This window comes from Streptomyces sp. NPDC043952, assembly GCF_056435325.1.
The window spans coordinates 39,715-81,347 of the sequence record NZ_JBWKES010000029.1 but is presented as its reverse complement, the minus strand read 5'-3'; the positions used below and the strand labels follow the sequence as shown (position 1 = coordinate 81,347).

The window sequence follows — 41,633 nt, the reverse complement described above, 5'->3', positions numbered from 1 at the left end:
CCCCCCCCCCCCCCCCCCCCCCCCCCCCCCCCCCCCCCCCCCCCCCCCCCCCCCCCCCCCCCCCCCCCCCCCCCCCCCCCCCCCCCCCCCCCGCTCCTGTCTCCGCCCCGCTCCAGCCCGGCCGGCGCCCGTGCCGCGCGCACAGCAATCAGCCGCCTCGCCCCCGAGAGGGCGGGACACCTCGTGGCTGGGCCAGGACGGATCCATAGACCTACGCTGCTACGCTGCTTCGATACTTCTCAACGCTTGCGCGTCTTTCACAGTCTTTGCGAGGCTCGGTGACTTTCGCTAAACAAAAGATATGCCGAGGTCCAGAATGTGATCGGCCCGGAACTCGCAGGGGGCTATGCCCCGCTCACTATGCACAACTACGGCGCGGCGTTGACCTGAGGCCTGTAATTCGGAAGACCAAGACAGCTGAGTGTGCATACACTCAATGCGACCTTATGGTCGAATCCGGGAAATTCTGCAAGCCTCACGCGCTGCAGATCTATCGCGACGGGGTCGCCCGACCACTTCGAGTGAACTCTGTCGGGAGCGTCAGCGAAAACTGCGAACTTCTCGCCGCGACCGGACATGCCCCTGAAGGCCTTTTGTGTAAGTGTACAGAGTGTGACCGCGAATACCGAAAACGTCTCCACATAAAAACGCGTTACGGCCTCTCCTGGGAGGACTACGTTGGGTTGCTGGCCTTTCAGGGAGAAGCGTGTGCGATCTGCAGAAGCGCCAGCCCTAGAGGAAAGGGTGCCTGGCATGTTGATCACGATCACGCATGCTGCCCCGAGTCCTCAGAGTCATGCGGAGAGTGCGTACGAGGCATACTCTGCTCCCCCTGTAACTCTTACGGCGTTGCATGGTATGAAGCTCTGCCTGCACACCTTCGAACGTTCGACGTTCTAAACTCCTACCTGCAGGATCCGCCGGCAAGGATGTATAAGCAGCGCAGGCCATGCAAGAAAAGCGATCAACTTCGGCGCACTTAAAATCGTCAGGGCAGCGCGATCCGATCGAAGGTTCCAGCTCTGCAACTCTAAAATCCCGGGATCGTGGGTGATGCCAGACCCTGGGAACGAGCAAAGTGCACGAGCCACCCTTTCGAAGTGATTTCGATCGATCGACGCCTCTGATCCTCGTCATCTTTGCTGCTGTTTACCAGGCCGTATCTTTCCAGTTCAACTACGTTCTTACGCATATGCGCACGGTCATTGAAATTAAACTCGTCATAATCACTGGGCGAGCAGGTTCCCCCGAACTCGGCCAAGTCGGCGAGTAGTTTCCAAGTGCGAGGCTGCATTTTGACGCTGGCTTCATGCATGACCGCTTGATCTTCGAGCCATACAGTGAATGCCAAATCAATCTCCGATTCAGATTTAGCCAGAAAGAACTCTGGCTCGTTTTCTTGCGAAAAGCTCTGCGCATGACGAAGGGAATCGCGGAGATTTTTGTGAGTCACCACGTAGACGTGCTCGAAGGATGAGGAGGAAACCGGCGCCTTACTGGCATCCCTAACGGAATAATGTCGCAGCCTGGTCTCGATAAGACGCGGAATGTATTCATCCGCGACAGGCGTAATTTCGATAGGGTCAGAAAGAACCCCGTTAAGGCGAGGTGTAGCCGCGACGCTCCTTGCAATTCCACGCGCACCACATAGAACCCAACGCATTCCGCCAAGTTGAAGGATAGGGTCGCGTATCTCTTCGAGAAGGCGCCGAGCTGTGGCAGAGGTTTCCAAGAGCTCCAAGTTGTCGATCACGCCAATGAGCCCGCCAGTGCCCTCAGGGAAGGCTTCCCGAAGCCACGACCTAATCGTGGCTCTGAAACCGGCATTCGAGAAACCGGTCGAACTGTTAGCTGCCGCGCTGCCCGTAACACCCCCTCCGCCGAACGGCGACGATATGCTAAGCCCTCTTCCCTTTAATAGGGGAGCCTCAAGCCACGCTTTGACATCTCGCGTTTTAGGAACCTTGCGATCCGCTCGTTTTAGGATTTCCTCGTTTTCAAGGAATGCGCGAGCGATCGCGAAATAGCACTCGCTGATGAACTCAGACGCATCTTCCTTAATCTGAAGGGCTTCGGGCAAAGGTAGGAATAGTTGACTGCTCTTCCTTTCCCGGAAGCGTTCACCGGCCACCCAGGCTGCCACTGCAACCAGGCTGGTCTTGCCCACCCCATTCGGCCCTTCGAGAACTACGTGCGTATCTCCTTCTTCAATACGACGCAGTAAAGCGCGGAGTTCTACATCCCGCCCGACGAGCAGTTCCCTACCGTCAGCGCTCGATGGTAGGGGTTTTACAACGTACGGATTACTTCCGAATCCCAGTTCCCGCCAAAAGCTCATGCATCCTCCCCAAGGGTTTGATGCTACAAGGCGAGCAGGCCAAGTGTCAGCAAAGTGTCAAGTTCCCGTCTCGATAGATGTACCAGGGTCGCAGATGCACGGACCGCCGTGCGTCCGATGAACGTGGCTGAGGCCGGTGGGGGTGACACGAGGCACACGCGCGTGATCGGCCGGCGCGCCCGTCGTCGTGGCTGACTGCCGTCGGTTGAGGTTCGGACGGCTCCCATCTGAGGTGCTGGACGCCAGCCGAGTGCGCGCAGGCTGGGCCGTCTCTGGGTCGTCCGAGGTGGCTCGACTGCGGCCAATGACGACCGACGATGACCGCCAGGCGCACGAACTCACCGCCCCTGACCACCAAAAACCCAGCCCATCAGATCCCCGCAAGACTCAGGGCAAGAAGAAGTGAGCGCCCGCTATAGACAGAAACCCACAGCATCTGCTGTTCAGAGCCGGGGACTTCTTCAGGGCCGCTGGTCAGCGCTGAGGCCTATCTGAGCCGGACTACACGGGTACGCACGATGTCCTCTAGGCAGAACCTCAGCCTTCCAGCAAGGTGAAGACGGCGGGCTGGCGAGTTGGTCAGGTAGTCGTTCATGCGATCCCAGTCCCTACGATCCCTGGGAAGAGCTTCGTACCAGGCAACGCCCCGAGCATTGCACCCACTGCAAAGCAAGCCTCGGACGCACCCTCCGCAGATGGACCATGCGGCGTCTGACGGCTCGCAGCAGTCGTGATCATGGTCGATGTGCCAGTAAGACGAGCCTGCGTCCCCCTCGGGTCCGTTGCCGCACAAGGCACACACGCCGCCCTGCAACTCCAGGATGGCCCTCACATCGCCTGCCGTCAGGTTGTATCGGCGCCCTTGGCGAGCCATCCGGCTACAGCTAAGGCAGTGCCCCGAACGTCGGCCCGCTCCCCTGTACTTGATGATGACGCCACACCCCTCGCAGCCCCGCAAGGTGTCGCGCGTCAACGGAATTCCGTAGTGACTTGGCATCCCTTGACGGTAGCGGGAACTACTGACATCGCTCTGGGCATGCAGTGCCCATTCCTCTCAGCCGCATGCAGCGAGCCCCGGAGGAGAGCTATACCAACTCAGCTCACCTGCGTGGCGATTAAGGCCCTGGAGCCGTCGGTGTACGGGCCGACTTGACTCTGGAACGTCTCCACAGCGGGCAGGCACTGCAGCCCAAGGCCGAGCACCCAGCCAGGTCGCTACGGGACGACGAGCTCGTGCCAGATCCGTGCCAGATAGTGCGGGGACCCACGGGCAACACCGGGTATCAAGCCGAGGATCGCCCCGGCCTTAGCGCTCCTCCGCCGCACGTCAGCCTCGCAACCCACGATGGAAGACCCAAGCTTCCCAAGCTGAGGGCTCGGCCGGTCGCCGCTGTCAGGCGCTGGCCGTCGAAACAGGCAGCGTGGCCGAGGCCGGCGGGGGGTACAGCGAGGCACACGCGTGTGTGGTCGGTTGGCGCACCCGCCGTCGTGGCGGGCTGTCGTCGGCTGAGGTTCGGGCTGAGCGCGTCGAAGGTACCGACCGCCAGGCGAGCGCGGCGAAGCTGGGCCGTCTCTGGGCCGTCCGAGGCCGCTCAACAGTGGCCAATGGCGACCAACGACGACCACCAGGCGCACGAGCCCACCGTCCCTGACCAGCAAGAACCCAGTTCACCAAGATCCCCGACAAGACCCAGGGCAAGAAGAAGTAGTTCTCGTGATGACGCCCCTCACTTGCGTGTTCGGCGCGGGGGAGGGGCGTTTTTCATGCGGTGGGCCCGGCTGAAGGCGTCTCGATGCCGTCTCAGTCGGGCCATGCCTCGGCGACGATGAAGGAGACGACCGTCCCGCCGAAGGGGCTCAGGCCGACGTGTCAGGAGTCGGCGATGGCGTCGACGAGAAGGAGTCCCCGACCGTGTGTCTCCTCCGCGTCCGGCCGGCAGAGTTGCACGTTCACCGGGAACCCCGGGTTGTGCACCTCGACTCGCAGCGCGGTCCCCTCGCGGAACCACTCCACGCGCACGAACCAGCTGTCGTCCGACCGGCCGTAGACGATGGCGTTGGTGACCAGTTCGGAGATCATCAGCGCGCAATCCTCGACCGAGCAGGCCGGGCTGTATGGGGCGATGAACTTCAAGAACCAGCGCCGGGCCCGGGAGACCGACTCCGGTGTCGGGTGCAAGGTCATCGCTCCGAGCCGCGGCGACTCCGGGCTGGGGGTGCGGTCGATCATGTAGGTCATGCGTGCTCACTCCTTGCCGGTGTCGTCGTGGACGAGACACCGTCGCTTCGACGCGGCATGAGCACGGTCTGTTTGGGCAGCCGACCATCGCTCCCGCCACTATCCAGTAAGTGGCCTTAGCCACTTACTGGATAGTGGCATTGGCCAGTTACAGCGCGCAAGCGGTTCGCGGCAACTGGCACTGGGTCAGGTGAGCGGGTATCCCTGTTCGAACGCCCAGCGGTGCGGCGGGTAGGTGGCCTCGGCGAACTCCAGAGGTCGGTCCTGGAGGTCGAAGACGACGTGATGGACGACCAGGACGGCCGATCCGGGTTCCAGGCGAAGGCCGGCGGCCTCCTCGTCCGTCGCGGTACGGGCACACATGCGGTCTTCCGCGTAACTCCCTTGGCGCCCGGTCACGTTCTCGACGTACATCAGGGTCCCCTCCTGAATCCGCGCGGGATCCATGAGCTTCGGGGCCCTCTGTCCGATGTCCGGCGCGAACCACGAGGTGGACAGCGTGATGGGGCCGTCCTGGTCGTTGGTCACCCGCCGCCGGTGCACGGCCCGACGGTCCTTGACCAACCCCAGTGCCTCGGCGACGTGGTCCGGCGCATCGAGCCAGCCGGCCGACGTGATGACCGCGTACTCACCGGCCGTGTAGATCTTCCCTGTCTGGCGGGCCCGCCCGTACAACTCGCGTGCGCGCCGGTTCACTTCCAGGCTTCGGACGTATGTGCCCGACCCCTGCCGCTTCTCGACCAGTCCCTGATGGCTCAGCGCTTCGAGCGAGCGGGCTGCGGTCGGCCGGGACACCTTCCAGTCCGCCGCCAGCTGTCGCTCCGAGGGAACCTCGTCGCCTGGTCGCAGGTCCCCGCGAAGGATCTGATCGCGGATGAAGTGCGCGATCTGGAGATACTTCGGCAGGGCCTCTTCAATCTGAGGCATGCCCCCTCCTCGTCCAAGTGGCTATGGCCTCTTACCACTATAGGGTGAGTGGCCAACCCTCAAACTCGTACGCTGGCTGTATGACGCGATTGATCGTCGCGGCAGGGGGAGGGGGCGACGCGGTCGCCGCCGCAATGCTCGATGCCGCCCTGTACGGCGACGACGGCAGGGCGGTGATCTTCACGTACGCGTGGGACCGCCTCTTGGTCGACCCACTGCCCGGCCCCAGAGGTGCGGCCGGCTTCACGGGCCTCGCTCCCCTCGCCCCGGCCGCCTGGTCGGTGCCGGCCACGGCACGTCCGCTCGCTCCAGCGGCTTCGACGCTCCCCCGGCTCGCCGCGGAACTCCCGCACACCTTCGCCCTGATCGATCCCTACCACGGCGCCGAGGGCATCACCCGCCAACTCGAAGAGTTGATACGCCACTTGGAGCCGGATTCGATCGACCTCCTGGACGTGGGTGGCGACATCCTCGCCCGAGGCGACGAGCCGACACTGAAGAGCCCTCTCGCCGACGCCCTCACCTTGGCGGCGTGCTGCCAGGTGAACGCCCCGGTCCGGCTGCTGGTCGCGGGCCCAGGCCTGGACGGCGAACTCCCCGCGGCCGACCTCCACGACCTGCTGGGCCCTCTCGTGCACACCTTCACGCCAGGAGACGTGGAGACGATCTCCTCCGTACTGGAGTGGCACCCCTCAGAAGCGACAGGAATGCTCGCGGCGACAGCCCGAGGAGTACGGGGTACATGCGAGGTACGCGACGCCGGTCTGCCCGTACCACTGACTGACGAGGGCCCTACGGTCCACGAAGCCGATTTGGACGAGGCGTTGGCCCGCAACGCCCTCGCCCGCTCGATCCTGACGACCGCGACCCTGGACGAAGCCGAAGCGTACAGCCGGAAGGTCACCGGCTTCTCGGAGATCGACTACGAGCGTGCCAAGTCCGCCCGCCTCAAGGACCGGCCGTCGGCGCCGCTGAACCCAGAGACGATCCTGGCCCAGTTCACCCAGTTCGAGGCCGAGGCCCGAAGTCGCGGAGTCACCCATACGACGTTCCGTCGTATCGCCGAGGCACTGTGCTTCGGCGGCGACCAACGCCAGGAGCTAGGCCAGTTGCTCATCGAGAACTGCCCGGAACAGTACGACGTGCCCCTGTGGCGGATTGCGACGGACTTCGAACCTTGAGCCTCTATCCCATTGTCCTTTTGCTTCTGGAAGGCTTGGGTCATGCTTGAGCAGCTGACGAACTGGTCTCTGACGAGCGGAACAGTGGCCAAGCACATGCACTATGGGCTCAGAATGCAGGTTCCGTCCGGGGAGATCGGCGTGGTCGACCGCGCCGAAATCGGTGACGGATACGTCGTCCCCGCAAACAGGCCAGTGGTCGGCTCCGTAGTCACAGTCGTGGGCGGAGCCTACGCAGGCCGTCAACTTCGGCTGAGCACCCGTCCGAGCCACATCGAAGAGGCAAGGGCCCGGGCAGCCACGACGCAGGGCGGGCATCAGATGGGCGGGACCGAGGGATGCGGTGTTGACCTGGCAACGCCGACGGAGTAGGGACCAGATTCCTTCGGCCGAGTTGAGCTACGTCGCACAGGTGTTGGAGCCCGACCCCGAGGCGATCCACCTCCCGGAAGCCCCTGTCGGCCGCCCCGCACACCGATACCGTTGCATCAGTCCCGCGTCCGGGAAGGAGTGACGTGGAACGTCGGGAGTTCATCCTCGCCTCCAGCGGATACGCCCTGTCCGCGCTCGGCCTGCCCGACACGGACAGCATCACCCGCCGGACCAGGACCGCCCTGCCCGGAGCCGTCCGCGTCGGCCGGGGCGAAGTGGCCGCCGTACGCCACATGGTGAAAGCCCTCGGTGACTCGGCCTCCGAACTCGGCGGCGGCCATGCCCGCCACCTGGCCGTCCGCTACCTCACCCAGGACGTCGCACCCTGGCTGGAAGGGCGCTTCACCGAGGCCACGGGGCGCGAGTTGTTCGCCGCCACCTCACAGCTGGTCCACCTCGCCGGCTGGATGGCCCAGGACGAAGGCGACACCCCTGAATTACGCGGGCTCGCCCAGCGCTACTTCGCGCATTCCTTCCGCCTGGCCGCCGAGGCCGGAGACCCGGAACTCTCCGCCACGGCACTGCGCGGGCTCGCCGTGCAGTGCGTCGACCTCGGTTACCGGGCCGAGGCCGTCCAACTCGGCGAAGCCTGCGTGGAGTACGGCCGCCACCTCGACAACCCCCGTGCGGTGGCCTACTACGAAGCCACCCTCGCCAACGCCGCCGCCCAGGACGACGACCGACGCATGGCCACCAAGCATCTGGCCATGTCCGAGGCCGCAATCGGCAGGCCGGCTGCGGTCGGTGGCGACTCCTGGGCGGCCCATTACTCTCCCGGCCGCTGGGCCCACGAATCCGGCATGATCCTCTCCCGCCTCGGCGACCTCGACGCCGCCGAGGAACATCTCCACCTCGCCCTCGACATCCACGGCCTCGATCGCCGCCGCACCCGCGCCATCGTCCTCGCCGACCTTGGCGGGGTCCGGCTGCGCCAGGGCGACGTGGACGGTGCCATGGCCACCTGGCGGGACTTCCTCGACTGCGCCGACGGCATCCGCTCGGTGAAGGTCCAGACGGCCCTCCAGGACATGCGGGTCCGGCTGCGGCGGTACGACGGAGTGCCGGAGGCCCGCGAACTCCGCGAGCGGGCGACCCGCGTCGCGGGATGACTCCTCGGCAAAGAGAGGGATCCCCTACGGATCCCGTTCGGGAAAGACCCTGGAGCGTTGGGGCGGAGCTGGCGCACAGTGACGTCATGAGTGATCAGTCAAAGGCGGCCGTCGTGCCCGTCGAGGCCTTCGAACCCCCCTACTACGTCGCCGTGTTCACCGCGCTCCCGACCGAGGACCGCAGCGGCTACAGCGAGACCAACGCACGCATGGAAGACCTGGTGAAGGACGTCCCCGGATATCTGGGGGCGGATCACGCGCAGACGCCCGGTGGGTTGTCCGTCACCGTCGGGTACTTCCGTGACGCGGACGGCCTCGCGCAGTGGCGGAGCAATGCCGAGCACCGTGCGGCGCAGGAGCGGGGGCGGGCCGAGTGGTACCGGAGGTACACGCTGCACGTGGCGAAGGTGGAGCGCAGTCACGGGTTCACGCGGGCGTAGGCCCTGGCCGCGCCGTCACGCCGGCGGTGCGATCTCGGTGAGCAGGTCACGGACCCGGCGTTCGATCTCGTCCCTGATCGGGCGTACCGCCTCGACGCCCTGGCCGGCCGGGTCCGGCAGTTGCCAGTCGAGGTAGCGCTTGCCGGGGAAGACCGGGCACGTGTCGCCGCAGCCCATGGTGATGACGATGTCCGAGGACTCGACGGCTTCGGCGGTGAGGACCTTGGGGCTCTCGGCCGAGATGTCGATGCCCGACTCCGCCATCGCCGTGACGACGGCCGGGTTGACCGTGTCCGCGGGGGCGGAGCCGGCCGAGCGGACCCGGACGCGGTCGCCCGCGAGGTGGGTGAGGAAGGCGGCGGCCATCTGGGAGCGGCCCGCGTTGTGGACGCAGACGAAGAGGACGGAGGGGGCGGGGGACAGGTCAGGCATGGGAGGGGGCTTCCTGAACAGTGAAGTGGCGGCGGGTGCGCAGGGCGACGTGAACCAGGGCGATCAGCGCCGGTACCTCGATCAGGGGGCCGACCACGCCCGCCAGGGCCTCGCCGGAAGAGGCACCGAACGTGGCGATCGCGACGGCGATGGCCAGCTCGAAGTTGTTGCCCGCGGCGGTGAACGCCAGCGTCGTGGCGCGCGGGTAGTCCAGGCCGACCGCGCGGGCCAAGGTCATCGAGCCCGCCCACATGACGGCGAAGTAGGCCAGCAGCGGCAGCGCGATGCGGGCCACGTCCCAAGGCCGTGCGGTGATGGCGTCGCCTTGCAGGGCGAAGAGGACGACGACCGTGAACAGCAGCCCGTAGAGGGCGAACGGGCCGATGCGGGGGACGAGGTGGGACTCGTACCAGGTACGGCCCCTGGTCCTCTCGCCGATGCGGCGGGTGAGGTAGCCGGCCGCCAGGGGGATGCCGAGGAAGATCAGGACGCTGCGGGCGATCTGAGGCGTCGACGCGTCGAGGCCGGTCCGTGGCAGACCCAGCCAGCCGGGGAGCACCGACAGGTAGAACCAGCCGAGCGCCGCGAACGCGATGACCTGGAAGACGGAGTTCAGGGCGACCAGCACGGCGGCGGCTTCCCGGTCGCCGCACGCGAGGTCGTTCCAGATGATGACCATGGCGATGCAGCGCGCCAGTCCGACGATGATCAGACCGGTGCGGTACGCGGGCAGGTCCGGCAGGAACAGCCACGCCAGCGCGAACATCAGCGCCGGGCCGACCACCCAGTTGAGCAGCAGCGACGGCAGCAGCAGGCGGCGGTCGCGGGTGACGGTGCCGAGGCGGTCGTAGCGGACCCTGGCCAGGACCGGGTACATCATCACGAGCAGTCCCAGGGCGATCGGCAGGGACACCCCGGTCACGGTCACCTCGGCCAGCGCGCCGCCCAGGCCCGGAACCAGGCGGCCGAGGCCCAGTCCGGCGGCCATGGCGGCGAGGATCCACAGGGCCAGGTAGCGGTCCGTGAAGGAGAGGCGCCGGGCCGCCTTCGCCCCGGCCGGTACGACGGTCATGTGGCGGCTCCGGGGAGGGGCGCGCCGGCGGGGCGCGTCAGGATGCCCGCCAGGCGGTCGGTCGTCTCCGGGACCAGCCAGTAATAGACCCAGGTGCCGCGCCGCTCGCAGTCGATCAGGCCGGCCTGGCGCAGCAGCTTCAGATGGTGCGAGATCGTCGGCTGGGACAGGTCGAAGGCCGGGGTCAGATCGCAGACGCAGACCTCGCCGCCCGCGCGCGAGGCGATCATCGACAGCAGGCGCAGCCGGACGGGGTCGCCGAGCGCCTTGAACACCTTCGCCAGTTCCGCGGCCTGGTCTTCGTCCAGGGGAGCGGTGAGCAGTCCGGGGCAGCAACCGTCGTCGGCTCCGTCGGCTCCGTCAGGTCGGCCGAGCAGCACCAGGTCTTGATTCGACATGCGTCTATGTTGACATCCTTCGATGCAGCGCGCAATCCTGCATCGACAGCCTTCGATGTAGCCGTCGTCGTTCGACCGGCTGCCGTAGTTCGATACGGCCGTCGCAGGCGGCAGCCGAAACGGATGGGAGTTCCGTCATGTCCCGCGCCCAACTCGCCCTGCGCGTCCCCGACCTGGAGGCGTCGATCACCTTCTACGCGAAGCTGTTCGGCACCGAGCCGGCCAAGCGGCGCGAGGGCTACGCCAACTTCGCGATCGCCGAGCCGCCGCTCAAGCTCGTCCTCCTCCAGGGCGAACCCGGCGAGGAGACCCGGCTCGACCACCTCGGCGTCGAGGTCGGCTCCACCGAGCAGGTCACCGCCGCCACCGGCCGGCTCAGGGAGGCGGGCCTCGCCACCTTCGAGGAGAATGACACCTCCTGCTGCTACGCCCTCCAGGACAAGGTGTGGGTGCACGGCCCCGGCAAGGAACCGTGGGAGGTGTACGTCGTGAAGGGCGACGCCGACAGCCTCGGCAGGAGCGCCGACCCCGAGGCCGCCCCCGACGGCTGCTGCGCCACGCGGGCCACCGAACCGGTCCCGCCGTCGGCCTGCTGCGGCTGAATCCGGTCGTACGAGCGTGACGGCGCGCGGAAAGGGCCGGTACGAAGGGAGTCCGTACCGGCCCTACGACGGCTCTGCCGTCAGCCGCACTGGCAGGGCGCGCCCGACTGGCAGCCGCAGCCGCAGCCGGAGCCGCAGCCGCACGCGGCGACCAGCGGCAGGCCCCTGATCTTCGCGGGCTGCTCGGTCTCGCGCTCCTGCGCGGGGTCGGGGGTGGTGCTGGGGGAGTCGGTCATGGGTCCCTCCTAGACGCCGGGGCCTAGTTGCCGGGGCAGGCATGCCCTCACCCATTCCATGCCCAGCCGACCGGGCGCATCAACGGCGCACGGATGCGCCACAGTTGGCCCCAGGGGGCAGCCGACCCCCGCCCGCGGCTCCACACCTACGGCATCTCACCTACGGGACGTGGCCTACGGCATCTCACCTACGGCACCCGACCTCTCGCCCCCGCCCCCGGCCCCCGCCCGGCCAGGGCCTACGCGCCCTCCACCCCCGTCACCGGCTGGATGTCCGACTGGATCTCGTCCGCGTGCTCACCGGTCACCAGGTACACCACACGCTTGGCGACGGCGACCGCGTGATCGGCGTAGCGCTCGTAGTAGCGGCCGAGCAGCGTGACGTCCACGGCCGTCTCGATGCCGTGCTTCCAGCGGTCGTCGATGAGGTGCTGGAAGAGGGTGCGGTGCAGCAGGTCCATCTCGTCGTCGTCCTGCTCCAGCTGGAGCGCGAGATCGACGTCCTTGGTCACGATGACCTCGGCGGCCTTCGCCATCAGGCGCTGCGCGAGCTGGCCCATCTCCAGGATGGTCGCGTGCAGGTCCTGCGGGACGGCACGCTCGGGGAAACGCAGCCGGGTCAGCTTCGCCACGTGCTGGGCGAGGTCGCCGGAGCGCTCCAGGTCGGCCGACATGCGCAGCGACGTGACGACGATGCGCAGGTCCGTCGCCACCGGCTGCTGCCGGGCCAGCAGCGCTATCGCCCGCGCCTCCAGGTCGTGCTGGAGCTCGTCGACCTTCTGGTCCGCCTCGATCACGCTCTCGGCGAGCTTGAGGTCGGCGTCCAGCATGGCGGTCGTGGCGCGTCCGATCGCCGAGCCGACCAGCCGGGCCATCTCCACCAGACCGTCGCCGATCGAGTCCAGTTCCTCGTGGTACGCGTCCCGCATCAGGGTTCCCTCTCGTCATACGTGTTCCGGGGGTCGTTGTCCGGGGGCCCGGCGGCAGAACCGGCGGTGCGAACCCCACGCTCCCACGGTGTGCCCCGTACGCGTCCGTTTCCGGCTCCCCAAATGAACCGGTACTGGCCCCCAGGTGAACTCTGGGCGACGAGTGTTCGAGGTCGCACCCGATCGGCTGTGGGCATGTCGTACCCCATGCCTAACCTGGTGACATGGACGTGAACGCGGCGGTCGCCGCAGCGGCAGCGATCGCCGGGGTGCTCACCGGCGTCATCGCCATGCTGGCGTTCCGCTGGAGCGAACGCGACCAGAAGCGACCGACCAGGACTTCCTTGCACACCGATCCCGTACTCCCGCCCGGCGTGGACACCGTTCTCTCGGTGCTGCGCTCCTCCGCCGTGGTCCTCGACGAGGCCGACGCCGTCGTCAAGGCCAGCTCCGCCGCCTACGCCCTCGGGCTGGTGCGCGGGGGCAAACTCTCCATCGAGCCCATGCTCCAGATGGCCCGCGACACCCGGCGCGACGGTGAGATACGCCAGGTCGAGCTGGATCTGCCCCGGCGCGGCAGCGGACGCGGCGAGGCCCTCGCCGTCTCCGCGCGGGTCGCGCCGCTCGGCTCCCGTCTGGTCCTGCTGCTGGTCGAGGACCTGACCGAGGCGCGCCGGATCGAGGCCGTCCGACGGGACTTCGTGGCCAATGTGAGCCATGAGCTGAAGACCCCGGTCGGCGCCCTCTCCCTGCTGTCCGAGGCCGTCATGGACGCCTCCGACGACCCCGAGGCCGTGCAGCGCTTCGCGGGCCGCATGCAGATCGAGGCGACCCGGCTGACCAACCTGGTGCAGGAGCTCATCGACCTGTCGCGGGTGCAGAACGACGACCCCCTGGAGGACGCCGAGTCCGTCCAGGTGGACGAGCTGGTCGCCGAGGCCGTGGACCGCTGCCGCCACCAGGCGGGCACCAAGCAGATCACCATGGCCACGAATGTGGGTGTGCCCGAAGGGCTCGATCAGGGTGGTGGCGGGCGACGGGCGGGCGGCACCGCCGACCTGCACGTCTGGGGCAACCGGGGCCAGCTGGCCGCCGCCCTCGGCAACCTGGTCGAGAACGCGGTGAACTACTCCCCGGCCCGCACCCGCGTGGGCATCGCCGCCCGCCGGGTGAGCGCCCCCGGCGGTGACATGATCGAGCTGGCCGTGACCGACCAGGGCATCGGCATCTCGGACAAGGACAAGGAGCGCATCTTCGAGCGCTTCTACCGCGTGGACCCGGCCCGCTCGCGGGCCACCGGCGGCACCGGCCTGGGGCTCGCCATCGTCAAGCACGTGGTCGCCTCGCACGGCGGGGAGGTCACCGTCTGGAGCGCCGAAGGCCAAGGCTCCACCTTCACCCTCAGGCTGCCGGAGGCGGGCGCGGCCCGCGACCGCGCGCTCCAGCATCCGGACCCCGGCCTCGACGACGAGACCGGTCCCACCGAGCCATCCCCGTACGAACCGCTTCCCTCCCCGGAGGTCCTTCCGTGACCCGAGTGCTCGTCGTCGAGGACGAGGAGTCCTTCTCCGACGCTCTGTCCTACATGCTGCGCAAGGAGGGCTTCGAGGTCGCCGTGGCGGCCACCGGCCCCGACGGCCTCGACGAGTTCGAGCGCAACGGCGCCGACCTCGTCCTGCTCGACCTGATGCTGCCGGGCCTGCCCGGCACCGAGGTGTGCCGCCAGCTGCGCGGCCGCTCGAACGTCCCCGTGATCATGGTGACCGCGAAGGACAGCGAGATCGACAAGGTCGTCGGGCTGGAGATAGGAGCCGACGACTACGTCACCAAGCCCTTCTCCTCCCGTGAGCTGGTCGCCCGCATCCGCGCGGTGCTGCGCCGCCGCGGCGAGCCGGAGGAGGTCACCCCGGCGGCCCTGGAGGCCGGCCCGGTCCGCATGGACGTCGACCGGCACGTGGTGACGGTCGCCGGCGCCAAGGTCGACCTGCCGCTCAAGGAGTTCGACCTGCTGGAGATGCTGCTGCGCAACGCCGGCCGGGTGCTGACCCGGATGCAGCTGATCGACCGGGTCTGGGGCGCCGACTACGTGGGCGACACCAAGACCCTGGACGTCCACGTCAAGCGCCTGCGCGCCAAGATCGAGCCGGATCCGGGCGCCCCGCGCTACCTGGTGACGGTGCGCGGCCTGGGCTACAAGTTCGAGCCGTAGACCGGCCGGCGTATGCGGAAGGGCGGCACCCCTCGGGGGTGCCGCCCTTCCGCGTGGCGCGTGGGCGAGGGCCGTACGACCGCTCAGTGACCCGTGCCGGACGACTGCGAGGCGGAGCCGCTCGGGGTCGTGTCGGGGCCGGTGGAGCTGGTGGCGCCCGTCGAGCCCGTGGCACCCGTGCTCGCCGACGGGTTCACCTTGCCGTGCTTGCCCGGCTTGGTGTCGCCCGAGGCGGTGGCGCCGGGGGCCGGGGAGTTGGTGGCCGGCGCGGACGGGAGCTGGGACGGGCCCCACTTGTCGAAGTAGCTGGTGGCCGGGACCACGAAGGCGCGCAGGCTCACCGCGCCGGCCTTGCTGAAGGTGAAGGTGACCGGCTGGGCGTTGCCGTCCTGCACGCTCTGGTGGCCGCCGGGGATCTCGGCGGAGGCGTTGTCCCGGCCGCCCAGGATCAGGGAGCCGTGCGCCGGGACGGTCAGGCTGCCGCCCTTGGCCGGGGTCAGCTTCACGGTGTCGCTGGTGCCCGGAATGCTGATCGACTGGAGGGTCTCGTCGCCGTTGCCCGAGTTGAACAGCGTCGCGGAGACCACGGCGGGGCCGGTCGACTTCGGGTCCGGCTGGGTGATGACCAGGGCGTTCTGGACCTTGATGTCGCCGACGCTGGTCGCCGCGTTGTCCGGCTTGACCTCGAGCGTCTGCGAGTCGTTGCCGGCGCCGCAAGCGGCGAGCGAGGCGATCGAGAAGACAATGGCGGACGCGGCGAGGGCGCCGCGTCGAAGGCTGCTGCTCACGGCGGCGGCAACTCCTTGAACGCAGGGGCGGCTTCCCTTGTAAAGCCACCCTAAGTGTCTGTCGGCGGCTTCAGGTTACCGAGCCGTCCCCACGCGATCGCACCCGACCCTCCCCCTCGCGCCGGGCTTCCCGCCAGGTGGGGGTACGTGGCCGGACGGCACCACGGGCGCCCCGGCGGTCACAACGGCCGCTCCAGCCGCTTTGCCGGGTGGCGGTACGCCATTCGCATAACCGCGCGCAAAATTTCCGTGAAGGAATGCGCGGGCGTCCCGAAATTGATCACCGGATCACCCGTCCGGCCGTCACTGATCAATTCTTGAATCGGCTCACATGGCCCCCCGGCCTCCGAACGGAGTAGCGGAAGTCGTACGCTAGGAAGCGGACAAATCGGGATGTTTCCCCGCTCGGAGCGCGTGCGCGAGGTGTGTGACGTACGCGTTTCACCCCGTCCGGACAGCCCCTCCCACCTGCGAATTCCCGCTTCCGGAGGCCCTTCGAAGCACGTTCCGGTTGCTGTTGTCAAGCCCCGAGATATGCCCTGACCTGCGAAAACGCCATTCAGAAGACGCCGTATCCGTGTTACCCTGGATAGCCACGGAAGGGGTACCTGTCACATGACGTTCAAGGTTGGCGACACCGTGGTCTATCCCCATCACGGGGCCGCGCTGATCGAGGCCATCGAAACTCGCCAGATCAAAGGCGTGGACAAGACCTACTTGGTGCTGAAGGTCGCCCAGGGTGACCTCACGGTGCGTGTGCCAGCGGACAATGCGGAGTTCGTCGGCGTGCGTGATGTGGTCGGTCAGGACGGACTGGACCGGGTCTTCGAGGTGCTGCGCGCGCCGTACGCCGAGGAGCCCACGAACTGGTCCCGTCGCTACAAGGCAAACCTGGAGAAGCTCGCCTCCGGTGATGTCATCAAGGTCGCGGAAGTCGTGCGTGACCTGTGGCGTCGCGAGCGCGAGCGCGGACTGTCCGCCGGTGAGAAGCGCATGCTCGCCAAGGCCCGCCAGATCCTGGTGAGCGAGCTGGCTCTCGCGGAGAACACGAACGAGGACAAGGCCGAGGCCCTGCTCGACGAGGTGCTCGCCTCCTGACGTGCCCGTGCCGTGGGCGGCGATTCCCGGTCAATGGCTGATTGAACTGATCGGTCCCTGTCCCTCGCCCCCACTCCCGCACGCTCAGCACAGTGCTCTCGCACATTCTCAGCACAGCGAAAATGCCGCGGTGCCCGATGACATTCGTTTTTGTCGCCGGGCGCTGCGGCATGTTCGTCCCCGCGGCGCCGTCTGTGGCGTACCCCCCGGAAAGCCCCTGAAAACGAAGCGGGCCCCCGATACTCGAGATGCCGCGCCCTGGGTGGGCGCTCGACCAGGGTCACGGAAAGGGTCCGGTCAGGGCGTCGCGCCCGGCACTCCTGAAGGCCATACCCAACTAGGTCGAGCACACAAACCTGACAGGAACCGATGTCTGACGAATCGCCTTCCTCGCCCGCCGTGCCGCCCCCGGCGCCCGCGCAGGCCCCCGTCGCCGCCGTGATTCCGGCCGCCGGCCGGGGCGTACGGCTCGGACCGGGCGCCCCCAAGGCGCTGCGGACGCTCGGCGGCACGCCGATGCTCATCCACGCGGTCCACTCCCTGGCCGCCTCCCGCCATGTCTGCCTCGTCGTCGTGGTCGCCCCGGCGGACGGTCCCGGCGAGGTGAAGTCGCTGCTCGACGCGCACGCGCTGCCCGAGCGGACCGACTTCGTGGTGGTGCCCGGCGGCGACACCCGCCAGGAGTCGGTGGCGCTCGGCCTCGCGGCCGTACCGCCGGAGTACGGCGTCGTCCTCGTCCACGACGCGGCCCGCCCGCTGGTCCCGGTCGACACCGTCGACGCCGTGATCGAGGCCGTGCGGGCCGGCGCCCCGGCGGTCGTGCCCGCGCTGCCGCTGGCCGACACCGTCAAGGAGGTCGCGCCGGCCACCGAGCCGGGCGCGCCCGAACCGGTCGTGGCCACGCCCGAGCGGGCCCGGCTGCGGGCGGTGCAGACGCCGCAGGGCTTCGACCGGGCGACGCTGGTGCGCGCGCACGAGACGGTGACCGGGGACGTCACGGACGACGCGAGCATGGTGGAGCAGCTGGGCCTGCCGGTGGTGACAGTTCCCGGCCACGAGGAGGCGTTCAAGGTGACCCGCCCGCTGGACCTGGTCCTCGCCGAGGCGGTCCTGGCCCGCAGGAGGCTCAACGATGGCTACTGAGACGGTGCTGCCCCAGGTCGGCATCGGCACCGACATCCACGCCTTCGAGGAGGGCCGCGAGCTGTGGTGTGCCGGCCTGAAGTGGGAGGGCGAGGGGCCGGGGCTGGCCGGGCACTCGGACGCGGACGTGGTCGCGCACGCCGCCTGCAACGCGCTGTTCTCCGCGGCCGGGCTCGGCGACCTCGGGCAGCACTTCGGCACCGGGCGGCCCGAGTGGTCGGGCGCGTCGGGGGTCACGCTGCTCACCGAGGCCGCGCGGATCGTGCGCGCCGCGGGCTTCACCATCGGCAATGTCGCCGTGCAGGTGATCGGCCCCCGCCCGAAGATCGGCAAGCGGCGGGACGAGGCCCAGAAGATCCTCTCCGCGGCGGCCGGCGCACCGGTGTCCGTGTCCGGCGCCACGACCGACGGGCTCGGCTTCCCCGGGCGCGACGAGGGGCTGATGGCGGTCGCGACGGCGCTGGTGGTGCGGACCGCCTGAAACCCGCGCTCTCCTGGTGCGGGTGAGCCGGGAGCGTGCGAGGGTACCCGGAGAGTCACCGTCCGCGGCCTTTTTGGAGGTACCCATGCCCGCCGCCCTGTCCGACCGGCTCAAGTCCCTGCTCGACGGCAAGGTGTTCATCGTCGTCGGCACCGTCCAGCCCGACGGCAGTCCGCAGATGTCCCCGGTCTGGGTGAAGCGCGACGGCGAGCAGCTCCTCTTCTCCACCACGGTCGACCGCCGCAAGAAGCTGAACCTCGACCGCGACCCCCGCGTCACCGTCGTCGTCATGAACCCCGAGCAGCCCTACGAGTACGCCGAGATCCGCGGCACCGCCGAACTGACCACCGACGGCGGCCAGGCCCTCATCGACGAACTGAGCCTCAAGTACACGGGCAAGAAGTACGCCGAGTTCAACCCCGAGGCCTCCCGGGACGCCGAACGAGTCGTCGTCCGCATCACCCCGCGCAAGGTGGTCGGGCGGCTCTGAGCGCCGGGCGGACGCGGGCGGAGGGGGCGAAGGGGCGGACGCCGCGCGGACAGGCGCCGTAAACAGCGGACAGGGCGCCGTAAAGCGGGGAAGGGGCGTGAGGCACTAGGCAGGGCCCACTACTCTGGAGTGGTGACTATTCGCCTGTACGACACCAGCGCCCGGCAGATCCGTGACTTCGACCCGGTCAAGCCGGGCTGTGTCTCGATCTACCTGTGTGGTGCCACCGTGCAGGCGGCCCCGCACATCGGGCACATCCGCTCGGGCCTCAACTTCGACATCATGCGCCGCTGGTTCGAGTACCGCGGCTACGAGGTGACGTTCGTCCGCAACGTCACGGACATCGACGACAAGATCATCACCAAGGCGCGCGAACAGGGCCGCCCGTGGTGGTCCATCGGGTACGAGAACGAGCGGGCGTTCAACGACGGCTACACCGCCCTGGGCTGCCTCCCGCCGAGCTACGAGCCCCGTGCCACCGGCCATGTCACCGAGATGGTCGAGATGATGCGGGCGCTCATCGAGCGCGGGCACGCCTACGAGGCCGACGGCAGCGTGTACTTCGACGTGCGTTCCTGGCCCGGCTACCTGGAGCTGTCCAAGCAGGACCTGGACGAGATGCGCCAGCCCGCCGAGGAGGGCATCACCGGCAAGCGCGACCCGCGTGACTTCGCGATGTGGAAGGCGACCAAGCCGGGCGAGCCGGACTGGGAGACGCCGTGGGGGCGGGGGCGGCCCGGCTGGCACCTGGAGTGCTCGGCGATGGCCCACAAGTACCTGGGTTCCGCCTTCGACATCCACGGCGGCGGCCTGGACCTGATCTTCCCGCACCACGAGAACGAGATCGCGCAGGCCAAGGCCTTCGGCGACGAGTTCGCCCGGTACTGGGTGCACAACGCCTGGGTCACCATGAGCGGCGAGAAGATGTCCAAGTCGCTCGGCAACAGCGTGCTGGTCTCCGAGATGGTCAAGCGCTGGCGGCCCATCGTGCTCCGCTACTACCTGGGCACCCCGCACTACCGCTCGACCATCGAGTACAGCGAGGAGGCCCTGCGCGAGGCGGAGGCCGCGTTCGGCCGTATCGAGGGCTTCCTCCAGCGGGTGACCGAGCTGGCCGGCAAGAGCGTCGAGCCCGCCGCCGAGGTGCCGCCCGCCTTCGCCGAGGCGATGGACGACGACCTGGGTGTCCCCGGTGCCCTCGCGGTGGTGCACACCACCGTCCGGCAGGGCAACAGCGCGCTCGCCGCCGACGACAAGGACGCCGCGGTGGCCCGCTTCGCCGAGGTCCGCGCCATGCTCGGCGTCCTGGGCCTCGACCCGCTGGACGCGCACTGGGCCGGCGAGTCCGGTCAGGGCGAGGACCTGCACGGCGTCGTCGACAGCCTCGTACGGCTCGTCCTCGACCAGCGCGAGTCCGCCCGCGCCCGCAAGGACTGGGCCACCGCCGACGCCATCCGCGACCAGCTCGCCCAGGCCGGACTGGCCATCGAGGACAGCCCGCAGGGCCCGCGCTGGACCCTCGGGGCGCGCTAGCCACCGCGGGCGCCCCTTGATCGATTGTGCCGCCCGGCCGTCCGGGCGGCACACTGCATAAGACGTACGTACGAACAAAGCTCACGGAACAGGTGACTCATGGCCGCGAACAACCGCCGCATGTCCGGCAAGAAGGGCGCGCAGGTCGGCAGTGGCGGCCAGCGGCGCCGGGGCCTGGAGGGCAAGGGCCCGACCCCGCCCGCCGAGATGCGCAAGGGGCACGCCAAGCAGCGCGCCGCCGCCGCGAAGGTCCGCCGCTCGCAGGGCCGCCCGCAGGCGCGCCGGGGCGGCGGCAGGTCGGCGTCCGAGCTGGTCGTCGGCCGTAACCCGGTGGTCGAGGCGCTGCGCGAGGGCGTCCCCGCGACGACCCTGTACGTGCAGCAGTTCATCGACAACGACGAGCGCGTCCGCGAGGCCCTCCAGCTCGCCGCCGAGCGCGGCGGCATCAACCTCATGGAGGCCCCGCGCCCCGAGCTGGACCGCATGACCAACGGCCTGAACCACCAGGGTCTGGTCCTCCAGGTCCCGCCGTACGAGTACGCGCACCCCGAGGACCTGCTCGACGCCGCCGCCGACGAGGGCGCCGACCCGCTGGTCGTCGCGCTCGACGGGGTCACCGACCCGCGCAACCTCGGCGCGGTCGTCCGCTCGGTCTCCGCGTTCGGCGGCCACGGCGTGGTCGTGCCCGAGCGCCGCTCGGCCGGGATGACCGCCGGCGCCTGGAAGACCTCCGCCGGTGCCGCCGCCCGCACCCCGGTGGCCCGCGCCACCAACCTCACCCGCGTGCTGGAGCAGTACAAGAAGGCGGGCGTCACGGTCGTCGGTCTGGCCGCGGACGGCGAGGCCGAGATCGGCGAGCTGGAGGCCCTGTCCGGCCCGGTCGTGATCGTGGTCGGCAGCGAGGGCAAGGGCCTGTCCCGGCTCGTCGGCGAGACCTGCGACTTCCGGGTGCGCATCCCGATGCCGGGCGGCACCGAGTCCCTCAACGCCGGTGTGGCCGCGGGCATCGTGCTCTACGAGGCCGCCCGCAGGCGGAGCTGAGCCGTCGCGACGACGCGCCGACGGGACTGAACACCCGTCCGGAACTTCACCCTTACGCGGGAATTCCGGCGTCCATATGGCGTTCGACGCTGCTTTGACGGGGCCCGGACACATCCGGCCGGTCAAAGCAGTGTCCTAACTCCACGTCACTCGGTTAGATGAGTGTGGACACCAGAACACCCCGCACACCCACGGGGGACCGCTCGTCGGGATTCGACGACGCTCCCGCGCTGAGCATGGTGAAGGTGCCGAGCGACCCGGCGCAGATCATCGTCAACCACGCCAGCTTCCGCGTGCAGCTGGGCGCGACGGCCGGTCGCACCCGGTCCGCCCGGATCGCCCGCCATCTCAGCGCCGCCCAGGACACCGCCCGGATGCCCGTCGCGGCCTCGGCGGCCCGTCCCGGCGCCGGCCGTCGCCGTCCCGTCGTCTGGAGCGGCCGTTCCGCGCCGGACGACACCGGCGCCCACCGGCTCCTCCAGGCCGTGCGGGGCAGCATCGTCCGTCACGCCGAGGAGTCCGACACCGGCGCCACCCGCGTCATCCCGCGCGTCGGCACCACCGGCTACGACGAGACGTACGACGCGCTGGATCCGACCGTCGAGACCCCCGTCGTCGGCCACCAGCGCACCTCCGCCGACGACGAGGGGGGCACCCGCCTCCTGCCGCACATGCGCACCGGGTCGTACGACCAACCGCCGTACCCACGCCCGGACTTCGGGCGCCAGGACGAGTACGAGGGGTACGACGGCGACCCCACGGAGCCGTTCCCGGCGTACCCCGCGGACCACGACGGCGACTCCGACGACGACCTCGACGCCCCGCGCCCCGCCAAACGGCACGGGGACGACCCGGCCCGGCACGCGTACTACCCCGGCCGCCGGATGAACCTGGGCGTGGTGCTGCTCCCGCTGCGCATCTTCCTGGGCTTCATCTCGATCTACGCCGGCATGGGCAAGCTGTGCGACCCCGTCTACTTCGACGGCGGCAAGCGCGGCTCCATGGTCACCTGGCTCAACACCCTGCACCCCTGGGAAGTCGCCGAGCCGCTGCGCCAGTTCGCGCTGCACCACCCGGTCGGCTCCGGGCTGGTGATCGCCTTCCTCCAGGTCGTGGTGGGCGTGCTGACGATCCTCGGCTGCTGGCAGCGGGTGGCCGCGGTGGTCGGCGTGCTGCTGTCGGCCGCGCTGATCGTCACGGTGAGCTGGAAGACGGTCCCGGCGTACGACGCCCCGGACATCATCTACCTGGCCGCCTGGTCCCCGCTGATCATCGCCGGCGCCCCCGTCTACTCGGTGGACGGCCGGCTCGCGGGCAGCGCCTGGCGGCGGCTCGGTCCCCGCTCCGACATCTGGGAGCTGCGCCGCTACGTGCTGCGCCGCGGCGCCCTGATCACCGCGCTGACCGTCGGCGTCACCCTGCTGGTGGGCTCGCTGCTCGGCGGCGCGGTCCGCGACTCCAGCCGCGTGGTCGTCCCCGGCCCCGGCGAGGCCCCCCGCAACAACGTCCCCGGCTCCCCGCTCCCCGGCGAGCCCGGCGCCCGGCACAAGAGCACCCCGTCGGCGTCCACCGCCCCCTCGGGCGGCGCCACGGCCGGCGCGAGCCCCTCCGGTTCCGCCACGCCTCCGGGCGCGAGCCACACGGCGGGCGGTACGACCACCACCCCGAGCGCGACCCAGGGCACCACGGGCCGGCTCCCGTCCCGCCAGTCCGCCCCCACGGGCGGCGCCCCCAGCACCACGGCGGGCCCGACCGGCAACGGCGGCAGCTCCACCACCTCCGGCGGCTCCGCTCCGGGCGGCACCTCCACGTCGAGCGGCGGCTCCTCCACGGGCCAACCGGGCGTGCTGGGCGGCCTGTTGGGCTGACGGACGGCGACAGGAAAGGGGCCCGGTACCGCGTGCGGTACCGGGCCCGATGTCATGCGAAGACGCGTGCCGACTCAGGGGCGCGGGGAACTGCGCGACCAGCCCCCACGGACCCGCACCCGGCCGGCGGCCGACGGCGGCCGGCTACGGCGGCCGGCTACGGCCACTGGCCATGGGCTACCGGCTGCTGGCTACCGGCCCAGGCCCGCCAGCTCCTTGGCCGCCTCGGTCAGATCCTTCGCCGTGTCGATGGCCCGCCAGTACGCGCCCTGCGGCAGCGGGAAGCCCGCGAGCTTACGGTCGCGGGCGAGCCCCGGAAACGTGGTGCGCTCATGGTCGCCGCGCTCGGGCAACAGGGTGGTGAACTCCGGCGAGAAGACGTACACACCGGCGTTGATCTCGAACGTGGACGGCGGGGCCTCGATGAAGTCGGTGATGTGCCCGAAGCCGTCGGTCCGCACCGCGCCCCAGGGGATCCGCGGCCGGGCCAGCGCCAGCGTCGCCACGGCGTCCCGCTCGGTGTGGAAGTCGGCCATGTCCCGCAGGGAGAAGCGGGTCCAGATGTCGCCGTTGGTGGCGTACCAGGGCCGGTCCGGGTGGGGGAGGTGCGCGGCGGCGAACCGGAGGCCGCCGCCGCGGCCGAGGGGCTCGGTCTCCACGACGGTGCGCACGGAGACCGGCAGCCGGGCCGAGTCCAGCCAGTCCTGGAGGACCTCGGCGAGGTGGCCGCAGGAGACCACCACGTCCGTCACACCTTCCTCGGCGAGCCAGGCGAGCTGATGGCCGATGATCGGAGTGCCCGTGCCGGGGATCTCGACCATCGGCTTGGGCCGGTCGTCGGTGTACGGACGCAGCCGTGAGCCCTGGCCACCGGCCAGGATCACGGCTTGAGTGGGGCGCGACGCGGCGTTCGGATGGGTCATGAACCGCACTGTACGTGGCGCCCCGTGCCCGGTTCAGCCGCGTGCGGCCAGCACCCCGGTCGCGAAGGAGGTGTCGCACACCGGGCGCGCGTACGACTGGGCGCGCGAGGCGCCGTAGATGCGCACCGCGGCCCGGCCGAGGGAGCGGGCGATGGAGGTGCAGTGCCGGGCGAGCGAGGGATGGCCGTTGACGGCCTCCTGGAGGTGGGTGAGGACCACGCCCGGATTCTTCTCGTGCAGCTCGCTCAGCAGGCGGTCGCGCAGCACGTCCTCCGGGGCGTGGGCGGCGGCCTTCGGGGCGGTCTGCGCGGTGATGTCCGAGGCGGTGAGCACCGAGCCGGCGGGGCTTCCGGTCCAGTTGACCCGAGTGACCGCGAGGGTTCCCGAGAGCACCAGGACGACGGGCAGGACGAGGGCGAGGGAGCGGCCGACCCGGCGGGCAGGGCCCCGGTGGCTGCGTCGCGTCTGAGTGGTGGTGGAGTGCTTCACGCGCCTGAGGGTAGCGGCCGGTAATGGCGCGCGGACATTCCGTCACTCTTACGGGGGATGAGAAAGGGCGGTTTTCTGGGTAAGGGGTTGACGCCCGAACCCGTAACGATCATGCGAAGAGGGCCCTGCGGAGTACCGCGGGGCCCTCTGCGCGGGACAGTGCCGGGGCGGGCTCAGTCGGACAGCCGCTCGCCGGTGGACGTGGAGAACACGTGGGTCTCGCCGGGGCGCGGGACGACGTGCAGGGTGGCGCCCTTCTCCGGCACCTGGCGGCCGTTCACGCGCACGACCAGCTCCTTCAGGTCGCCGTCGATGTCGGCGCTGCCGTACACGTACCCGTCGGCGCCCAGCTCCTCGACGACGTTCACCGAGACGGCGAGGCCGGCCGGGGCGTCGGCGGCGTCCTTGGTGAGGGAGGTCGCCGCGCCGCCGCCGTGCTCCACGACGTCGAAGTGCTCGGGGCGCACGCCCACGGTCACCGTGCGGTCACCCTTGTCGGTGGCGGCCTTGAGGGCCTCGCGGTTGACGGGCACCACGCTGTTGCCGAACTTCACGCCGCCGTCGGTGATCGGGACCTCGACCAGGTTCATGGCGGGGGAGCCGATGAAGCCGGCGACGAAGAGGTTGGCGGGCTTGTCGTACATGTTGCGCGGGGTGTCGATCTGCTGGAGCAGACCGTCCTTGAGGACCGCCACGCGGTCGCCCATCGTCATGGCCTCGACCTGGTCGTGGGTGACGTAGACGGTGGTGATGCCCAGCCGGCGCTGGAGCGAGGCGATCTGGGTGCGGGTGGAGACGCGGAGCTTGGCGTCCAGGTTGGACAGCGGCTCGTCCATGAGGAAGACCTGGGGCTCGCGCACGATCGCGCGGCCCATCGCGACCCGCTGGCGCTGACCGCCGGACAGGGCCTTCGGCTTGCGGTCGAGGTACTCGGTGAGGTCGAGGATCTTCGCGGCCTCCTCGACCTTCTGCCGGATCTCCGCCTTGTTGACGCCGGCGATCTTGAGCGCGAAGCCCATGTTGTCGGCGACGGTCATGTGCGGGTAGAGCGCGTAGTTCTGGAACACCATGGCGATGTCCCGGTCCTTGGGCGGCAGGTGGGTGACGTCGCGGTCGCCGATGCGGATGGCGCCGGCGTTGACGTCCTCCAGCCCTGCGAGCATCCGCAGCGAGGTGGACTTGCCGCAGCCGGACGGGCCGACCAGGACGAGGAACTCGCCGTCCTCGATCGCGATGTCGAGCTTGTCGACGGCGGGCTTGGTGGAGCCCGGATAGATCCGGGTCGCCTGGTCGAACGTGACAGTGGCCATGGTGAATGGGCCCCCTTCTACCGGCAGGAACGTGCCGGACGATCCGTTGTAGGAAGGTGGTTGCGCGGTCCACGCGAGTGAACCGCTCCGAGACCGTACCCGGCGGTCACGCGGTCTGTCAGTACATGGGCGCCGGTGAACTTCGCGGAAATTTTCGACGGGCCCACGAGGTGACGTGGGTACACTGCACAGGCACGCCCGCGCAGCACGCGCGGCACGCCTCCTTAGCTCAGCTGGTCAGAGCGCCGCTCTTGTAAAGCGAAGGTCGTCGGTTCGAATCCGACAGGGGGCTCCACCGAGGCCCAGGTCAGGAAGCTTCTGACCTGGACTTTCACGTCTTCAGCCGAGCAGAGCCTGGTCATGGTGCCGACCGGCGGCCGCGTCGGCGGCGTATGCAGACGCAGGAACCGGACCGCCTCCGTGTGGACCGTCAGCCCCTTAGCCCATGGCCGCCGACGTGCGGGTGCCACGCTCCACGCCGCGATCTGCGTCGGGCGGTTACCCGGCCGGCCGCCACCGCGGAGGTCGCCATCGACACCCTCCGGAGTCGGCCCTGGGGCACAGGTTTCGTAGTCAAAGGGGGGTTTCGGAGGTGACGCCGGTGGATCTACCGTCGACCTCAAAAGTCTCGGGTCTCGTGTCAAGGGGTGCCGGTGAAGTCTCACGACAGGAAGCGCACCGCTGCGTCGGGTGTCCGGGAAAGAAGTGAGCGTGCGCCTGCACCGAGCGGGTTGATGGGCTTACAGGCCACCGTCGGGAACGAAGCGGTGCTGAGGATGATGCGCCGCGAGCAGGAGGCAGACGGGCGTCGGCGCGATGAGGCCGTGGGACGCTCGGGCGGTGCCCGGCTCGCGGTGACGGCGGTCCAGCGTACGGAAGCGACGGACACGGCCGAGCCGCTCGCCGCCGGGGCAGCCGGTCCGGCGCAGGACGCGGTGCCGGAGAGCCAGGAGATCATCGCCCGTCTCAGCCAGTCGATCGAGCAGCACACGGTCCAGGCGACGGCCAAGCGGAACATCTTCGCGCCCGGCACATGGTGGCCCGAGCAATGGATGGTCGAGGGGCCCGCCCGGCTGCGCAGGACCCTGGACCGGCGGGTGATGCGGGGCGAGGTGTTCAACGAGCAGGACCTGGCCGACATCAGGCAGCTCTCCGAGACCGATCCGCAGTGGCTGAAGGAGGTGGGGATCGGCACGTACGACGAGGCCGAGAAATACGCCGAGGGGCCGTTCGTCGACTGGTTGAAACTGGCCGCAGGCAAGCGCGTGCTGACCGCGACGCTGGCCGTCCGGAAGAACCACCCGATCCTGCGGGACCCGGCGGTCCGCACGCCGACGGACCCGGCCTACACGCTCGGCCGGTTCATGCGCACCCAGGCACCCGGCACCGCGCCGGACGAGCGGCAGATGCTGGAGCAGGAGCGCGACCGGCAGATCCGTGACACGGCCGTCGACACGCTCCACCCGGAGGGCATGGCGCCCGAGCGCCGGCACAGCGGTGCCATCCCGGCGGAGGGCACTGTGCTGGGCAAGGGCAGGACGGCCCCCGACTACGTCAAGAAGGACGCCCAGGGCCGCGAGATGCTCACCAGGATCCTCCTCGTCCTGCGTCACGGGCTTCAGCTCTACAACCCGGCGGAGGGCCGGCACACCGCCGATTACGAGCAGGACGTCGTCCGTGCCCTGGCCCATGGCGGTCGTGTCAACATACGTATCCCGGCGCTGAGTTCGAAGGATGAGCCCGCCTATTCACTACCGCACTTCCTCGGCGTGTCCAAAGACGACACCAAGGGGGAGACCGCCCAGGGCGTGTCCGAACGGGGCTTCGCCACCCACCGCACCTCCATCGGCCCCAACAAGGACGGCAAGCCCGGCAAATTCAAGGAAAAGGGCGGCGTCCTGGCCTCCCTCACGAACAAGGTCGCCGTCGGCGCCGCCAGCCCGAAACTGTGGGGCCAGGACATCTCCGGTGGCGGACTCGGCTCCAAGGACTGGAACGGCGACATGGTGCTGCCGAACGGCTCCTACGGCCACGTCCTGCTGGTCTACCACCGTCCGACCATGGAGAAGGACGGCTCCCTCCAGATCGGTATCGAAACCATCGCGCCACACGCGGACAGCCCGGTCGGCTACGAGCACGACTTCCGCTCCACCGAGGCCACGTCCAACCCGGAGTCGGTCCTGCACGGCCACAAACGGGACAAGGTCGGATCCGGCGGTCTCGGCAAGAACGAACGCCTGGTCGACCTCAGGGAAATGGGCTCATCCCACCCCAGCGGCGACTGGCGGGCCTACCTGGACGAGATCAAACGGGACTGGGACCAGGCACTCGCCGAAACCGAAGAAGCCTCACCGCAACGCCGGCGCCTCTACGAGCAGTTGGTCGGACCACGGGCCCGCCCGTGACCCCAGACGGCAGCGCATGGCACAGGGCCGCCCGTTTGGGCGGCCCTGTGGTGTTGTTCCTGCGGGTCAGCGCCTGTGTAGGACGGCGTTCAGGGCATCGCGGAGGGTGGTCTCGGGGTCGGGGGAGGCGGATTCGGCGCGCCAGGCGATGAAGCCGTCCGGGCGGACGAGGACCGCGCCGTCGGTGCCGACGCCGTGCAGCGCGGCCCAGTCGTCGCCCTCGGTGTCGTACATCAGGTCGGCGTCGCCGCCGGGGCCGATCCGGTAGGCGTCGAGCCGTACCCCGTCCAGGGCGGCGACGCGCCGGGCGGCGTCGTACCAGCCCGCGTCGTCCGGGGCGTCGGTGAGCAGCACCATGGAGCGCTCGTACAGGTCGAGGGTGGACAGGCGGCGGGCGGCCTGGCGCAGCCACAGGTGGGGGGCGCGGGTGCCGGGGCGGCCGGTGAGGGAGAGGGCGTCCGGGACGACCGGCGCCTCGGGGTCGGTGCCGACGGCGGCGCCCTCGGGGTAGTGGTAGCCGAGGACGACGTTGAGGATGCCGCCGCGCTTGGCGCCGCCGACGCCGGGGGCCGGGGCAAAGCCGGGGTGGCTGTGCTCGACGGAGCGGGCAGAGGCGCGGGCGCTGGTGGCGACGGCGACCGGGCGGCGCTCGGCGCCGTAGCTGTCCAGGAGCGCGGGGCCGGCCCAGCCGTCGAGGACGGCGGCGAGCTTCCAGGCGAGGTTGTGGGCGTCCTGGATGCCGGTGTTGGAGCCGAACGCGCCGGTCGGGGACATCTCGTGGGCGGAGTCGCCGGCGAGGAAGACCCGGCCCCGCGCGTAGCAGTCGGCGACCCGTTCGGCGGCGCGCCAGGACGCCATTCCGGTGATCCGCACATCGAGGTCCGGCACGCCGACCGCGGCGGCGATGTGCCGCTGGAGCCGCTCCTCGGTGAACTCCTCCAGCAGCTCGCCGCGTTCGGGGTGCCAGGGGGCGTGGAAGACCCAGCGCTCCTTGTTGTCGACGGGGAGCAGGGCGCCGTCGGCGTCCGGGTGGGTGAGGTAGCAGCAGATGAAGCGGCGCTCGCCCACCACGTCGGCCAGCCGGGTGGAGCGGAAGGTGACGCTGACGTTGGCGAACAGCTCGCCGGGGCCGCTCTGGCCGATGCCGAGGGCGCGGCGGACGGGGCTGCGGGGGCCGTCGGCGGCGACGAGGTAGTCCGCCCGGACGGTGTAGCGCTCCTCGGTGGAACGGTCGCGGACGACGGCGGTCACCCCGTCGGCGTCCTGTTCGAAGGACTCCATCTCGTGGTGGTAGCGCAGGTCGCCGCCGAGTTCGCGGGCGCTGTCGACCAGGACGGGTTCCAGGTCGTTCTGGCTGCACAGGCACCAGGAGGTGGGGCTGAACCTGCGCAGGCCGCCGCCGGGGTCGATCTCCTTGAACAGCCACTCGCCGGCGTCGCCGACCAGGGTCGGGGTCTGGAGGATGCCGTGGTTGTCGGCGAGCAGGGAGGCCGCCGCCTTGATGTCCGGCTCGATGCCGGCCACCCGGAAGAGTTCCATCGTGCGCACGTTGTTGCCGCGTCCGCGCGGGTGGTGCGAGGTCCCGGAGTGCCGCTCCACGAGCAGGTGGCGCACGCCGAGGCGGCCGAGGAACAGGGACGTGGACAGGCCCACCAGTGAGCCGCCCACGATGAGGACGGGAACCCGGTGGTCGGCTGTGTGATGCATCGAGCCTCCAGAGGCAGGGGTGCGTACAAGGCGCCTGTGAGTCTCTTGCCCGGTATCACCGTTGTTGGGGCCATTTGCGCACGGGATCACCCACGTGGTTCCTACGAGTCGCGGGCTTACCGGCATCGGCACAGGATCAAGAAGCGCTGACGTCGCGTCACGGCGGTGACCGGCGCACCCGAGATCCCCCGCCAAGGAGATGCCCGCACCATGACCACCACCTCTGAACGCCTGTCAGAAGTACCGGCGCGCGACGCGTCGAAGCGTGTCTCCCAGTCCGTGTTCGACGGCTCGCGGCTCCGGGTCGTCCTGCTGGTCGACGTCTACGACGGCGCGCAGCAGCAGTTCCTGGAGGCGTACGAGCAGCTCTGCAACCAGGTTGCGTCGGTGCCCGGCCATGTCAGCGACCAACTCTGCCAGTCCATCGAGAATCCATCCCAATGGCTCATCACCAGCGAGTGGGAGAGCGCCCCGCCGTTCCTCACCTGGGTGAACAGCGAGGAGCACGTGCGGATGGTGGAGCCGCTGCACTCCTGCGTGCGCAACACCCGCTCGCTGCGCTTCCACATCGTCCGCGAGACCGGCCGCGCCTACGAGACGGACGCGCCCGCCCGCGGCCGGCTCCAGACGGAGGTGCGCATCGGCGACGGAGTGATCCGGCACGCGCTGACCTTCACCGTGAAGCCCGGCACCGAGGACAAGGTCGCCAAGCTGCTCGCCGACTACGCGGCGCCCGAGCCGCGGGTGGACGACTCCACGCGGCTGCTGCGCACCTCGCTGTTCATGCACGGCAACCGGGTGGTGCGCGCCATCGAGGTGCGCGGCGACCTGCTGGCCGCGCTGCGGCACGTGTCGCGCTCGCCCGAGGTGCGGGCCGTGGAGGAGGCCATCAACCCCTATCTGGAGCAGGACCGGGACCTGAACGACCAGGAGTCGGCCCGGCTGTTCTTCACCCGTGCGGCGCTGCCCGCCGTGCACCACGTGATGGCGGACGACCGGCCCGAGGGCACCCGGCGGGCCCTGTACTACCCGGCCAGGGCGGGCCGCGGGATGAAGCTCGCGGAGCTGCTCGCCAAGGCGGACTCGGCGGCGGCCGACGACCCGTCGAGCCAGGTGCTGCGCAGCACGGTCTTCGAGCGCGAGGACGTCGTGGTGCGGCTGGTGGACCTCGCCGCCGAGGGCGCGGACGTGGACCCGCTGCCCGGCGACGCCGCGCTGGCCGCCGAGGTGCGCGAGCTGCTGGCCGGCGAGGCCGCCCGGATGGAGCTGATCACCGACCGCCGTTCACCGGCCGTCTGAGCGGCCCCACCCGCTCCCCGGGCTCCGCCCGCCCCCCCCAGGCCCCACACCCACTTCCCACGCCACACCGGCCCCCAGCCCCACACCCGCTCCTCAAACCACACCCGCTAGCCCGATCACACCCACCGAAGCCCGATCACATCCACCGGAGGAACGTCGTGATCAAACCCCGTCCCAGAATCGTGGACCTCAGCGAGGTCGAGCCCAACACGCGGCGCGGCGGTGATCTGCGCGCCATGCTCACCCCGGCCACGGTCGGTTCCACCAGCGGCTTCATGGGTGTGGCCATCGTGCAGCCCGGCGACCGCATCGGTGAGCACTACCACCCCTACTCCGAGGAGTTCGTCTACGTCGTCTGCGGCGAGCTGGAGGTCGACCTGGACGGCGAGCCGCACGTGCTGCGCCCGGAGCAGGGGCTGATGATCCCCATCGACATGCGCCACCGGTTCCGCAACGTCGGCAACGTGGAGGCGCGGATGGTCTTCCACCTCGGCCCGCTGGCGCCCCGTCCGCAGCTCGGGCACGTCGACACCGAGGAGACGTCGGTGATCGGCGCGGCGGCGGTGCTGACCGAGCCGGGGGCCGAGCCGGCCGGGGCGGTCGCCGACGGCGGAGGGGTCCGGTCATGAACCGGCGCGTGGCGGTCACCGGCATAGGCATCGTCGCTCCGGGCGGCATCGGCACCCCCGCGTTCTGGGATCTGCTCGCGAACGGCCGGACCGCGACGCGGGGCATCACCTTCTTCGACCCCTCCCAGCTGCGTTCGCGGATCGCCGCCGAGTGCGACTTCGACCCGGCGGCGCACGGCCTGGACGCCGAGCAGGTGGCACGGGCGGACCGCTACATCCAGTTCGCCCTGGTCGCGGGCGACGAGGCGGTCCGCGACTCGGGCCTTGACCTGGCGCGGGAGGACCCCTGGCGGATCGCGGTGTCGGTGGGCACCGCGGTCGGCGGCACCACCCGTCTGGAGCACGACTACGTGCTGGTCAGCCACGGCGGCGAGCGCTGGGACGTGGACCCCGAGCGGGCCCAGCCGCAGCTGCACCGGGCCTTCACCCCGGCGACGGCGGCCTCCGCGGTGGCGGAACGTTTCGGCGCCCAGGGTCCGGTGCAGACCGTCTCCACCGGCTGCACCTCGGGCCTGGACGCCGTCGGGTACGCCTTCCACACCGTCCAGGAGGGGCGGGCCGACATCTGCATAGCCGGTGCGTCGGACTCGCCCATATCCCCCATCACCATGGCGTGCTTCGACGCGATCAAGGCCACGTCACCGAACAACGACGACCCCGCGCACGCCTCCAAGCCCTTCGACAACAACCGTGACGGCTTCGTCATGGGCGAGGGCGGCGCGGTGCTCGTCCTGGAGGAGCTGGAGCACGCACGGGCCCGCGGGGCGCACGTCTACTGCGAGCTCGGCGGCTACGCGACCTTCGGCAACGCCTACCACATGACCGGTCTGACCAAGGAGGGCCTGGAGATGGCGCGGGCCATCTCGACCGCCCTCGACCAGGCCCGGCTCGACCCCACGGCGATCGACTACGTCAACGCGCACGGCTCCGGCACCCGGCAGAACGACCGCCACGAGACGGCGGCCGTCAAGCGGGCGCTCGGGCAGCACGCCTACGACACCCCGATGAGCTCCATCAAGTCCATGGTGGGCCACTCCCTCGGGGCGATCGGCGCCATCGAACTGGTCGCCTGCGTGCTGGCCCTGGCCAAGCAGGCCGTACCGCCGACCGCGAACTACGAGACCCCCGACCCCGAGTGCGACCTCGACTACGTGCCGCGTACGGCCCGCGAGCGGAAGCTGACCAGCGTGCTCTCCGTGGGCAGCGGGTTCGGCGGCTTCCAGTCCGCGGTGATCCTGACCCGGCCGAGGGAGTGAGGACGAGATGAGCGAACCCCAGGACCGGCGTGCGGCCGTCACCGGCATCGGCGTGGTCGCGCCCAACGGCATCAGCACCGACACCTTCTGGAAGGCCACCCACGAGGGACTGAGCGTCCTGGACCGGGTGACCCGCGAGGGCTGTGAGCGCCTGCCGCTGAAGGTGGCCGGCGAGGTCCGCGCCTTCGACGCGGCGGACACCATCGAGGAGCGCTTCCTCGTCCAGACCGACCGCTTCACCCACTACGCCATGGCCGCGGCCGACTTCGCGCTCACCGACGCCCGGCTCGGCCAGGCCGACACCGACCAGTCGCCGTACTCCATCGGCGTGGTCACCGCCGCGGGCTCCGGCGGCGGCGAGTTCGGCCAGCGCGAGCTGCAGCGGCTGTGGGGCAAGGGCAGCCGGTTCGTGGGGCCGTACCAGTCCATTGCCTGGTTCTACGCCGCGAGCACCGGCCAGGTCTCCATCCGCCGCGGCTTCAAGGGCCCCTGCTCGGTCGTCGCCTCCGACGAGGCCGGCGGTCTGGACGCCCTCGCGCACGCGGCCCGTGCGGTGCGGCGCGGCACCGACGCGATCGTGGCCGGCTCCACCGAGGCCCCGCTCGCGCCGTACTCGATGGTCTGCCAGCTCGGCTACGCGGAGCTGAGCCGGGCGAGCGAACCGGAGCGCGCCTACCGGCCGTTCACGAAGGACGCGTGCGGTTTCGTGCCCGCCGAGGGCGGCGCGATGCTCGTGGTGGAGGCCGCCGGGGCCGCCCGCGCCCGCGGTGCCGACATCCGGGCCTTCGTCGCCGGGCACGCGGCCACCTTCACCGGCGCCTCCCGCTGGGAGGAGTCCCGCGCGGGCCTCGCCCGGGCCATCCGGCAGGCGCTGGCCGAGGCCGAGTGCGCGCCCGAGGAGGTCGACGTCGTCTTCGCCGACGCCCTCGGGGTGCCGGCGGCCGACCGGGCCGAGGCGCTGGCCATCGCCGACGCCCTCGGCGCGCACGGCGGCCGGGTGCCGGTCACCGCGCCCAAGACCGGCACCGGGCGCGGCTACTGCGCGGCCCCCGTCCTGGACACCGCGGCGGCCGTCCTCGCGATGGAGCACGGACTGATCCCGCCGACCCCGAACGTCCACGACGTCTGCCACGACCTCGACCTCGTCACCGGCCGCGCCCGCGTCGCCCAGCCGCGTACCGCGCTGGTCCTCAGCCGCGGCCTCATGGGGTCGAACTCGGCGCTGGTGCTGCGGCACCCCAGCGCGCGGTGAACAGCAAAGGAGGAGAGCAATGTCCAAGATCACCGTCGAAGAACTCGCAGCCCTCATGAAGAAGGCGGCCGGGGTCACGGTCAGCCCGGAGCAGCTCAACGAGAGGCCGGACACCGGCTTCGACGTCCTCGGCGTCGACTCGCTCGGCCTGCTCGGCATCGTCGGCGAGCTGGAGAACGAGCACGGCACCCCGATGCCGGTGGACGCCGAGCGCTGCAAGACCCCCCAGCAGTTCCTCAACCTCGTCAACAACACGCTGATGGCAGGAGCCTGACATGGCAGGACACACGCAGAACGAGATCACCATCGCGGCCCCGCTCGACCTGGTCTGGGACATGACCAACGACCTGGAGCGCTGGCCCCAGCTGTTCAGCGAGTACGCGGCCGTCGAGGTGCTCAAGCGGGAGGGCGAGAAGACCACCTTCCGGCTCACCATGCACCCGGACGAGAACGGCACCGTCTGGAGCTGGGTCTCCGAGCGCGAGCCCGACCGCGCCACCCGCACCGTCCGGGCCCGCCGGGTGGAGACCGGTCCCTTCGCCCACATGGACATCCACTGGGCCTACGAGGAGGTCCCGGCCGGCACCCGCATGGTGTGGACGCAGGACTTCGCGATGAAGCCGGAGGCCCCGGTCGACGACGACTGGATGACCGACAACATCAACAAGAACTCCAAGGTCCAGATGGCCCTGATCCGCGACAAGATCGAGAAGGCCGCCGCCGGACACCGGCCCGCCCCGGCGCTCGCCGACTGAGCGCCATCGCACCCGAAGGGAAGTACCGTGCACCAGGCCCTGATCGTCGCCCGGATGGCTCCGGGCTCCGCCCCCGGCATCGCGAAGATCTTCGAGGAGTCCGACCGGGGGGAGCTGCCCCACCTCGTGGGCGTCACCCGGCGCAGCCTCTTCCAGTTCGGCGATGTGTACATGCACCTCATCGAGTCCGAGCGCGAACCGGGCCCGGCCATCGCCAAGGTCACCGAACACCCCGAGTTCCGGGACGTCAGCGAACGGCTGACGGCATACGTCAGCGCGTACGACCCGGAGACCTGGCGCTCTCCCAAGGACGCGATGGCGCGCCGCTTCTACGTCTGGGAGCGCTCCTGATACGCGCGTTCGAACCGGACGGACGTCGGTCGCCGGGCCCGTGGTGCGACGGGCCCGGCGACCGGCGGTCCGGGTACGGCCTCGCGGTCACGCCCTCACACGGCACTCGAAGGCGTGCAGGTACGGGTTCACCGGCCGGACGCCGTCCACGTCGAGCCCCGCCGCGGTGAGCCGGCCCACCATGCTGTCGGTGGTGTGCTTGGCCCCGCCGACGTTGAGGAGCAGCAGCAGGTCCATCGCGGTGCTGAACCGCATCGACGGGGTGTCGTCGACCAGGTTCTCGATGACGATCACGCGGGTGCCGGGGCCGCCCGCCTGGACGACGTTGTGCAGCAGCCGGGCCGTGCTCTCGTCGTCCCACTCCAGGATGTTCTTGATGACGTAGACGTCCGCCTTGACCGGGATGGCCTCGCGGATGTCGCCCGGCACGATCTGCGCGCGGCCGGCCAGGTCGCCGCCCTCGCGCAGCCGCGGCAGCGCGTTCTCCACCACGCGGGGCAGGTCCAGCAGACTGCCGTGCATTTGCGGGTACTTGTCCAGCAGGCAGGCCACCACATGGCCCTGGCCGCCGCCGAGGTCGGCGACGGACGCGGCGCCCGACAGGTCGAGCAGGGCCGCGACCTCCCGCGCCGACTGCTCGCTGGAACGGGTCATCGCCCGGTTGAAGACGTCCGCGGATTCCGGCGCGTCCTCGTTCAGATAGGTGAAGAACTCCTTGCCGAACAGGCCCTCCACCACGTTGCGGCCGCTGCGCACCGCCTCGTCCAGCTTGGGCCAGGCGGCCCAGGTCCACGGTTCGGTGCACCACAGCGCGATGGCGCGCAGGCTGTTCGGGTCGTCCTCGCGCAGCAGCCGGGACATGTCGGTGTGCGCGAAGGTGCCGTCGGGCCGCTCGGTGAAGACGCCGTAGCAGGTCAGGGCCCGCAGCATGCGGCGCAGCGGGCCGGGTTCGGCCCCCACCCTGGCCGCGAGGGCCTCGGCGCTCTGCGGGGTGTCCCCGAGTGCGTCGGGCACGCCGAGGCGGGCGGCGGCCCGTACGGCGGCGGACAGGGCCGCCCCGAAGGCGAGTTCGCGCAGCCGCATCGGCGGGGGCGGGGCGGTCGGGGCCTCGGCGGTGGCCCGGTTCGGCGGTGCCGTCTCAGCGGTGGTCATCTGCCGCCTTCCTTCGTTCTCGGCGTGCGTCGGTCCAGCGGGGGCGGGGTCGGGCGGTCAGCACAGGCCGGCGGGCTTGGAGACCCGGCAGGCGTTGTGGTCGAAGGTGTTGCCGATGCCCTTGGTCTCGGTGTTCACCAGGTCCGCGGGGGCGTTGCCGGCCAGCGCGTTGCCGCTGACGCGGTTCTGGTCGTTGGTGACGCCGACGAAGCTCTTGAACAGCACGATGCCGCCGGACAGCGGGGACGTGCCCGAGTTGCCGGTGACCCGGTTGCCGTCCACCACCGTCTTCTCGGCGCCGGTCAGCACGATGCCGGAGCCCTGGATGGCGGGCAGCCGGTCGGTCTTGGGGCAGGACTTGTTGTTCTCGGTGACGTCGTTGTAGGCGACCTCCAGGTCACCGGCCTTGGGCTTGTTCTCGTCGCCGACGACGAAGACGCCGGCGCAGTTGCCCGAGATGTGGTTCTCGGCCACCGAGAGGTTGCGCAGCCGCCGCACCGTGACGCCGATGCGGTTGTCCTCCAGCCGGTTGTGGTCGATCACCGTCCGCCGGGTGTCGAGGGCGCCGGCCTCCTCGGTGATGGTGTTGGCGAGGAAGACGCCCGCGTCTCCGTTGCCCTGCGCGTAGTTGCCGGTGATGCGTCCGTGCACGGACCGCTCCTGGGCGATGCCCCACACGGCGTTCCGCACGGCCTGCACGCCGTGCACGGTCATGGTGTCGGTCGCCATGCCGAACACCCCGGCGCGGGCGAAGCCGGTCACCTTCAGGTCGGCGACGGTCACGCCCTCGACGTCCGTCGTCTTGGTGCCGATCACGCAGATGCCGTTGCCGCCCTCGGCGCAGCTCTTGGTGGCCTTGGTGTCCTTGCCCGGCGCCGGGCCGGCCGTCGTCTTCGCGGCGGGCTCGATCACGGTGCCCGCGCCCATCCCGCGCAGGGTGACGCGGGGCGTGCTGATGGTGATGCTCTCCTTGTAGGTGCCGGGGAGCACGAGCACGGTGTCGCCGGGCCGCGCGCGGTTCACGGCCTGCTGGATCGATTCACCCTGGTGGACCACGAGGGTCTGGTGGAGGGCTGCCGCGGGGGCGGCGCCCGGTCCGATTCCCGTACCGACGAGGGCCGCGACGGCACTCGCGGCGTAAGCGAGGTGACATCTCTTCATACTGGGTACGTTATGACCGAATAATCCGTAGATGTGTGGATAGGCCAATCGGCGGCGTGTCCGCGCGAGTCGACGCATACTGGCGGCGTGACCCGAGCCGGCCCCCTCCGCCGTGGACTCGGGGCGGTCGCGGGCTACGTCCGCAGCGCCCCGGGCACCTACGTCTGGCTCGCGGTCCTGTTCGTCACCACGGTCGCGGTGCACCACATGTCGCCCGGCTTCGAGCAGCACTTCCTGCGCCGCAGGTCCACCAACATCCACGAGTTGTCCCGCACCCCGCTGCGGGTGCTGGTCACCAGCGCGATGTGGATCGACGGCGGGCACTGGCTGCCGTACGCGTTCCTGTACACCGTCTTCCACGCCCCGGCCGAACGCTGGCTCGGCACCGCCCGCTGGCTCCTGGTGTGCGCGGCCTCCCACGTGCTCGCGTCGCTGGTCAGCGAGGGGCTGCTGCTGAAGGCGATCCGGGACGGCATCGCGCCCCACTCGGCGGTCAACACCCTGGACATCGGCGTCAGTTACGCCCTGGCCGGCGTCGTCGCCGTGCTCACCTACCGCATCGCGCCCCCCTGGCGCTACGCCTACCTCGCCGTCGTCCTCGCCGTCTTCGCGCTGCCCCTGGCCGGGTCGCCCACCTTCACCGACACCGGACATTTCCTCGCCATGCTGATCGGCCTGGCCTGCTATCCGCTGACCCGAGGCCGCGGAAAAGCATGGAATCCGAAGGAGACACTGACCCTGCTCAGGGGTTAGGTTCCCGGCCATGAGCAGCTCGGCGAGCAGTGTCGTGAACGGTGGCATCTCCTTCTGGTACGCGGACGACGGCCTCCCGGCGGTGCGGGAGCCGCTGCCCGGTGACGCCACGGCCGACGTGGTGATCGTCGGCGGCGGTTACACCGGTCTGTGGACCGCGTACTACCTGAAGAAGGCCGCGCCCTTTCTGCGGATCACCGTCCTGGAGCAGAAGTTCTGCGGCTACGGCGCCTCCGGCCGCAACGGCGGCTGGCTGTACAACGGCGTCGCGGGCCGCGACCGCTACGCGAAGCTGCACGGCCGCGAGGCCGCGATACGGCTCCAGCAGGCGATGAACGACACCGTGGACGAGGTGATCGCGGTCGCCGGGGCCGAGGGCATCGACGCCGACGTGCACAAGGGCGGCGTCCTGGAGGTGGCCACGACGCCCGCGCAACTGGCCCGGCTGAAGGCGTTCCACGAGCACGAGCTGTCGTACGGCGAGAAGGACCGGGAGCTGTACGGCGCCCGGCAGACGGCCGAGCGGATCCGGGTCGCGGACGCCGTCGGCTCCGCCTGGACCCCGCACGGCGCCCGGCTGAACCCGGCGAAGCTGGTGAAGGGCCTGGCGGCGGCGGTCGAGGCACTGGGCGTGGTGATCCACGAGATGACCCCGGTGACCGAGATCCGCCCCAAGCACGCCGTCACCCCCTACGGCACCGTCCGCGCCCCCTACGTGCTGCGCTGCACCGAGGGCTTCACCGCCTCCCTCAAGGGCCAGAAGCGGACCTGGCTGCCGATGAACTCCTCGATGATCGCCACCGAGCCGCTGACCGAGGAGCAGTGGGCGGCGATCGGCTGGGCGGGCCGGGAGACGCTGGGCGACATGGCGCACGCCTACATGTACGCGCAGCGCACCGCCGACGGCCGGATCGCGCTGGGCGGGCGCGGGGTGCCGTACCGCTTCGGCTCCCGCACGGACAACGACGGCCGCACCCAGCGGGCGACCGTCGAGGCGCTGCGGGACATCCTGGTGCGCTTCTTCCCGTCCCTGGCCGGGGTCGCCGTCACCCACGCCTGGTCCGGCGTCCTCGGCGTGCCGCGCGACTGGTGCGCCACCGTCACCCTCGACCGTGCCACCGGCCTCGGCTGGGCCGGCGGCTACGTCGGCTCCGGCGTCGCCACCACCAACCTCGCCGCCCGCACCCTGCGCGACCTCGTCCAGCAGGACTCCGGGCAGGCCGGCCGCACCGAACTCACCGAGCTGCCCTGGGTCGGCCACAAGGTCCGCAAGTGGGAGCCCGAGCCGCTGCGCTGGCTCGGCGTCCACGGCATGTACGCCACCTACCACACCGCCGATCAGCGCGAACGCCGCCGCCCGGCGACGGAGTCCTCGCGGCTGGCGAAGGCGGCGGACCGGGTGGCGGGACGGCACTGAGGGGCCGGCCGTTGATCCGCTGACGAAAGCGGAACGCGATCACGACAAAAGCGCGACGCGGGGCGGCCAGTATGATCCTCGCCGCACATCAACCAGATGAACGACCGCGTCCGCTCTGCCACGGCAACCGTGCGGCGGGCCCGCGTTCGTCTACGGGGAGAGGTTCTCTTTTCATGCGTATCCGTGTCGCCACCCGCGTTCCCGCCGTCGCCGCGATAGCCGCCTGCGGCCTGCTGCTCACCGGGTGCAACGACGACTCCGGCTCGGGCGCCGACTCCGCGCCCTCACCCGCGCCGAGCGCGTCGGCCGCCGGCGGCTCCGCCCCCTCGGCGTCGCCCTCGCAGTCGGCCGCCGGGAGCAAGGGCGCGGCCACCGGCACCGCCGTGCCGGTGAACAAGACGATCGACGACGACGTGATGGGCGAGAAGGCCACCGTCATCAAGTACGTCAAGGACTTCCAGCCCTCGGCGGCGGCGAAGGCCAAGTACGCGGCGCTGGCCGACGAGAAGGTCGTCCTGGTCGACGTCAAGGTCACCGCCAGCTCGAAGTACTACGACAGCTTCGGCGCCACGTCCTTCTACCTCACCGGCATGCCCAACGGCATCGACCAGGCCAGCACCACCATCCTCGACGACGAGATCAAGGCGGCCGGCTACCCGCCGCTGCAGGACGCCGAGACCGGCAAGACCTCCACGGGCTGGGTCGTCTTCACGCCCGCCAAGGACGCGGACAAGCTCGTCCTGCGCTACAAGCGCCTGGCGGCCAAGGCGTCGGACGGCACGAACATCACCGCGAAGAACTTCGACGTCCCGCTCGACTGACGCGTACGGAACGGGGCGCGTCGCATGGGGGCGCGTCCCGGCGGCCGTCGCGGTGGGCGCGGGGGCGCGTCCCGGTCTCAGCCCACCGGCTCCCGCACCGGGTGGCCGGCCCGTGTGCCGTGTTTCGGGGCCGGGGCGGTGACCATGAGGCCCGCGGTCAGGGCGGAGACGAGCATGATCAGGGCGGCGCAGGCGATGGCGACGGTGTAGCCGTGCACGACGCCGGCCTGGACCGTGCCGGGCCGGTGCGGGCGGGCGGCGACATAGGCCGCGGCACTGGTGGTGGCGATCGTGTTCAGCAGCGCCGTACCGATCGAACCGCCGGCCTGCTGGGCGGTGTTGACGGTCGCGGAGGTGATCCCGGCGTCCCGCGGCGCGACCCCCGCCGTGGCGGTGGCGAACACCGGCATGAAGGTCAGCCCCATGCCGAGCCCGAGCAGCAGCAGGGCGGGCAGGATCTCCCCCGCGTAGGAGGAGCGCACGGTCAGCCGGGTGAGCAGCAGCAGCCCGCTCGCCGCCAGCAGCATCCCCGGCACCAGCAGCCGCCGCGGCGGCACACGGGGCAGCAGCCGCGCCGAGATCTGGGTGGCCCCGGCGAGGATCATGGCGGTCATCGGCAGGAAGGCGAGCCCGGTCCTGAACGGCGAGTAGCCGAGGATGACCTGGAGGTAGTAGGTCATGAACAGGAACACCCCGAACATGCCGATCACCGCGAACGCCATCGTCAGCAGGCAGCCCGCCCGGTCCCGGCTGCGCAGGATGCGCAGCGGCAGCAGCGGGTCCGGCGCGCGTGCCTGCCACCACACGAACGCCGCGAGTAGCGCCACTCCGGCCGCCAGCATCGCGAGCACCAGCGGGGAGGGCCAGCCGCGCGGTTTTGGCTCCCCCACACCGTGAAGGCGCCCGGCCAAACCGCCCCCACACACCCACGCTCCGGGCACATCGAGCCAGACGCCCTCCTGTCCCC

The 41,633-nt window shown here is 70.3% G+C and carries 42 protein-coding genes, 1 tRNA gene and 1 pseudogene; 27 read left to right on the top strand and 17 right to left on the bottom strand.

The features are described from left to right. The first annotated feature begins 446 nt into the window (after positions 1 to 446). Positions 447 to 983: an endonuclease domain-containing protein gene (locus tag AC069R_RS26565; RefSeq protein WP_478769321.1), complete on the top strand. Its 537-nt coding sequence runs from the start codon at positions 447 to 449 to the stop codon at positions 981 to 983. A gap of 47 nt (positions 984 to 1,030) precedes the next feature. Here the strand turns inward: AC069R_RS26565 and AC069R_RS26560 are convergent, their stop codons facing one another. From AC069R_RS26560 to AC069R_RS26545, 4 genes and pseudogenes are all read right to left on the bottom strand, one after another. Then, positions 1,031 to 2,167 carry a hypothetical protein gene (locus AC069R_RS26560; protein ID WP_478769320.1) on the bottom strand — a complete coding sequence of 379 codons (1,137 nt, stop codon included), beginning with the start codon at positions 2,165 to 2,167 and terminating at the stop codon, positions 1,031 to 1,033. Between the two features lie 658 nt (positions 2,168 to 2,825). Then, entirely contained in the window at positions 2,826 to 3,212 is a 387-nt protein-coding gene (locus AC069R_RS26555) for an endonuclease domain-containing protein (RefSeq protein WP_478769319.1), read from the bottom strand. Positions 3,213 to 4,139: 927 nt separating this feature from the next. Next, positions 4,140 to 4,577: pseudogene (locus AC069R_RS26550) on the bottom strand (ATP-binding protein). A 186-nt stretch (positions 4,578 to 4,763) separates the two neighbouring features. Further along, positions 4,764 to 5,504 (bottom strand): GntR family transcriptional regulator, encoded by a 741-nt coding sequence (locus tag AC069R_RS26545; protein WP_478769318.1) that lies wholly within the window; start codon positions 5,502 to 5,504, stop codon positions 4,764 to 4,766. A gap of 80 nt (positions 5,505 to 5,584) precedes the next feature. Here AC069R_RS26545 and AC069R_RS26540 point away from each other — a divergent pair, with 80 nt between their 5' ends. The 4 genes from AC069R_RS26540 to AC069R_RS26525 all read left to right on the top strand — a co-directional run bounded on the left by AC069R_RS26540 (position 5,585) and on the right by AC069R_RS26525 (position 8,666). Beyond that, positions 5,585 to 6,685 (top strand): DUF1152 domain-containing protein, encoded by a 1,101-nt coding sequence (locus AC069R_RS26540; protein ID WP_478769317.1) that lies wholly within the window; start codon positions 5,585 to 5,587, stop codon positions 6,683 to 6,685. Between the two features lie 42 nt (positions 6,686 to 6,727). Next, on the top strand, positions 6,728 to 7,057 hold the full coding sequence (locus tag AC069R_RS26535) for a hypothetical protein (RefSeq protein WP_478769316.1): 330 nt from the start codon (positions 6,728 to 6,730) through the stop codon (positions 7,055 to 7,057). A gap of 143 nt (positions 7,058 to 7,200) precedes the next feature. Then, positions 7,201 to 8,226, top strand: a complete 1,026-nt coding sequence (locus tag AC069R_RS26530; protein WP_478769315.1) for a tetratricopeptide repeat protein — start codon at positions 7,201 to 7,203, stop codon at positions 8,224 to 8,226. 86 nt (positions 8,227 to 8,312) lie between these two features. Further along, entirely contained in the window at positions 8,313 to 8,666 is a 354-nt protein-coding gene (locus tag AC069R_RS26525) for an antibiotic biosynthesis monooxygenase family protein (RefSeq protein ID WP_478769314.1), read from the top strand. Between the two features lie 15 nt (positions 8,667 to 8,681). Here the strand turns inward: AC069R_RS26525 and AC069R_RS26520 are convergent, their stop codons facing one another. The 3 genes from AC069R_RS26520 to AC069R_RS26510 are packed head-to-tail and all read right to left on the bottom strand — an operon-like array spanning position 8,682 to position 10,568. Next, positions 8,682 to 9,098, bottom strand: coding sequence for an arsenate reductase ArsC (locus AC069R_RS26520; RefSeq protein WP_478769313.1), 417 nt, complete (start codon positions 9,096 to 9,098; stop codon positions 8,682 to 8,684). After that, positions 9,091 to 10,170 carry an ACR3 family arsenite efflux transporter gene (arsB, locus tag AC069R_RS26515; protein ID WP_478769312.1) on the bottom strand — a complete coding sequence of 360 codons (1,080 nt, stop codon included), beginning with the start codon at positions 10,168 to 10,170 and terminating at the stop codon, positions 9,091 to 9,093. Before arsB ends, AC069R_RS26520 begins: the two co-directional genes overlap by 8 nt. Further along, complete coding sequence (locus AC069R_RS26510) at positions 10,167 to 10,568, bottom strand: ArsR/SmtB family transcription factor (protein WP_478769311.1); 402 nt, start codon at positions 10,566 to 10,568, stop codon at positions 10,167 to 10,169. Before AC069R_RS26510 ends, arsB begins: the two co-directional genes overlap by 4 nt. A 137-nt stretch (positions 10,569 to 10,705) precedes the next feature. Between AC069R_RS26510 and AC069R_RS26505 the strand changes: the two genes are divergently transcribed. Then, the gene (locus tag AC069R_RS26505; RefSeq protein ID WP_478769310.1) at positions 10,706 to 11,170 is read left to right on the top strand and encodes an ArsI/CadI family heavy metal resistance metalloenzyme; all 465 of its coding nucleotides are present in this window, start codon (positions 10,706 to 10,708) and stop codon (positions 11,168 to 11,170) included. An 80-nt stretch (positions 11,171 to 11,250) separates the two neighbouring features. Here AC069R_RS26505 and AC069R_RS26500 read toward each other — a convergent pair whose 3' ends face one another. Both AC069R_RS26500 and phoU read right to left on the bottom strand, forming a co-directional pair. Then, positions 11,251 to 11,406, bottom strand: coding sequence for a hypothetical protein (locus tag AC069R_RS26500; protein ID WP_478769309.1), 156 nt, complete (start codon positions 11,404 to 11,406; stop codon positions 11,251 to 11,253). A 239-nt stretch (positions 11,407 to 11,645) separates the two neighbouring features. Then, positions 11,646 to 12,335: a phosphate signaling complex protein PhoU gene (gene phoU, locus AC069R_RS26495; protein ID WP_128790653.1), complete on the bottom strand. Its 690-nt coding sequence runs from the start codon at positions 12,333 to 12,335 to the stop codon at positions 11,646 to 11,648. 224 nt (positions 12,336 to 12,559) lie between these two features. Here phoU and phoR point away from each other — a divergent pair, with 224 nt between their 5' ends. Both phoR and phoP read left to right on the top strand, forming a co-directional pair. Next, positions 12,560 to 13,867: a two-component system sensor histidine kinase PhoR gene (gene phoR / locus AC069R_RS26490; RefSeq protein ID WP_478769308.1), complete on the top strand. Its 1,308-nt coding sequence runs from the start codon at positions 12,560 to 12,562 to the stop codon at positions 13,865 to 13,867. Between the two features lie 5 nt (positions 13,868 to 13,872). Further along, complete coding sequence (gene phoP, locus AC069R_RS26485) at positions 13,873 to 14,544, top strand: two-component system response regulator PhoP (RefSeq protein ID WP_467267396.1); 672 nt, start codon at positions 13,873 to 13,875, stop codon at positions 14,542 to 14,544. An 83-nt stretch (positions 14,545 to 14,627) separates the two neighbouring features. Here the strand turns inward: phoP and AC069R_RS26480 are convergent, their stop codons facing one another. Then, positions 14,628 to 15,332 (bottom strand): copper chaperone PCu(A)C domain-containing protein, encoded by a 705-nt coding sequence (locus tag AC069R_RS26480; RefSeq protein ID WP_478769307.1) that lies wholly within the window; start codon positions 15,330 to 15,332, stop codon positions 14,628 to 14,630. 615 nt (positions 15,333 to 15,947) lie between these two features. Between AC069R_RS26480 and AC069R_RS26475 the strand changes: the two genes are divergently transcribed. The 7 genes from AC069R_RS26475 (at position 15,948) to AC069R_RS26445 (ending at position 22,986) form a co-directional block, all read left to right on the top strand. Next, positions 15,948 to 16,430 carry a CarD family transcriptional regulator gene (locus tag AC069R_RS26475; RefSeq protein ID WP_003953493.1) on the top strand — a complete coding sequence of 161 codons (483 nt, stop codon included), beginning with the start codon at positions 15,948 to 15,950 and terminating at the stop codon, positions 16,428 to 16,430. Positions 16,431 to 16,799: 369 nt separating this feature from the next. Then, positions 16,800 to 17,573, top strand: a complete 774-nt coding sequence (gene ispD / locus AC069R_RS26470; protein WP_478769306.1) for a 2-C-methyl-D-erythritol 4-phosphate cytidylyltransferase — start codon at positions 16,800 to 16,802, stop codon at positions 17,571 to 17,573. Then, entirely contained in the window at positions 17,563 to 18,054 is a 492-nt protein-coding gene (gene ispF / locus AC069R_RS26465; RefSeq protein WP_478769305.1) for a 2-C-methyl-D-erythritol 2,4-cyclodiphosphate synthase, read from the top strand. The genes ispD and ispF overlap by 11 nt, the downstream gene beginning before the upstream one ends. A gap of 85 nt (positions 18,055 to 18,139) precedes the next feature. Continuing rightward, positions 18,140 to 18,544 carry a PPOX class F420-dependent oxidoreductase gene (locus AC069R_RS26460; protein ID WP_478769304.1) on the top strand — a complete coding sequence of 135 codons (405 nt, stop codon included), beginning with the start codon at positions 18,140 to 18,142 and terminating at the stop codon, positions 18,542 to 18,544. Between the two features lie 132 nt (positions 18,545 to 18,676). Beyond that, positions 18,677 to 20,077 carry a cysteine--tRNA ligase gene (gene cysS, locus AC069R_RS26455; RefSeq protein WP_478769303.1) on the top strand — a complete coding sequence of 467 codons (1,401 nt, stop codon included), beginning with the start codon at positions 18,677 to 18,679 and terminating at the stop codon, positions 20,075 to 20,077. A gap of 99 nt (positions 20,078 to 20,176) precedes the next feature. Next, the gene (rlmB, locus tag AC069R_RS26450; RefSeq protein ID WP_478769302.1) at positions 20,177 to 21,118 is read left to right on the top strand and encodes a 23S rRNA (guanosine(2251)-2'-O)-methyltransferase RlmB; all 942 of its coding nucleotides are present in this window, start codon (positions 20,177 to 20,179) and stop codon (positions 21,116 to 21,118) included. 158 nt (positions 21,119 to 21,276) lie between these two features. Then, entirely contained in the window at positions 21,277 to 22,986 is a 1,710-nt protein-coding gene (locus tag AC069R_RS26445) for a DoxX family protein (RefSeq protein ID WP_478769301.1), read from the top strand. Positions 22,987 to 23,177: 191 nt separating this feature from the next. On the opposite strand, the gene AC069R_RS26440 is transcribed toward AC069R_RS26445, so the two are convergent. The 3 genes from AC069R_RS26440 to AC069R_RS26430 all read right to left on the bottom strand — a co-directional run bounded on the left by AC069R_RS26440 (position 23,178) and on the right by AC069R_RS26430 (position 25,708). Further along, positions 23,178 to 23,909: a nucleotidyltransferase family protein gene (locus AC069R_RS26440; protein WP_478769300.1), complete on the bottom strand. Its 732-nt coding sequence runs from the start codon at positions 23,907 to 23,909 to the stop codon at positions 23,178 to 23,180. A 33-nt stretch (positions 23,910 to 23,942) separates the two neighbouring features. Continuing rightward, positions 23,943 to 24,398: a hypothetical protein gene (locus AC069R_RS26435; protein ID WP_478769299.1), complete on the bottom strand. Its 456-nt coding sequence runs from the start codon at positions 24,396 to 24,398 to the stop codon at positions 23,943 to 23,945. 173 nt (positions 24,399 to 24,571) lie between these two features. Further along, complete coding sequence (locus AC069R_RS26430) at positions 24,572 to 25,708, bottom strand: ABC transporter ATP-binding protein (RefSeq protein ID WP_478769298.1); 1,137 nt, start codon at positions 25,706 to 25,708, stop codon at positions 24,572 to 24,574. A 218-nt stretch (positions 25,709 to 25,926) separates the two neighbouring features. Here AC069R_RS26430 and AC069R_RS26425 point away from each other — a divergent pair. Together AC069R_RS26425 and AC069R_RS26420 are read left to right on the top strand one after the other, a co-directional pair. Then, positions 25,927 to 26,003 (top strand) — tRNA-Thr (locus AC069R_RS26425). A gap of 529 nt (positions 26,004 to 26,532) precedes the next feature. After that, positions 26,533 to 28,113 (top strand): PE-PGRS family protein, encoded by a 1,581-nt coding sequence (locus tag AC069R_RS26420; RefSeq protein WP_478769297.1) that lies wholly within the window; start codon positions 26,533 to 26,535, stop codon positions 28,111 to 28,113. A 66-nt stretch (positions 28,114 to 28,179) separates the two neighbouring features. Here AC069R_RS26420 and AC069R_RS26415 read toward each other — a convergent pair whose 3' ends face one another. Continuing rightward, positions 28,180 to 29,820 carry an FAD-dependent oxidoreductase gene (locus AC069R_RS26415; RefSeq protein ID WP_478769296.1) on the bottom strand — a complete coding sequence of 547 codons (1,641 nt, stop codon included), beginning with the start codon at positions 29,818 to 29,820 and terminating at the stop codon, positions 28,180 to 28,182. A 210-nt stretch (positions 29,821 to 30,030) separates the two neighbouring features. Between AC069R_RS26415 and AC069R_RS26410 the strand changes: the two genes are divergently transcribed. The 7 genes from AC069R_RS26410 to AC069R_RS26380 all read left to right on the top strand — a co-directional run bounded on the left by AC069R_RS26410 (position 30,031) and on the right by AC069R_RS26380 (position 35,362). After that, positions 30,031 to 31,119, top strand: a complete 1,089-nt coding sequence (locus AC069R_RS26410) for a SchA/CurD-like domain-containing protein (RefSeq protein WP_397985306.1) — start codon at positions 30,031 to 30,033, stop codon at positions 31,117 to 31,119. Positions 31,120 to 31,277: 158 nt separating this feature from the next. After that, positions 31,278 to 31,748: a cupin domain-containing protein gene (locus AC069R_RS26405; RefSeq protein WP_478769295.1), complete on the top strand. Its 471-nt coding sequence runs from the start codon at positions 31,278 to 31,280 to the stop codon at positions 31,746 to 31,748. Continuing rightward, positions 31,745 to 33,004 carry a beta-ketoacyl-[acyl-carrier-protein] synthase family protein gene (locus AC069R_RS26400; protein ID WP_478769294.1) on the top strand — a complete coding sequence of 420 codons (1,260 nt, stop codon included), beginning with the start codon at positions 31,745 to 31,747 and terminating at the stop codon, positions 33,002 to 33,004. The genes AC069R_RS26405 and AC069R_RS26400 overlap by 4 nt, the downstream gene beginning before the upstream one ends. 7 nt (positions 33,005 to 33,011) lie before the next feature. Next, the gene (locus AC069R_RS26395) at positions 33,012 to 34,256 is read left to right on the top strand and encodes a ketosynthase chain-length factor (RefSeq protein WP_478769293.1); all 1,245 of its coding nucleotides are present in this window, start codon (positions 33,012 to 33,014) and stop codon (positions 34,254 to 34,256) included. A gap of 19 nt (positions 34,257 to 34,275) precedes the next feature. Then, entirely contained in the window at positions 34,276 to 34,530 is a 255-nt protein-coding gene (locus tag AC069R_RS26390; RefSeq protein WP_397985310.1) for an acyl carrier protein, read from the top strand. Between the two features lies 1 nt (position 34,531). Next, on the top strand, positions 34,532 to 35,011 hold the full coding sequence (locus AC069R_RS26385; RefSeq protein WP_351880300.1) for an SRPBCC family protein: 480 nt from the start codon (positions 34,532 to 34,534) through the stop codon (positions 35,009 to 35,011). Between the two features lie 27 nt (positions 35,012 to 35,038). Beyond that, entirely contained in the window at positions 35,039 to 35,362 is a 324-nt protein-coding gene (locus tag AC069R_RS26380; RefSeq protein WP_478769292.1) for a TcmI family type II polyketide cyclase, read from the top strand. Between the two features lie 87 nt (positions 35,363 to 35,449). On the opposite strand, the gene AC069R_RS26375 is transcribed toward AC069R_RS26380, so the two are convergent. Together AC069R_RS26375 and AC069R_RS26370 are read right to left on the bottom strand one after the other, a co-directional pair. Further along, positions 35,450 to 36,514: a methyltransferase gene (locus AC069R_RS26375; RefSeq protein ID WP_478769291.1), complete on the bottom strand. Its 1,065-nt coding sequence runs from the start codon at positions 36,512 to 36,514 to the stop codon at positions 35,450 to 35,452. 57 nt (positions 36,515 to 36,571) lie between these two features. Beyond that, the gene (locus tag AC069R_RS26370) at positions 36,572 to 37,675 is read right to left on the bottom strand and encodes a right-handed parallel beta-helix repeat-containing protein (protein WP_478769290.1); all 1,104 of its coding nucleotides are present in this window, start codon (positions 37,673 to 37,675) and stop codon (positions 36,572 to 36,574) included. Between the two features lie 87 nt (positions 37,676 to 37,762). Here AC069R_RS26370 and AC069R_RS26365 point away from each other — a divergent pair, with 87 nt between their 5' ends. From AC069R_RS26365 to AC069R_RS26355, 3 genes are all read left to right on the top strand, one after another. Beyond that, a complete protein-coding gene (locus AC069R_RS26365; RefSeq protein WP_397985315.1) occupies positions 37,763 to 38,428 on the top strand; it encodes a rhomboid-like protein in 666 nt (221 codons plus the stop codon). A gap of 10 nt (positions 38,429 to 38,438) precedes the next feature. Beyond that, entirely contained in the window at positions 38,439 to 39,845 is a 1,407-nt protein-coding gene (locus AC069R_RS26360) for an NAD(P)/FAD-dependent oxidoreductase (RefSeq protein WP_478769289.1), read from the top strand. A gap of 173 nt (positions 39,846 to 40,018) precedes the next feature. Beyond that, positions 40,019 to 40,666, top strand: coding sequence for a hypothetical protein (locus AC069R_RS26355; protein WP_478769288.1), 648 nt, complete (start codon positions 40,019 to 40,021; stop codon positions 40,664 to 40,666). 77 nt (positions 40,667 to 40,743) lie between these two features. Here the strand turns inward: AC069R_RS26355 and AC069R_RS26350 are convergent. After that, the coding region (locus AC069R_RS26350; protein ID WP_478769287.1) for an MFS transporter at positions 40,744 to 41,633 on the bottom strand (890 nt) is incomplete at its 5' end.

Bases quoted from the DNA above. Each gene is read 5' to 3' on its own strand.
- AC069R_RS26565 (WP_478769321.1), top strand. From the start codon at position 447: ATGGTCGAATCCGGGAAATTCTGCAAGCCTCACGCGCTGCAGATCTAT.
- AC069R_RS26555 (WP_478769319.1), bottom strand. From the start codon at position 3,212: ATGGCTCGCCAAGGGCGCCGATACAACCTGACGGCAGGCGATGTGAGG.
- AC069R_RS26545 (WP_478769318.1), bottom strand. From the start codon at position 5,504: ATGCCTCAGATTGAAGAGGCCCTGCCGAAGTATCTCCAGATCGCGCAC.
- AC069R_RS26540 (WP_478769317.1), top strand. From the start codon at position 5,585: ATGACGCGATTGATCGTCGCGGCAGGGGGAGGGGGCGACGCGGTCGCC.
- AC069R_RS26535 (WP_478769316.1), top strand. From the start codon at position 6,728: ATGCTTGAGCAGCTGACGAACTGGTCTCTGACGAGCGGAACAGTGGCC.
- AC069R_RS26525 (WP_478769314.1), top strand. From the start codon at position 8,313: ATGAGTGATCAGTCAAAGGCGGCCGTCGTGCCCGTCGAGGCCTTCGAA.
- AC069R_RS26520 (WP_478769313.1), bottom strand. From the start codon at position 9,098: ATGCCTGACCTGTCCCCCGCCCCCTCCGTCCTCTTCGTCTGCGTCCAC.
- arsB (WP_478769312.1), bottom strand. From the start codon at position 10,170: ATGACCGTCGTACCGGCCGGGGCGAAGGCGGCCCGGCGCCTCTCCTTC.
- AC069R_RS26510 (WP_478769311.1), bottom strand. From the start codon at position 10,568: ATGTCGAATCAAGACCTGGTGCTGCTCGGCCGACCTGACGGAGCCGAC.
- AC069R_RS26505 (WP_478769310.1), top strand. From the start codon at position 10,706: ATGTCCCGCGCCCAACTCGCCCTGCGCGTCCCCGACCTGGAGGCGTCG.
- AC069R_RS26500 (WP_478769309.1), bottom strand. From the start codon at position 11,406: ATGACCGACTCCCCCAGCACCACCCCCGACCCCGCGCAGGAGCGCGAG.
- phoU (WP_128790653.1), bottom strand. From the start codon at position 12,335: ATGCGGGACGCGTACCACGAGGAACTGGACTCGATCGGCGACGGTCTG.
- phoR (WP_478769308.1), top strand. From the start codon at position 12,560: ATGGACGTGAACGCGGCGGTCGCCGCAGCGGCAGCGATCGCCGGGGTG.
- AC069R_RS26475 (WP_003953493.1), top strand. From the start codon at position 15,948: ATGACGTTCAAGGTTGGCGACACCGTGGTCTATCCCCATCACGGGGCC.
- ispD (WP_478769306.1), top strand. From the start codon at position 16,800: ATGTCTGACGAATCGCCTTCCTCGCCCGCCGTGCCGCCCCCGGCGCCC.
- ispF (WP_478769305.1), top strand. From the start codon at position 17,563: ATGGCTACTGAGACGGTGCTGCCCCAGGTCGGCATCGGCACCGACATC.
- AC069R_RS26460 (WP_478769304.1), top strand. From the start codon at position 18,140: ATGCCCGCCGCCCTGTCCGACCGGCTCAAGTCCCTGCTCGACGGCAAG.
- rlmB (WP_478769302.1), top strand. From the start codon at position 20,177: ATGGCCGCGAACAACCGCCGCATGTCCGGCAAGAAGGGCGCGCAGGTC.
- AC069R_RS26445 (WP_478769301.1), top strand. From the start codon at position 21,277: ATGAGTGTGGACACCAGAACACCCCGCACACCCACGGGGGACCGCTCG.
- AC069R_RS26440 (WP_478769300.1), bottom strand. From the start codon at position 23,909: ATGACCCATCCGAACGCCGCGTCGCGCCCCACTCAAGCCGTGATCCTG.
- AC069R_RS26430 (WP_478769298.1), bottom strand. From the start codon at position 25,708: ATGGCCACTGTCACGTTCGACCAGGCGACCCGGATCTATCCGGGCTCC.
- AC069R_RS26415 (WP_478769296.1), bottom strand. From the start codon at position 29,820: ATGCATCACACAGCCGACCACCGGGTTCCCGTCCTCATCGTGGGCGGC.
- AC069R_RS26410 (WP_397985306.1), top strand. From the start codon at position 30,031: ATGACCACCACCTCTGAACGCCTGTCAGAAGTACCGGCGCGCGACGCG.
- AC069R_RS26400 (WP_478769294.1), top strand. From the start codon at position 31,745: ATGAACCGGCGCGTGGCGGTCACCGGCATAGGCATCGTCGCTCCGGGC.
- AC069R_RS26395 (WP_478769293.1), top strand. From the start codon at position 33,012: ATGAGCGAACCCCAGGACCGGCGTGCGGCCGTCACCGGCATCGGCGTG.
- AC069R_RS26390 (WP_397985310.1), top strand. From the start codon at position 34,276: ATGTCCAAGATCACCGTCGAAGAACTCGCAGCCCTCATGAAGAAGGCG.
- AC069R_RS26385 (WP_351880300.1), top strand. From the start codon at position 34,532: ATGGCAGGACACACGCAGAACGAGATCACCATCGCGGCCCCGCTCGAC.
- AC069R_RS26375 (WP_478769291.1), bottom strand. From the start codon at position 36,514: ATGACCACCGCTGAGACGGCACCGCCGAACCGGGCCACCGCCGAGGCC.
- AC069R_RS26370 (WP_478769290.1), bottom strand. From the start codon at position 37,675: ATGAAGAGATGTCACCTCGCTTACGCCGCGAGTGCCGTCGCGGCCCTC.
- AC069R_RS26360 (WP_478769289.1), top strand. From the start codon at position 38,439: ATGAGCAGCTCGGCGAGCAGTGTCGTGAACGGTGGCATCTCCTTCTGG.
- AC069R_RS26355 (WP_478769288.1), top strand. From the start codon at position 40,019: ATGCGTATCCGTGTCGCCACCCGCGTTCCCGCCGTCGCCGCGATAGCC.